This window comes from Segatella hominis (assembly GCF_004535825.1).
Classification (GTDB): Bacteria; Bacteroidota; Bacteroidia; order Bacteroidales; family Bacteroidaceae; genus Prevotella; species Prevotella hominis.
In genome coordinates this window covers 57,672-115,342 of sequence record NZ_SGVY01000001.1, presented here as the reverse complement: position 1 = coordinate 115,342, position 57,671 = coordinate 57,672, and the positions used below count along the sequence as shown (strand labels likewise).

Annotated in this window: 52 protein-coding genes (2 of these 52 cut by a window edge); 30 read left to right on the top strand and 22 right to left on the bottom strand. The window is 43.8% G+C overall.

The window, feature by feature from the left end:
- Positions 1-1,738: the 5' end (the start) of a response regulator gene (locus EXN75_RS00500; RefSeq protein WP_246031243.1), read on the bottom strand. 2,147 nt of this gene lie to the left of the window's left edge; the window shows 1,738 of its 3,885 coding nt (coding positions 1-1,738); it begins with the start codon at positions 1,736-1,738; the stop codon falls past the left edge of the window.
- Positions 1,739-1,999: 261 nt separating this feature from the next.
- On the opposite strand from EXN75_RS00500, the gene EXN75_RS00495 reads away from it, so the two are divergent.
- Positions 2,000-2,596 (top strand): hepatitis A virus cellular receptor 1, encoded by a 597-nt coding sequence (locus tag EXN75_RS00495; RefSeq protein ID WP_134842366.1) that lies wholly within the window; start codon positions 2,000-2,002, stop codon positions 2,594-2,596.
- A gap of 50 nt (positions 2,597-2,646) precedes the next feature.
- Positions 2,647-3,399 carry a hypothetical protein gene (locus EXN75_RS00490; RefSeq protein WP_134842365.1) on the top strand — a complete coding sequence of 251 codons (753 nt, stop codon included), beginning with the start codon at positions 2,647-2,649 and terminating at the stop codon, positions 3,397-3,399.
- A 98-nt stretch (positions 3,400-3,497) separates the two neighbouring features.
- Here EXN75_RS00490 and EXN75_RS00485 read toward each other — a convergent pair whose 3' ends face one another.
- The 5 genes from EXN75_RS00485 to EXN75_RS00465 form a co-directional block, all read right to left on the bottom strand.
- A complete protein-coding gene (locus tag EXN75_RS00485; protein ID WP_134842364.1) occupies positions 3,498-4,511 on the bottom strand; it encodes a DNA/RNA non-specific endonuclease in 1,014 nt (337 codons plus the stop codon).
- A gap of 153 nt (positions 4,512-4,664) precedes the next feature.
- Positions 4,665-4,916: a type B 50S ribosomal protein L31 gene (locus EXN75_RS00480; RefSeq protein ID WP_006847266.1), complete on the bottom strand. Its 252-nt coding sequence runs from the start codon at positions 4,914-4,916 to the stop codon at positions 4,665-4,667.
- Between the two features lie 435 nt (positions 4,917-5,351).
- The gene (locus tag EXN75_RS00475) at positions 5,352-6,725 is read right to left on the bottom strand and encodes a DUF6359 domain-containing protein (protein ID WP_134842363.1); all 1,374 of its coding nucleotides are present in this window, start codon (positions 6,723-6,725) and stop codon (positions 5,352-5,354) included.
- A 35-nt stretch (positions 6,726-6,760) separates the two neighbouring features.
- On the bottom strand, positions 6,761-8,002 hold the full coding sequence (locus EXN75_RS00470) for a DUF5689 domain-containing protein (RefSeq protein WP_134842362.1): 1,242 nt from the start codon (positions 8,000-8,002) through the stop codon (positions 6,761-6,763).
- Between the two features lie 14 nt (positions 8,003-8,016).
- Positions 8,017-10,551: a TonB-dependent receptor gene (locus EXN75_RS00465; RefSeq protein WP_134842361.1), complete on the bottom strand. Its 2,535-nt coding sequence runs from the start codon at positions 10,549-10,551 to the stop codon at positions 8,017-8,019.
- Between the two features lie 192 nt (positions 10,552-10,743).
- Here EXN75_RS00465 and EXN75_RS00460 point away from each other — a divergent pair, with 192 nt between their 5' ends.
- From EXN75_RS00460 to udk, 3 genes are all read left to right on the top strand, one after another.
- Positions 10,744-11,793 carry an endonuclease/exonuclease/phosphatase family protein gene (locus EXN75_RS00460; RefSeq protein ID WP_134842360.1) on the top strand — a complete coding sequence of 350 codons (1,050 nt, stop codon included), beginning with the start codon at positions 10,744-10,746 and terminating at the stop codon, positions 11,791-11,793.
- A complete protein-coding gene (locus tag EXN75_RS00455) occupies positions 11,793-12,362 on the top strand; it encodes a uracil-DNA glycosylase family protein (RefSeq protein WP_134842414.1) in 570 nt (189 codons plus the stop codon). The genes EXN75_RS00460 and EXN75_RS00455 overlap by 1 nt, the downstream gene beginning before the upstream one ends.
- 75 nt (positions 12,363-12,437) lie before the next feature.
- On the top strand, positions 12,438-13,073 hold the full coding sequence (gene udk, locus EXN75_RS00450) for a uridine kinase (RefSeq protein ID WP_118116450.1): 636 nt from the start codon (positions 12,438-12,440) through the stop codon (positions 13,071-13,073).
- Positions 13,074-13,182: 109 nt separating this feature from the next.
- Here the strand turns inward: udk and EXN75_RS00445 are convergent, their stop codons facing one another.
- Both EXN75_RS00445 and EXN75_RS00440 read right to left on the bottom strand, forming a co-directional pair.
- Positions 13,183-13,944, bottom strand: coding sequence for an SDR family NAD(P)-dependent oxidoreductase (locus EXN75_RS00445; RefSeq protein ID WP_022110925.1), 762 nt, complete (start codon positions 13,942-13,944; stop codon positions 13,183-13,185).
- 137 nt (positions 13,945-14,081) lie between these two features.
- Positions 14,082-14,615, bottom strand: a complete 534-nt coding sequence (locus EXN75_RS00440; RefSeq protein WP_134842359.1) for a histidine phosphatase family protein — start codon at positions 14,613-14,615, stop codon at positions 14,082-14,084.
- 114 nt (positions 14,616-14,729) lie between these two features.
- Between EXN75_RS00440 and EXN75_RS00435 the strand changes: the two genes are divergently transcribed.
- Positions 14,730-15,389: an HdeD family acid-resistance protein gene (locus EXN75_RS00435; RefSeq protein WP_134842358.1), complete on the top strand. Its 660-nt coding sequence runs from the start codon at positions 14,730-14,732 to the stop codon at positions 15,387-15,389.
- Between the two features lie 198 nt (positions 15,390-15,587).
- Here the strand turns inward: EXN75_RS00435 and EXN75_RS00430 are convergent, their stop codons facing one another.
- The 4 genes from EXN75_RS00430 to EXN75_RS00415 all read right to left on the bottom strand — a co-directional run bounded on the left by EXN75_RS00430 (position 15,588) and on the right by EXN75_RS00415 (position 18,272).
- The gene (locus EXN75_RS00430) at positions 15,588-16,172 is read right to left on the bottom strand and encodes a porin family protein (RefSeq protein WP_134842357.1); all 585 of its coding nucleotides are present in this window, start codon (positions 16,170-16,172) and stop codon (positions 15,588-15,590) included.
- Between the two features lie 455 nt (positions 16,173-16,627).
- Complete coding sequence (locus EXN75_RS00425; protein WP_118116442.1) at positions 16,628-17,047, bottom strand: RNA-binding S4 domain-containing protein; 420 nt, start codon at positions 17,045-17,047, stop codon at positions 16,628-16,630.
- Between the two features lie 3 nt (positions 17,048-17,050).
- Entirely contained in the window at positions 17,051-17,623 is a 573-nt protein-coding gene (gene pth / locus EXN75_RS00420; RefSeq protein ID WP_118116440.1) for an aminoacyl-tRNA hydrolase, read from the bottom strand.
- 46 nt (positions 17,624-17,669) lie between these two features.
- Positions 17,670-18,272: a 50S ribosomal protein L25/general stress protein Ctc gene (locus EXN75_RS00415; RefSeq protein ID WP_134842356.1), complete on the bottom strand. Its 603-nt coding sequence runs from the start codon at positions 18,270-18,272 to the stop codon at positions 17,670-17,672.
- Between the two features lie 287 nt (positions 18,273-18,559).
- On the opposite strand from EXN75_RS00415, the gene nusB reads away from it, so the two are divergent.
- From nusB to EXN75_RS00375, 8 genes are all read left to right on the top strand, one after another.
- Entirely contained in the window at positions 18,560-19,513 is a 954-nt protein-coding gene (gene nusB / locus EXN75_RS00410) for a transcription antitermination factor NusB (protein ID WP_134842355.1), read from the top strand.
- An 81-nt stretch (positions 19,514-19,594) separates the two neighbouring features.
- Positions 19,595-19,906 carry a preprotein translocase subunit YajC gene (gene yajC, locus EXN75_RS00405; protein ID WP_134842354.1) on the top strand — a complete coding sequence of 104 codons (312 nt, stop codon included), beginning with the start codon at positions 19,595-19,597 and terminating at the stop codon, positions 19,904-19,906.
- 19 nt (positions 19,907-19,925) lie between these two features.
- Complete coding sequence (locus EXN75_RS00400) at positions 19,926-20,879, top strand: CdaR family protein (RefSeq protein ID WP_342776586.1); 954 nt, start codon at positions 19,926-19,928, stop codon at positions 20,877-20,879.
- Positions 20,880-20,910: 31 nt separating this feature from the next.
- Complete coding sequence (gene coaE / locus EXN75_RS00395) at positions 20,911-21,471, top strand: dephospho-CoA kinase (protein WP_022110935.1); 561 nt, start codon at positions 20,911-20,913, stop codon at positions 21,469-21,471.
- A gap of 149 nt (positions 21,472-21,620) precedes the next feature.
- A complete protein-coding gene (locus EXN75_RS00390) occupies positions 21,621-22,073 on the top strand; it encodes a DUF5606 family protein (RefSeq protein ID WP_118116428.1) in 453 nt (150 codons plus the stop codon).
- Positions 22,074-22,380: 307 nt separating this feature from the next.
- On the top strand, positions 22,381-23,073 hold the full coding sequence (locus tag EXN75_RS00385; protein WP_118116426.1) for a queuosine precursor transporter: 693 nt from the start codon (positions 22,381-22,383) through the stop codon (positions 23,071-23,073).
- Between the two features lie 89 nt (positions 23,074-23,162).
- Positions 23,163-23,564 (top strand): preQ(1) synthase, encoded by a 402-nt coding sequence (queF, locus tag EXN75_RS00380; protein ID WP_262912620.1) that lies wholly within the window; start codon positions 23,163-23,165, stop codon positions 23,562-23,564.
- A 422-nt stretch (positions 23,565-23,986) separates the two neighbouring features.
- A complete protein-coding gene (locus tag EXN75_RS00375) occupies positions 23,987-25,405 on the top strand; it encodes an aspartate ammonia-lyase (protein ID WP_022110941.1) in 1,419 nt (472 codons plus the stop codon).
- Positions 25,406-25,560: 155 nt separating this feature from the next.
- Here the strand turns inward: EXN75_RS00375 and EXN75_RS00370 are convergent, their stop codons facing one another.
- Positions 25,561-26,415, bottom strand: a complete 855-nt coding sequence (locus EXN75_RS00370; protein ID WP_134842352.1) for a helix-turn-helix domain-containing protein — start codon at positions 26,413-26,415, stop codon at positions 25,561-25,563.
- 147 nt (positions 26,416-26,562) lie between these two features.
- Positions 26,563-27,939, bottom strand: coding sequence for an MATE family efflux transporter (locus EXN75_RS00365; RefSeq protein WP_134842351.1), 1,377 nt, complete (start codon positions 27,937-27,939; stop codon positions 26,563-26,565).
- Positions 27,940-28,143: 204 nt separating this feature from the next.
- Here EXN75_RS00365 and EXN75_RS00360 point away from each other — a divergent pair, with 204 nt between their 5' ends.
- The 4 genes from EXN75_RS00360 to EXN75_RS00340 all read left to right on the top strand — a co-directional run bounded on the left by EXN75_RS00360 (position 28,144) and on the right by EXN75_RS00340 (position 35,615).
- A complete protein-coding gene (locus tag EXN75_RS00360) occupies positions 28,144-29,745 on the top strand; it encodes an ATP-binding protein (RefSeq protein WP_134842350.1) in 1,602 nt (533 codons plus the stop codon).
- A 22-nt stretch (positions 29,746-29,767) separates the two neighbouring features.
- Positions 29,768-31,330 carry an ATP-binding protein gene (locus EXN75_RS00355; RefSeq protein ID WP_134842349.1) on the top strand — a complete coding sequence of 521 codons (1,563 nt, stop codon included), beginning with the start codon at positions 29,768-29,770 and terminating at the stop codon, positions 31,328-31,330.
- Positions 31,331-32,394: 1,064 nt separating this feature from the next.
- Positions 32,395-35,169 carry a DUF3427 domain-containing protein gene (locus tag EXN75_RS00345; RefSeq protein WP_134842347.1) on the top strand — a complete coding sequence of 925 codons (2,775 nt, stop codon included), beginning with the start codon at positions 32,395-32,397 and terminating at the stop codon, positions 35,167-35,169.
- 53 nt (positions 35,170-35,222) lie between these two features.
- A complete protein-coding gene (locus tag EXN75_RS00340) occupies positions 35,223-35,615 on the top strand; it encodes a (deoxy)nucleoside triphosphate pyrophosphohydrolase (protein ID WP_134842346.1) in 393 nt (130 codons plus the stop codon).
- On the opposite strand, the gene EXN75_RS00335 is transcribed toward EXN75_RS00340, so the two are convergent.
- Both EXN75_RS00335 and EXN75_RS00330 read right to left on the bottom strand, forming a co-directional pair.
- Entirely contained in the window at positions 35,599-35,976 is a 378-nt protein-coding gene (locus EXN75_RS00335; RefSeq protein ID WP_134842345.1) for a HepT-like ribonuclease domain-containing protein, read from the bottom strand. The two genes, EXN75_RS00340 and EXN75_RS00335, sit on opposite strands and share 17 nt — an antisense overlap.
- Positions 35,951-36,256: a nucleotidyltransferase family protein gene (locus tag EXN75_RS00330; protein ID WP_233522241.1), complete on the bottom strand. Its 306-nt coding sequence runs from the start codon at positions 36,254-36,256 to the stop codon at positions 35,951-35,953. The genes EXN75_RS00335 and EXN75_RS00330 overlap by 26 nt, the downstream gene beginning before the upstream one ends.
- Positions 36,257-36,443: 187 nt before the next feature.
- Here EXN75_RS00330 and EXN75_RS18585 point away from each other — a divergent pair, with 187 nt between their 5' ends.
- From EXN75_RS18585 to EXN75_RS00280, 10 genes are all read left to right on the top strand, one after another.
- A complete protein-coding gene (locus EXN75_RS18585) occupies positions 36,444-36,725 on the top strand; it encodes a helix-turn-helix domain-containing protein (RefSeq protein ID WP_134842413.1) in 282 nt (93 codons plus the stop codon).
- A complete protein-coding gene (gene dcm, locus EXN75_RS00320; protein ID WP_134842344.1) occupies positions 36,712-37,845 on the top strand; it encodes a DNA (cytosine-5-)-methyltransferase in 1,134 nt (377 codons plus the stop codon). The genes EXN75_RS18585 and dcm overlap by 14 nt, the downstream gene beginning before the upstream one ends.
- 1 nt (position 37,846) lies before the next feature.
- The gene (locus EXN75_RS00315; RefSeq protein WP_246031242.1) at positions 37,847-39,925 is read left to right on the top strand and encodes an AAA family ATPase; all 2,079 of its coding nucleotides are present in this window, start codon (positions 37,847-37,849) and stop codon (positions 39,923-39,925) included.
- 38 nt (positions 39,926-39,963) lie between these two features.
- On the top strand, positions 39,964-42,057 hold the full coding sequence (locus EXN75_RS00310; protein ID WP_187349057.1) for a restriction endonuclease: 2,094 nt from the start codon (positions 39,964-39,966) through the stop codon (positions 42,055-42,057).
- A gap of 197 nt (positions 42,058-42,254) precedes the next feature.
- Positions 42,255-42,761 carry a very short patch repair endonuclease gene (locus EXN75_RS00305; protein ID WP_134842343.1) on the top strand — a complete coding sequence of 169 codons (507 nt, stop codon included), beginning with the start codon at positions 42,255-42,257 and terminating at the stop codon, positions 42,759-42,761.
- 191 nt (positions 42,762-42,952) lie between these two features.
- A complete protein-coding gene (locus EXN75_RS00300; RefSeq protein ID WP_134842342.1) occupies positions 42,953-44,248 on the top strand; it encodes an ATP-binding protein in 1,296 nt (431 codons plus the stop codon).
- Positions 44,249-44,411: 163 nt separating this feature from the next.
- The gene (locus EXN75_RS00295) at positions 44,412-45,386 is read left to right on the top strand and encodes a hypothetical protein (protein WP_134842341.1); all 975 of its coding nucleotides are present in this window, start codon (positions 44,412-44,414) and stop codon (positions 45,384-45,386) included.
- A 214-nt stretch (positions 45,387-45,600) separates the two neighbouring features.
- The gene (locus tag EXN75_RS00290; RefSeq protein WP_134842411.1) at positions 45,601-46,602 is read left to right on the top strand and encodes a calycin-like domain-containing protein; all 1,002 of its coding nucleotides are present in this window, start codon (positions 45,601-45,603) and stop codon (positions 46,600-46,602) included.
- A 40-nt stretch (positions 46,603-46,642) separates the two neighbouring features.
- Entirely contained in the window at positions 46,643-47,452 is an 810-nt protein-coding gene (locus EXN75_RS00285; RefSeq protein WP_246031241.1) for an HmuY family protein, read from the top strand.
- Positions 47,453-47,498: 46 nt separating this feature from the next.
- Positions 47,499-49,478: a TonB-dependent receptor plug domain-containing protein gene (locus tag EXN75_RS00280; protein ID WP_134842339.1), complete on the top strand. Its 1,980-nt coding sequence runs from the start codon at positions 47,499-47,501 to the stop codon at positions 49,476-49,478.
- Positions 49,479-49,601: 123 nt separating this feature from the next.
- Here the strand turns inward: EXN75_RS00280 and EXN75_RS18445 are convergent, their stop codons facing one another.
- The 5 genes from EXN75_RS18445 to EXN75_RS00260 all read right to left on the bottom strand — a co-directional run bounded on the left by EXN75_RS18445 (position 49,602) and on the right by EXN75_RS00260 (position 54,887).
- Complete coding sequence (locus tag EXN75_RS18445; protein ID WP_281279437.1) at positions 49,602-49,730, bottom strand: hypothetical protein; 129 nt, start codon at positions 49,728-49,730, stop codon at positions 49,602-49,604.
- A gap of 110 nt (positions 49,731-49,840) precedes the next feature.
- Positions 49,841-51,610, bottom strand: a complete 1,770-nt coding sequence (locus EXN75_RS00275; protein ID WP_134842338.1) for a TonB-dependent receptor domain-containing protein — start codon at positions 51,608-51,610, stop codon at positions 49,841-49,843.
- Positions 51,611-51,770: 160 nt separating this feature from the next.
- Positions 51,771-52,682, bottom strand: coding sequence for an AEC family transporter (locus tag EXN75_RS00270; RefSeq protein ID WP_134842337.1), 912 nt, complete (start codon positions 52,680-52,682; stop codon positions 51,771-51,773).
- Positions 52,683-52,762: 80 nt separating this feature from the next.
- A complete protein-coding gene (locus tag EXN75_RS00265) occupies positions 52,763-53,638 on the bottom strand; it encodes a carbon-nitrogen hydrolase (RefSeq protein ID WP_134842336.1) in 876 nt (291 codons plus the stop codon).
- A gap of 151 nt (positions 53,639-53,789) precedes the next feature.
- On the bottom strand, positions 53,790-54,887 hold the full coding sequence (locus EXN75_RS00260) for an agmatine deiminase family protein (RefSeq protein ID WP_134842335.1): 1,098 nt from the start codon (positions 54,885-54,887) through the stop codon (positions 53,790-53,792).
- A 247-nt stretch (positions 54,888-55,134) separates the two neighbouring features.
- Here EXN75_RS00260 and EXN75_RS00255 point away from each other — a divergent pair, with 247 nt between their 5' ends.
- Together EXN75_RS00255 and EXN75_RS00250 are read left to right on the top strand one after the other, a co-directional pair.
- Entirely contained in the window at positions 55,135-55,950 is an 816-nt protein-coding gene (locus EXN75_RS00255; RefSeq protein ID WP_134842410.1) for a Nif3-like dinuclear metal center hexameric protein, read from the top strand.
- Between the two features lie 458 nt (positions 55,951-56,408).
- Positions 56,409-57,236, top strand: coding sequence for a zinc ribbon domain-containing protein (locus EXN75_RS00250; protein ID WP_118116383.1), 828 nt, complete (start codon positions 56,409-56,411; stop codon positions 57,234-57,236).
- Between the two features lie 233 nt (positions 57,237-57,469).
- Here the strand turns inward: EXN75_RS00250 and EXN75_RS00245 are convergent, their stop codons facing one another.
- A protein-coding gene (locus tag EXN75_RS00245; protein ID WP_134842334.1) for a TerB family tellurite resistance protein crosses the window boundary here: on the bottom strand, positions 57,470-57,671 show its end. It continues 590 nt past the right edge of the window; the window shows 202 of its 792 coding nt (coding positions 591-792); its start codon lies beyond the right edge, outside the window; it ends in the stop codon at positions 57,470-57,472.

Below are 57,671 nucleotides of genomic sequence, written 5' to 3'. Positions count from 1 at the left end.
TTTGGCAGAGCCCATTCTTGAACCAGTTGAGCTTATTTCTGTTTGAAATGAAGCGATAGGTGCCGTTTACTCTTTCTGCAATAGCCAATCCTCCACAAGTCGCAATCCAGATTCTGTTTTGTCTATCGCTTACAATATCATAGATTCTATCATTAGGCAGAGAGTATGGGTCTGCCGGATTATGGGTGAAATGCTGCAATTCTCCGTCTTTCAAAAGATAGAGCCCGTCTCCCTTTGTTCCTATCCACATGTATTCCTGACTGTCTTCGTAGAGTGCATAGATGCCACAGGTGGAGAACTGGACTGGTGTTTGTGATAATTGACCACTTGGGGTGATGTAGCCAAGCTTCTGATGCTGGTCATTGCTAATCTTTAAATATCCAGAGATAAATCCATCCCAATAGTTACGATTATGGTCAAGTGTGACGGCGCGTACTTCGCTTTCTGTATTTTCAACTTGGCTCAGCGTATATTCATGATATTTGAAGTTGATTTGTGTAAGGTCATGAATACCCGTTGCCCAAAGAATTTTTTGGTCTGAAATTACGTATTTAGTGATTCTTGGAATACTTGCATTGCCTTGAGAGTTGCTTTGCAAAACATAAGGGACTAATTCTTTTTTTGCTCTGTCATAGTAGCTGAATGTACCTCCATTAGGTATCATCCATAGCGTATTGTGTTCATCTTCCATGATGAAATATTTTTCACTGACAGTACGCAAAGCAGGATTTTCCTGGTCTGCAAACAACCATTTCTTTTCCAATGTATTCGGATTGATGATGGTTACACCCATACCGTCAGTAAATGCCCATAGCTGGTCTTTGCTATCTACGTATATCTTCTTGACTTCTGCTACAGGCTGGTTAGGGTTCTGAACACTTACAACTTCAGATTTGAATGTACGTGGATTATAGACTACTACACCGATATTGGTGGCTATCAGGAGTTGATAGCCTGTATTTTTTAATTCATTGATTTTTGTGACTCCTTCCGGCATCGGAATCATGGAGATATGGTTTCTGGTTTCATCAAAGACGGCAACTCTGCCATCTGTTGTAGCCAGGTAAATGGTGTTGCCTACCTGTCGGAACCATTTAAATGGAATTGGAGTGGTGAATTTGGTACCATAGATGTGAGTACCCTTGTCTGTAAAAATCCATTCACGCCCCTTTTTGTCGGCGGTAATATACCAGATATTTCCACTTGGCAGGCTTTTAGTTCCTCCCATGATGAGTTTTGGATTGTCGTCTGTAAATTCTTTTTCTGAAATTCTGATTGCGTATTTGTGGTCAGCTGTAGTTATCCAACTTGCTTTTGGACTTAGGGGGTAAACTTTATCGGCATAAAGATGGATGTTGAACTTCTCGTTGATTTGATCCTCTATGTTTACAAAGTCGCACAAACGGGTATCATATACGTAGAGGCGACGGTCGTATGTAACACACCAAAGGTCATAGTTGGTGCAAGGGAAGATATTGCGAATACGGTTCGTACTGAGGATATCTTGGTTATCAGGTAAGTCGCGGAAGGTGTGGAAAGTATAGCCGTCATAATATGACAGACCATTATAGGTAGCAAACCACATCATGTTGTCTGCTCCCTGACATAAGTCTGATATGTTGTTGGCAGCAAGTCCATCCAGAATAGAGAACTTTCTGATGTCACAATAGGGTGTTCCGCAATATCCGGATATTGATAATAGCCCCAATATAATAATGTGTATGAGTCTTCTGGTCATATTCTTAAGTTAATATTTTTGGCAAAGATAATGCAAACCGAATGCAGAATATCAAGCTTGCTTGAATATTTTGCTGAGATGCAGCTTATCTTCTGCAAAGATAAACAAAAAACTTGTAATTTCCAAATTGTTTAGGGATATTCCATTACATCATAGGGATTTCTCCCTGTTTTTTTCCTAAAAACCCTTTGTTGGTATGATTATTTGGCGTATCTTTGCAGCAAATAAACAAAGAAATGTAATTTAAAGACTTATATAGATATGAAAAATTTAAAGACTCTCTTGACGATGGCTATCGTGGCTTTGATGAGCCTCAGTTTCACATCTTGCGATGAGGACGCTGACATTGGCGATACTTTATATGGCACTTGGAAAGGCTATATGGATATTGGATTGAAGTATGGTGATCATTATTATGCTTCTACCACTTCTGAGATAACGTTTATACCAAGCAACTCTTATTCCGACCACGGAAAGGGGTATTGGATAGACCGATACAGCAATGCTCCTTGGAATTACGTTGCTAATCATATAGAGTGGGCGGTGAGTAATGGTGTCATCAAAATTCACTTCATAGAGGAAAACTCGTATGCTACGATTTATAACTATTCTTTGGATGATGATTATTTCTATGGTACGGTTGAATGTGGAAATAGCAGCGCGGATTTCAGATTGGTGAAGACGGCTTCTCCTAACGGATGGAATTATGACTGGTATGATAGTGATGATTGGTATGATTCCTGGGGATATGGTTGGGCTAAGCCTCATCAGGGAACTTTCGATGATACCCGTGCTTCTTCCTCAGATTCTGATTCTCTGAAATATCTGAGAAGAGTGGTCAATTATAAGAATAAGTAAAGAGACTTGCTGTTTCCTCAGGGAACAGATTAAAAAGAAAGGGACGAGATATGAAATATATAAAATCTTTGTTGATGTTGGCTGCGATAACAGTAGCATCCATGACATTTGTCAGTTGTGACGATGATCCTTGGTATGATGGTTATTGGCACGATCCATACGGCTGGAGCAATAACTATGGTGACTGGCACTGGAATAATGATTATTGGAATCAGGGTGGTAATGGGAACAACCAGGGCGGTGATGAACGTACGGCGATGGCCCAGACTCTCTGTGGAGAATGGGGTGGCGAGATGGATTATTCTTATATCAATGAGGATGGTGAATCGCGTAGCACAGATGTTTATTATACGACCATGAAGTTCTTCCAATATAATCAGAATTCAAAATCTTATAGTGGAGAGGGTGTGGAGACTGATTATCTCTTGGATTCTCAAGGAAATGTCATTGAAGATAAGAGCCAGACCTTGGATTTCTCCTGGTACATAGAGGATAATGGAGATATCTATATCAAGTACAAAAATAGTGGGGCAACCTTTGTGTTAGACTATGGTTCTTCTCAGGTTGGTTTCCATTTAGGGTATGAAGACAAGAAAGGCTATGATACTTTCTTCGGTTATATGATAGGCACGGGAAGCGTTAAGGGCGATGTTATCTATTTTGATTTTGAGCGCTTGAACGATACCAATCATGCCAAGGCTCAGACTCGTGGAGCAGGCGTAACTGAGCATAAATCATTTGGTAAGGCTGCTTATCAGAGTCCGATTAAGGGAACGTCTTCTCGTTTTAATAGCAGAAGATAGACCTTGTGTTGGAGGAAAAGTTAAGAGGATGCATCAAACGAATCGTTCCGATGCATCCTCTTGTTCGTATAGTGAATTGTTGTAAAGTATCAGAGAACTTAGTTTGTTATTTTCCAAACGGTTTGCAAATAGGATGGTGTGATATTCACGTTCTCGATCTGTCTTTCTTCATCATCAGGAAGATTGCAGAAGAAGTCGATACCAGTAAGTTCTTCAAGCTTGGCAATATTGACAATATGTGCGCTCAGTTTTTCTGTTTTAGGATAATCTTTTTTGTGTTCAAACCAGAATCCGATAGCTTTATGACCGGATTTATTTTTGATCATGACTGCTGCAAAGAAGTATTTAGGAACTATAAATCTATTTTTAGTATAGCCCAAAATTTGCTCTGATTTGTCAATGGTTCCACCTTTGCAGACATACATGGTATCATTGGCATACGCAGCTTGCGTGCTCATGTTGTATGTCAGGAAGTTTCTGATTTTAGCTTCCATATCAGCCCAAATACCACCATTGAACTCTCCTATCTGAGGCTGCATATTGGTCATATAGAAAGTCTGTCCATTTACATCCTTGCTGCAGATTCTGTCTTCAGAAGCAACGATATGTCCTCTCTGGAAGTACGTGATTCCTTCGCTTGGCAAACTGGAAGAGCTGAATTCTTTAGTACTTGGTTGCATATTGGCAGGAATTTGGGGATCTATCTGGAAAGGGTCACTTTTCCATGTCTTACCTTCCCAAGATGTTCCATTCCTCCAGTTCTGTCTATTCCATCCTTTCAGGTTGTTACTCTTATAGACAGCATAGCAACTCCATCGCTGTGATTTCTTACTGGTATCAAATTCTGTGCAGAAGTTGACACCATATTGATCAGTTTCGTGAACGATGACTTTACTTGTTCCACCTTTCACCTTTGGAAATTCCAAACGTGTGATTTCGTCAGGCATTCCTGGGGTTACAACATTGATGTTTTTATTCGTATTGACAATTCCACCGCCACCGCCAGTTTCGCCATTGTCAACTCCACCGCCAGGACCGTCATGATCGCTTCCACAGCTACCTACTGTGAGTGCAGCGAGAAGCATCAAAAGGTAAATTTTGATTCGTTTCATAAAAGTCGTGTTAGAATATAATTTGTAATATAAAAATAGTCATTCTCGTAGAAATGTATAAAACCGAAAAAAGTGCGTACCAGCGTATATGCAACTACGCTCGAACGCACTTTTGTATCTTGCGATAATATATCCTTTAAATGAAAAGGTATATTACTTCTTCAACTTACCGTAACGGTTCATGAAGCGGTCAACGCGACCTGCAGTATCAACAAGCTTGCTCTTACCTGTATAGAATGGGTGAGAAGTGCTGGAGATTTCAATCTTTACTACTGGATAAGTCTCGCCTTCGAACTCAACAGTGTCGTTAGTCTTGCATGTTGACTGAGAGAGGAACATGTCGCCATTAGACATATCTTTGAATACTACAGGACGATAGTTCTCTGGATGAATACCTTTTTTCATTTTTCTTTTTTATTTTTATTGGGTTATTAAAAATAGACGTTATGGGGATGTTCTTCGCATCATCTCATGTCCTTTCGGTGCATGCCCATTATAGCCTTTACACTTAACAGGGTGCAAAGTTACGACTTTTTCTTCTTTCTGCCAAATATTTCCTGATGTTTTTCTTTCTTTTACTCTTTTTTTTATTTTTACAGATATATTGCCCAAATTGCGGTTCTCTGTTTGGGCACTCGTTGCCCGCCTCGTGATCCCTTGTTGCTCGTCTCTTGTTCACCAGTTCCCCATCACGTGTTCATCGAGGGACCGCTTGAAGGGCATAGCAGGAACTTCTGGAGGAACCTTCTATTTCCTAGTTAGTATTTACATACATTGTAAACAAAATCCCCATTGCCTGATGCGAGGCAATGGGGAAATATGGATTATTTTTTATAGAATTTACTTAGCGTAGAAAATTTCTATAGTTTGAACACGAAGTTGGACGCCACCACCAGTTGTTCCTGTGAAAATGTTGGTGTAAGTTGCAGTTTTACCTGAGAAGGTAATTGTTGCTGTTTCATTTCCAACGTATTTTGTGCCGCTATAAGAATCGCATTGCATCACGATTTTTGCAATATCCTTTATACCTTCAAATTTAAGAATGCTATTTGCGTATACGCGAACACCCTTTGTTGCAGTGTAAAATTTTGGTGTGTTCTTATTTCCGTTAGCATCAAAAGTGACAGTTGTACCATCAGGTAAAGTGACGGTTTTTATTTCTTGAGCGTTTTCAAATCCTTGATCAGCAAAATTCAATGTTACACTCTCACCAGCAGTAGCTTTGCTGTTTGTCAATGTTACTGTTGTTCCATCGATTGAAACTCCTTCGCCTGCAGAAGGTGTGTCTGGAGTATCTGGCTTTGGAGTAACCTCACCGCCAGTGCCTTCGCCTTCTATCTTGATGATAGTGCTGTTCTTGTCAACCTCCATGATATCGGTACCATTCTTATTGAATGCCTTGATAATACCCTTGATAGTTACCTTTTGACCAACCTTCAAATCATCCTTAGATGTGAAGTCTGCACCATTCAAACCCTTACCAGAATAAACCTGCATGTCCTTGCTCTTACCATCGTCAGAGATGTAGTAAGAAAGGCTCTTGTATTGATCATTGTAATAATCAATTTCAGAAACAGTACCTGTCAAGTAAACCTCGTAGGTAGGAGCGCCTGCCTTGATGGCTGCGATAGCTTCTGCTACGGTGTATGGATCACTTGCAGAACCCTTACCTGTTGAAGGAGTATCTGGAGTAGTGGTTGAACCGCCAGGTTTTGTGCCAAATTCCTTGGCTCCAATCTTAGCATAGGCAACACTCTTCAAACCAGTTGCACCAAAGTAGTTCTCAATATTACCGCAGAGAATCACTTCTTGCTTCAAGTTGCCAGGATTGTCCTTGAGGTTGAGTGCAGTACGAATTGCACCTGCTGGCAACTGGATTGGCATACAGTTAGTTACGTTGGTCTCATCTGCACTTGCAGCAATCAAGATGTTTGTTGGAGCTTTTTCTGCACTTGCAGCATCGCTGAAGATAGCTTCATTCAGGGCCTTGTCAGGTACATAACCTACGATGAAAGCCTTTACGAAAACATTAGTACCCGTAGCAGCAATCTTTGCATCAGCTACTGTATATGGGTTGGCTTCAGTTCCATCTGTTGAAAGTTCTGGAGTCTCTGGCTTAGTAGGCATGTCGTAAGGAGCAGGAACGTCCTCGCAACTGCTGAAAGTAAAGGCTGCCATAGCCAACACAAACAATGAATATATAATCTTTTTCATATTGTTATTCTATTTAAAAATTTCTAATGGATGAATTACTTGATAGAGATGAGGTAGTTTCCGCTGTCAATTTCTGGAGTGCCATTGTACATAGTCAATGCTCCACAGATGACAACCTTCTTTCCTACGGCAAGGGTGCCCTTTGTCTCTTCTGTCCATTTCTGGTTGTCGAGATTGAAGCCGCGGAATACCTTGATCATCTTGCCGGCAACAGCCTTTCCATCTTCAGAGATAGAATATGTTGCATTACCATACGAGCCTGTATCTACGCTACCAACCTCACAGATGATTCCGGTAGTATAAACCTTATCTGTTGTATATTTACCGGCATTGATGAGTTTGAGAGCGTTGGTTACGGTGTAAGGTTCTTCCTTAGTTCCACCAGTAACATTCAGCGCAGTCTCTACATCATTGCTTGTACGGATCAGAATCTGCCAAACATTGTTGAAACGGGTGAAAATACCTGTAATGTTGACAGGATCCTTTGGCAAAGCGACATTGGCAAACTTGGCATAAGCTGAAGTGCGAACCAAGAGGTTGGAAGCACTGATAGGTGTTTTGGTTTCTGCATCAGTCAAGTTGCGGTTCACGCAGTTGGTTTTGTCCTTTTCTGTCTCTGGGGCATAAACGGTCTTACCGTCAGCCTGAGAGAACTGTACATTTTCAATGCGCATCAACTTGCCAGAGCAAGACTTCAGATAGTCAGCATCCTTGATCTTGGTCTTGTCGAACACCTCAACCATACTTTCAGCCTTGGTTGCATCTGGAGAACCCAAAATCTTGAAATGCTTGTTCCACTCGTAGCGGTCAACTTTACCGATAGACTGAGCACCTGTAGTGGTGTTGGTATAGACACCGCCCAATTCTGCCTGAGAACCGTAGCCACCGATATAGAGACCCTTCAGATTGATGAGAATCTGCTGACCAACAGGAAGTTCGCCATAGAGAGCACCCTTGTTGATGCAAACTAAGATACCACCCGTCTCGTCCTGCAGACAAACCTCGTTGTAAAGGTTTCCACCGAGATCATTACCGGTAATGTAACCCTTGATCTGGATGTCCTTGTCTATCTGTTCATATCTCTTATTAGCAATGAGGCTGTTGTAGTCTTCCTTCAGCTGTGCAATTGTGATGACATTCTTCTCCTTGATATTATTGTCACCGACAGGAGCCGCAGGCACCTTAATCGTATTATCAGGATCAGCATAACCATCGCCCATGCAAGATGCAAAAAACATACTGGCAAAAGCCATTGCTATGAATAATATTTTTTTCATATCTTTCCTTTTTATTAGAATCTATAAGAAACCTGGAACATACCGTTTGTCCCGAATACGTAATACTTCTTAGGGTTCTTGGAGAACTTGTAAACGCGCTCCTTGCTGCTATCACCATTACCTGAGAAATCGCTTCGGCTCTGCTCATAACCGCCAGATACGATCTTCTGGTTGTTCAGGATGTTGGTAATCATCAAGTTGAAGTTTAAGCTGCCGTGCTTCAAGCGTACGCTCTTGCCGATGCTGCCGTCAACCATCCAGCCACCATGACCCTTAGCCTGGTCTGTATAACCTGGCATCAGGTTGCCGAAGTTGTCGAATGCGTTGAGACGAGACAACTCAGACTGGGTGCGGTAGATAGGTGCGTATGACAGGTAGATGCGGTCATAGTAGTTGGCATTGAGGTCGATGAACCAGCCACCTGCATGATAGCTCAAACCAAGGCTTCCTACGTTGAGAGGAGTTCCGCTCTCGCGCATACCTTTAATATATGTCATTTCAGTATTCAAGTCGCCTGTGACAGACTCAGAACGTGTAGTCTCAATATCCTTGAGGATTCTGTTGTCGCTCAAAGTACCGATAGCCTTGAAGTTGAGGAAAGATGTGAGTTTGAAGTCGAGACCCAATTCTACACCATAGTATTCCTTCTGCAAGCCAGGAAGGCTGAAATATACGAACGAGTTGTCCATATCGCTATAGAAATTCTGCCACTCCGTAACGTGGTCAAGACGGCTATAGTATGCATTCACGTTGGCGTGCATCCATGAGTTCTGGTATTGGTAAGCGAACTCGCTGCTGAAGATATGCTCATCATGCAAATCTCTCACGAAGTCATTCTGGATCTCAGGAGATACGAATGCAGTGTTAGCCTTAGGTGGCTGCCACTCGTAGCCAACACCTAATTTGAACGCATGACCGCGACCGGCGTCGAAGCTGATGCTACCCTTGGCACCACCTTCGCCCATTCTGGCGATTCCGCTGTTGCCATAAGAGTTTTCTGCAGCCATACCATTGCGCATATAGCCATGACGGCGCATATTGGTCTGACCCAATTTAGCGCTGAACATAGTCTGGAATCTGCCTAATTCTGCAGTGTAAGATGTCCAGAGCAAGCCCTTCATCACCTCAATCTTGTAATCATAACCGAATTTGTCTCCTTCGTTGACTGGGGCGTTAGGACGGTTTAAGTCATACTGAACTCTTGGATCAGTAGCTGGATACTTTCCGAGAGCGTAATTATTGATGTTGTGGAAGAGAGAGCCGCCAAGCATATCCTCCAAAGTCTGGTAGTGGCGGTTGCTGTTGCTGGCAAAGATGAAGCCGCTCACCAGTTTGGAGTTCTTGGTTACCTTTGCAGTAAGCGTAGATGACAAGGTGAGGTTCAAGTTGTCATTATGCTTAGCCTGAATGTAGTACATTGTTTCATTGCCAGCCTTTGCTGCATTTTCGTTAGCATAGTAGAGGCGGTCCCAGTCAATCTGGCGGTTAGCCTTGCTTGCTGTCCAGAAATCGTATGAGTTCTTCCAGCTCTGCCATGTATTAGGGTTGTTGTTGACAGAAGAAGGATTCCAGATGTCATAGTAGCTGCTTGGCATGTTCTTCCAGTAATCTGGCTGTGGGTTTTCTGCATTGTTGTAGTTGAGCTTGGTGCTCTTGTACATAGAGTACTTGGCAAATGCAGAAGTTGTGAGTTTCATTTTATCATTGATGTCCCAGTCCCATGTTGCGATAGCAGAAGGGGAGAAGTCGTTGACAACGCGCGAATTGCGCTTGTGGCCGTTCTGATAACCCCAGTAAGGGTTGTAGTAACGGTCGTTGGCGAGCCAGTAAGCCTCGTCGGTAGAAGCACCCTGGGTAGAGCGCTCGGTAGGGTTGCCCCAGGTAGAGATACTCAGGGAGTGACCATTGTTCCACTTCTTCTGAACACCGATGTAGTAAGATAAAGCATTGTAGAAAGTACCCTCCACATAACCACGGTTGGCCCATCGGTAGGTGAGACCGGCACTGAATGCCCAGCCACGGTCGTTGAAACCGCTGCTGTAAGTGTAGAGACCACGAAGTGTGTAATTTCTGTTGGCAACAGCAACTGAGGCATACTGACCCACTTGCATGCTTCCGGCACGGAAGTCGTAGTTGTTGCTACCAGCCATGCCTGTCATAGAATAGTTATTTCCTTCGAAAGGCAAAGCAAAATCTACATTTCTGGAGAAACGGTTCAAGCCACCGATATTGGAGAAACGGAACTGACCGCTTTCCATGTCGTTGACAGGTGCTCCATTGATGTAAACCTCGTTATACTTTTGATTGAAGCTACGATAACGGTAACGCATAGGAGAGAAGAGGAATCCTGCCTCCGATGCATAAACGTTAGAGGTAGAGTTGAGGATGGTTACATTCTGAGACATGTCATCATCCTCACCCAACTGTGCTTCGGTGAATGTGAATGCGTTCTCGTCCAGGTTGGATGCAGCCTTTTGCTCAACATTCTGTGCAAAAGCCAGCGGACCATAACAGAGCGCAAGCATTGCTAATTTTACCTTTTGTTGCATAGTTTATAGTTTAATTACTAATAATGTCTGCAAAGTAACAAAATATTTTTTAAAATTAAAAGTTTTTTCGTTTAAATTTTGATTAAGTATGCGGTTTTTTCAAATAAAATGCCGATATTTGCATTCTAATAGCGAGTTTTCGCACATTTACTAACTTAAGATTTTTGATAATCTAAATAAAAAAATAAATTTATGAAGAAAAATGTATTGATGTTTGCGGCCTTCCTGATAGTCAGTCTGGCTGCTTTTGCTCAAGGGCAGAAACGATTCAATCTCTATGCAGTAGGTTTTTATAATCAGGAGAATCTCTTCGATACTTGCCATGATGAGGGCAAGAATGATTATGAATATCTTCCTGCCAAGGGATGGAACGGAATGAAATATACCAATAAGTTGCGCAACATGGCCAAGGCTCTTTCCGATATGGGTACGGATAAGTTGCCTAAGGTAGGTTGTGCGTTCATCGGATTGGCTGAGGTGGAAAATCATAAGGTGCTGGACGACCTGATAGAGCAGGCTCCTCTGAAGGCTCGCAATATGAAATACTGTCATATTGAAGGTCCAGACCGTCGTGGCATCGATTGTGCTTTCCTCTACAATCCTTCTCTCTTCTCTGTGAAGAATGTAAAGTTAGTGCCTTATGTTCAGGAGAAGGCGAAGGACAGTGCTTATTATACTCGTGGTTTCCTCACTGTTCGTGGTGAAATGGCTGGTGAGGATGTGGCTGTCATTGTTTGTCACTGGCCAAGCCGTTTCTCTGGTTCTTTCTATCGTGAGTCGGGTGCCCGCCAAACCAAGGCTGTCAAGGATAGTCTGCTTCGCATCAACAAGGATATGAAGGTGTTTGTAATGGGCGATATGAATGATGATCCTACCAATAAGAGTATGCATGAGGTGTTGAGTGCCAAACCGGAGATCAGTCAGGTTGGACCAAACGATATGTACAATCCATGGTATAATATTCTGGCCAAGCAGGGTAAGGGCACCTTATTCTATAATGGCAACTGGAATCTCTTCGATCAGATAGTGATTACGCCAAATCTGCTCAACAAGGATGCTAAGAATAAGGATTTCTCTACATTGAAGTATTTTGCTCACCAGGTTTTCCGCCGCGATTATCTTATCCAGCAGGAAGGTCAGTACAAGGGTGCTCCGCTGCGCACTCAGGCTGGTGGCAGATGGCTCAATGGTTTCAGCGACCACCTGCCTGTAGTCATGTACCTGGTCAAGGAAGTGAAGTGATGATAGAGAGTCATCCTTTCGAACCTTGGTTGCCCAAGAATGCGCATCTCCTGATGCTCGGTACTTTCCCGCCTTCACCCAAGCGCTGGTGCATTCCCTGGTATTATCCTAATTTCCAGAATGATATGTGGCGCATCTTTGGAATTATCTTTTTCGGAGATAAACTTCATTTCGTGGATGTAGAGCATAAGCAATACAGGCTGGAGGCTATCAAGGAATTTCTTGGAGAAAAGGGAGTTGCTCTCTTTGATACGGCGCAGAAAGTGATTCGTACCAAGAATACGGCTTCTGACAAGGATTTGAAAATTGTGGAACAGTCTGATCTGGATGGAATGCTGCGAGCTTTGCCGGAATGTAAAGCGGTGCTGACGGCAGGACAGTTGGCTACCAAGGTGTTTTCTGAACATTATGGTATTACTGAGACTCCTGCCATGGGAGGATACGTGGAGTTTTCTTTCGAGAATCGCACGTTGAGGCTCTATAGAATGCCAAGCAGCAGCCGGGCTTATCCTTTGGCAGTTGAGAAAAAAGCAGATTTCTACAAGAGAATGTTTGATGATATTCTTTGATTTCTGATGAGATCTCTGGGTTTATTCTATATATATAATAAGGTACGCGTACAATAAATTAATATTAACGAATCTATGGAAAAAGATAAAATAACGATTATCGGTATTGCAGGAGGAACCGGTTCGGGCAAGACAACTGTGGTCAAGAAAATCGTGGATGCTTTGCCTCCTCATTATGTGGCTGTGGTTCCTCTGGATTCCTATTATAATGATACGACGGGAATGACGGATGAGGAGCGACATGCTATCAACTTCGATCATCCTGATGCTTTCGACTGGAAATTACTCCATAAGCAGTTGGCTGATTTGCGCAATGGAATTGCTATCGAACAGCCTACTTACAGTTATCTGAAATGTAATCGTGAGAAGGAGACGATCCATGTGGAACCGAAGCCGGTTATCATCATCGAGGGAATCATGACCTTGCTCAACAAGAAGCTGCGTGACCTGATGGACCTGAAGGTTTTCGTGGATGCTGACCCTGACGAGCGACTCATCCGCAATATCCAGCGCGATACAATAGACAGAGGCCGTACGGTTTCGATGGTTGTGGACAGATATCTGAAGGTGCTGAAACCTATGCACGAGCAGTTTATCGAACCCACCAAGCGTTATGCAGACATCATCATTCCGCAGGGTGGTGAAAACGAGAAGGGTATCGGAATCCTTTGCAGTTATGTGACAGGATTGGTGGAGAAACTCGACAAATAAACGCTCTCAGGCAAATTGTCTTAGCAATAAAAATCCTCGTTACGAATCGTTGGGTTCGTAGCGAGGATTTTCTATTTTATCGCAATCGTTTTCTGTTTGCGAGGATTTCTTAGTTGCGATGAATGACAGTGCCGTTTGCCTGATGGGTGGCCAGCACAAGTACTTCAGCTATCTGGACGTGTTCTGGAGCACTGGCTGCATAGAAAGCCACATCTGCCACATCATCACCATTGAGCGGTACGATTCCGTCGTAAACTCTGTCGGCACGGGCGTTGTCGCCATGGAAGCGGATGTTGGAGAAATTGGTTTCCACCAATCCTGGTTTTACATTGGTGACGCGCACTTTGGTGTGAGCCACGTCGATACGGAGTCCGTCTGTAATTGCTTTGACGGCAGCCTTGGTGGCACAATAAACATTGCCTCCTGCGTAAGCAGCATCACCGGCAACACTTCCGATATTGATAATGTGTCCATGATTTCTGCTGACCATTCCTGGCACGATGAGGCGGGTCATGGTGAGAAGTCCCTTGATGTTGGTGTCTATCATTTGGTCCCAATCCTCGAAGTCTCCTTCGTATTCAGGTTCCAGTCCACGAGCCAGACCGGCATTGTTGATGAGCACGTCGATATTCTTCATGTGTGAAGGAATATAATCAACGGCTTTCTGGGCAGCTTCACGGTTGCGGACGTCAAAAGCCAATGCAAGGACCATAATGCCGTAAGCATTTTCGAGTTCTTTCTTGATGATTTCCAACTTGCCTGTGTTTCTTCCTGTAAGAATCAGGTCGTATCCGCCTTGGGCAAATCGGCGTGCACATGCTTCACCGATACCGCTGGTAGCTCCTGTAATTAAAGCGATTTTGTTTGCCATAAGAGAGGGTTTTTAAAATGTTAAATGTTAAATGTTAAGTGTTAAGTGTGAATATAGAATCTTCTTCATATAGGATATTGGGTATTCTATAGTTTGGATTCTTCTATATATATAATAAGGTGGGGAATAAAAGCAGATTATAAGATCAGAACTCTTACCTCTGCGTTTCCCATCTTTTCTATCTCGTTCATAGGGCGTTTGAAATATACGCTCTGAATAGCCTTGTTGATAATGCCGTGTCCTACGGCAAGAATAGTTTTGTCGGGATAGGTCACCTTGAGCCAGGTGAGGAAATTCTGTGCGCGTGATTTCATCTTTTCGATAGATTCGATGTTGTCTGGCCAGTCTTTCGGATTTTTGGGAAGACTTGGGATGAACTTACCTGTGAAATCGCCCCAGTCGCGCTCCCGTATCAGTGGGGTTGTAATCATGGCTTGTTGCATGGATTTCTCGTCCTGAAAATGAGGTAGGGCGATTATCTCACAAGTCTGGATGCTGCGGTAGAGATCGCTGGATATGAATACATCGATGTGGTCATTGACCATCTTGCGAGCTACTTCCTCAGCTTGGGCAATGCCGGTGGCGTTTAACTTGCCTGGTGTTTGTCCTTGCATAATCTGGGCTGCATTATCTACAGTCTCACCATGTCTAACTAAATACAATTTTGTCATAATATCCTTAATTTGCCAACAAAATTACAAAAAAAGTTGGATTTATCAAAGATAGTTTGTATTTTTGTAGAAGTTTTTTTTAATAGTTTGTCGAATATTAATCTAAAAAGAAATATGAAAGTAATACATAGTTCATTTTTCCGTGCAATCTGTGCGATTATCGTAGGTGCACTTCTCATTCAGTATCGTGAACAGACGGTTACTTGGATTACCATAGCCATCGGTGTGTTGTTTTTCCTCTCGGGAGTCATTTCCATCGTTACCTATTTCAGTGCCAAGAGGAATTCTGGTAAAGTAGGTGTTGTTTATGATGCTAATGGAAAGCAGCTCACGGGGTTGACTCCTCATTTTCCTATTGTGGGAATAGGCAGTCTCTGTCTGGGTTTGATTTTGGCTCTGATGCCTAATACGTTCATCAACAGTCTGATGTTCATTCTTTCTGTCATTCTGATTATGGGCGCATTGACGCAGTTTATGAATCTTGCTACGGCTCGCAAGTTGGGACGTGTGGGAATAGTTTATTGGATATTTCCTTCCATCATTCTCCTGATTGGTTTGCTTGCCGTCATCAAACCTTCAGCCATAGCCTCTGCACCGCTCTTCATTATCGGCTGGACCATGCTTATCTATGGTGTTGTGGAATGTATCAATGCATTCAAGATAGCTAATAATAAGCGGAAGTGGACGAAGGCAGAAGAAATCAGTTCATCAACTCCTTCTTCTTCGAATGATGTTTCCTATATTGAGGAAATCAAGGAGGATGCGCAAAAATAGAAATAACTTGTGAATCATTTAATGCACATTTAATAGTCATTTGCTGCATGCGTAACTTTATTTACAGCACGCTTAACTGGGCATGGAAAGGAAATCCCCCAATAGTATTTTTCGGAATACTATTGGGGGACAATTGTATTTTTATTTTGCAACTTCCTATGTATGTGAAATAGTTGCAAAATATTCAATATCTATGACTTAGAGGCTGAACTTGTAGCCAAGGGTAAGTTGGAAAACAGAGTTGCAGCCAGCATCATCAATATCTGCAACTTTTGTTACACCAATGTTGTAACGTGCATCCAATACGAAATTCTGGTATTCGTATGAAGCACCAACAGGGATGGCAAAGTCAAAAGTCTTGATCTTGGCTCCTTTTGGGGCATACTTGTCGTAGTCTACGCTGACACCTTGATACTTAACCTTGTTGCTTACATTGAATGCTGGCTGGATACCTGCCTTTAAAGCAAAACCTTTTGCAACGTAGAAGTTCGCCAAGATTGGGATATTAATGTAATCTAAGTTGATTTTGAAATCATCAACATCCTTTGCCTTGCATCCTTGCATCGAGTAGAGGAGACCTCCGCTGATACCAATTAATGGAGATACGTGGTATTCCAATTCCAAACCGCCTACAAAACCAGCTTTGTAATCAGCGTCGTCTTCTGTTAAAGAAGAGCAGTTCAAACCAACTTTTGGCTGGAGAGTGAAATCACCTGCTGAATACTGTGCGAAAGCACCTACTGAAGACAGCACGAGAGCTGCCATTGCAATAATCTTTTTCATAATCTCTAATCTAAATTTAGTTAATACTATTTGTTAAATTTACTTTTTACTTTATATATTAGAATTCTACTATATTTGCTAATAGAGGCAGACGGGGGAGCATTTTGCTAATCCATCTTTTCTGTTGATATAGAAAGCATATTTGCAGGCCGTTTGTTCCTGTTAGCGAGGGCAAAGATATAGTAAAAAACAATAGGATGCAAACTTTTTGATGAGTTTTTTACGTTTTAGGGTAAAATATTTCCTTTTTCTTCCCTTTTGGAATACTATGATGTATATATTTGGAATATAGATACGAAAAATCTCCCACAACTTACAGAAAGTCAAAGTTGTGGGAGATTTAAATTTTAGGAAGAATATCCTACAGTTTGAATTTATAACCGAAAGTCAGAGAGAAAACCTCGTACTTGGACTTGTCGCTATAGTCTCTGTTGTCGTCGCTGAAAACGCAACTTTTATTCCTCTTCCTCCCAGTCTTCGTCTTCAAATCCGAACATGGCTGGGTCCACGAAAGCATCCAGCGCACGTCGTTCCTTCTTAGTAGGACGACCTGTACCTCTGGCTCTGTCCACGAAACCGCTGATGCGGCTCATTTCCAGCAGTTCATACTGCTTAGGGTCGGTTACATTCTTATAGACAGCAAAGAGCATTTTAGCACCAACTCGTTGCTCAATGCAGTCGAGCACTTCAAAAGAGTAGGTGATAGGCGCCTTTTTCACGCTGACCACATCTCCTCTCTTGATCATGTAGGATGGTTTTCTGTTTACGCCGCCCACGGTGACGCGCCCATTCTTGCAGGCATCAGCCGCAATGCTGCGTGTCTTGTAGATTCTGGCAGCCCAGAGCCATTTGTCTATTCTTGCCGTTTCTTTCATTTCTTATTTTTTTCCTAACTTGTTGTATTGATTCATTGTAATGTCAATACCTTGTAGGACGAAACTTTTGATGATGTCCACACCGAGGTCGATGGCAGGTTGCAGTTCCTTCATGTCTTCCTCTGTGTATTTTCCGAGCACCCAGTCCACTTGTCCTCCGCGTGGATATTCGTTTCCGATACCCATGCGCAGTCGGGCGTAGTTCTGTCCGATAAGCTGCTGGATGTGTCCCAGTCCGTTGTGTCCGCCGTTGCTTCCGTTGGCTTTCAGTCTGAAAGCGCCGAGCGGCAGAGCCAGTTCATCGCTGATGACGAGCAGCCTCTTCTGATCTATCTTCTCCTGGTTGAGCCAGTATCTTACGGCGTTGCCGCTGAGGTTCATGAAGGTGGTAGGTTTCAGAAGAAACACCTTACGTCCCTTGATGGAAGTTTCGGCCACGAATCCGTAACGCTTATCCTCAAAATGAATATTGGACGCTTTAGCAAAAGCGTCCAATACCATAAATCCCGTGTTGTGTCTTGTTCCTGCGTATTCATCGCCCGGATTTCCAAGACCACAAATCAAATATTTATCCAATTTGAAAAATCTAAAAAGTTTAAATCTACGGGTTGTCTAAGCAAGATTACTCAGCCTCAGCAGCCTGCTGAGCAGCGAGCTGTGCATTACGAGTCATCTTGATAGAGCAAACTACAACAGCCTTGCTTGTAGCCAACTCAAGACCCTCGAAAGAAAGGTCACCAACCTTGATGCTCTTACCGATCTTCAACTCAGTAACGTCAACATCGAGGTGCTCAGGAATTACCTGGTAAGGAGCAGTTACGTTGATCTTACGGATAGAAAGGTTCATACGACCACCATCACGTACACCCTGTGCGAGACCTACCAACTTCACTGGAATACCGATAGTGATAGGCTTCTGGTCGTTCACCTCGTAGAAGTCAACGTGCAAAGGAGCGTCTGTAGTTGGGTGGAACTGGATCTCCTTCATGATAGCTGTGTGGCTCTCACCGTCGATGATGAGGTTGATAACATATACGTGAGGAGTGTAGATAACCTTACGCAACTCAGCGAAAGGAACAGCGAATGACAATGCCTCTGGAGCACCGTTCTCACCCTTCTTCTCACCATACAAGTTACAAGGAATAAAACCTTCCTTACGCAATGACTTAGAAGCTTTCTTGCCAAGGTCTGTACGCTTCTGACCTGTTACATTAATCTCTTTCATTTGTGTTACTCTAAATTAAGTATTAATAATTAGTGCCTTAACTCGCCATCACACGGATAAGCTTTGCAAAAGCGGGTGCAAAATTACAACAAATATTTGAAATAAGCAAATTTATGAAGAAAAAAATGCTAAAAAGTAATTCTTTGAGGACTCAGAAGGGGGTAAACGGGCTTTCTATCCTTAAAAAAGTAGAAAATATCCACTGGTTTCTTGCATGTTCCATATAAAATATGTATTTTTGCCGTGTCAAATAACGACAGTAATATAAACCTTTAAATTATTAGAGAATGATTAATAGGGATTTAATTAGAAGAAAGATTGTACAGTTAACCTATGCGTACTATCAAAACGGCAATCACAACATGGATAATGCTGAGAAGGAATTGTTGTTTAGTCTTTCTAAAGCGTACGACTTGTATAACTACATGTTGCAACTCATTGTGGCTGTCACTAAAGAGGCTCGCAAGCGTTACGACGTGGAGTTGGCTCGTGCTCAGCGTGAAGGGGCAGAGGCTCTATCGCAGAAATTTGCGTTCAATCGTTTGGCAGTTCAGTTGGAAGAAAACAAAATGTTGGGAGATTGGATTGATGCGAAACATTCTTCATGGGATGATGACATTGAATTCGTGCGTAAGCTCTACACTAACATTACAGCCAGCGAGGCTTTTCAGGAGTACATGGCTTCAGAGGAAGACAACTATGAGGCAGACCGTGAGGCTTGGCGTAAGTTCTACAAGAATTTTGTGATGAACAATGAAGAGCTGGATGCTCTTCTGGAGGAAAAGAGCCTCTATTGGAATGATGACAAAGAAGTGGTTGACACATTTGTGCTCAAAACCATCAAGCGTTTCGAGCAGGAGAATAAGGCCGACCAGGAACTTCTTCCTGAATATAAAGATTTGGAGGACCGTGACTTTGCCCGCAAGCTGTTCCGCTCTACTATTCTCAATTGCGACCAGTATCAGCGCTATATGAGTGATGCTTCCCGCAACTGGGATTTCTCCCGTCTGGCTTACATGGATGTGGTTATTATGCAGATTGCCATTGCAGAGATGGTCAATTTCCCAAATATTCCTGCTTCCGTCACCATCAATGAGTATGTTGACTTGGCCAAGGTATATAGTACTCCTCGAAGCGGCGGATATGTGAACGGAATGCTCGACAATATCGGCAGATTCCTCATCGACCGCGGTATCATTGCCAAGGAATTGCCTCCTCGCAAGGAACATCACAGAAGATAAAGTTCCGTAATGAAAACAGACTGAGGTCGATAGACTGAAGTTGAAAACAGAATATTAATAACATTTTAAATAATAGCAACTATGAATTTATTATTGGTAGCACAAGGTGGTGGTGGTAATATAAGCATCCTCGTTATGATGGTAGCAATTTTTGTTATCATGTGGTTTTTCATGATTCGTCCTCAGCAGAAGAAGCAGAAGGAAATCCGCAAATTCCAGAATTCTCTGCAGGAAGGTTCTAAGGTTGTTACTGGCGGTGGTGTTTATGGCACCGTTAAGCGTATCAACTTGGAGCAGAATACTGTAGATGTTGAGATTGCTCGTGGCGTAGTAATCACTGTAGCTAAGGGCTACGTGTTCGCTGATGCTACTGCTCAGACTCCAAATGCATAATATAGGAAAAATATGGCAAGTGATTAGAAACTTTTTGTTCAGTGCGCTGAACAAGGAGTTTCTGATTTTTTTGTTCTTTCTCTTTCTCAGCGGTGCTTTCTGGTTGATGATGGCGCTCAATGAGACTTATGAGGAAGAATTAAAGGTGCCTGTGCGCCTTGTCAATGTACCCCGTAATGCCGTTGTGACCGACGAACCTGCTGATACAGTGCGGGTTATGGTGAGGGATAAGGGTTTTACATTGGTTACCTACAAATATGGTAAATGGTTTAAGCCGCTCTCGTTCAAGTTTGCTACTTATGCAGATGAGGACCAGGGGCACGGCGTGATTCCCAATGCCGACATGGTGAAGCAGGTGCAGAACCAGCTCTATGGCTCCAGCAAACTTCTGTCTGTAAAGCCTGAAAAGCTGGATTTCTATTTCACATATGGTGCTTCCAAGCAGGTGCCTGTCAAGTTCAGGGGAAAGATTACGACGAGCAAGACTTATTATCTGGCTCATACGGAATTTCTGCCGGGTACGGTGACGGTTTATGCCAACAAGAAACGGCTTGACCAGTTGCGCTATGTGGAGATAGAGCCGTTCAACTATCGCAACTTACAGGATACGATCCACAAGACGGTGCGCTTGCAGAGGATTGTGGGCGTCAAGATAGTTCCGAATACGGTGCGCCTTTCCGTTTATCCTGATGTCCTGACCGAAGAGACAATCGATGTTCCGATTACGGCCATCAATATGCCTCCGGGCATGGTGCTCCGCACATTCCCTTCCCGTGTCACCGTCAGATTTACGATAGGTGCCAGCCTGTTCAGAACCGTCAGTGCCGACCAGTTCAAGGTGGTTGTCGATTACGACGAACTGTCTTCCAATCCGGCTGATAAGTGTACGGTCCAGCTGCGCAGTGTGCCACGAACCGTGAGCAAAGCAATGCTTGAAGTGGAGAAGGTGGATTATCTGCTTGAACAGCAATAGGGAATAGGAGGATCTATAAAAGTAGAATCTGATGAAAATAGCTATTACAGGAGGAATCGGAAGCGGCAAGAGTTTTGTTTGCAGAGAACTTGCCAAGCGTGGAATCGAGGTTTACGACTGCGATGCTGCGGCCAAAAGGCTGATGCGTAGCGATGAGCAGTTGCAGGCTGCACTAAAGCTGCTTGTGGGCAATGAGGTCTATGCGGACGGTGTGCTTCAGAAACCAGTTCTGGCTCAGTTTCTTTTGGCGAGTGAGACCAACAAACTGGCAGTCAATGATGTGGTTCATCCTGCTGTGGCTCGCGATTTCGAACAGAGCGGAAAGAACTGGCTGGAAAGCGCCATTCTCTTTGACAGTGGTTTTGTTCATCGCACCCGTTTCGACTATGTGGTCTGCGTGACGGCTCCACAGGAAGTCCGTCTGCAGCGGATTATGCAGCGCGATCAGATTTCCCGCCAGAAAGCAGAGGAATGGATAAATGCCCAGTTGCCTCAGGCTGATGTCGTTTTGCAGAGTGATTTTGAAATCAGAAATGATGGAAAGGAAGATTTGAATCTGCAGATTGACAGACTCCTGAATCAGGTGAAATAGGACTTCTGCTGAGAAGCGATAGGAGTTTTCCTTCTTCGAATGGGAAGGGGAGATTTCTTTCTTCGAATGAAAGAGGAGAGAATTTTCTTCTTTGAAAAATAAAAGGAAAAAGTAAACAAAGAAATAATAAATAAGAAATAAAAAGAACAATGGAAACAATTCTTTCAATTGCAGGTAAGCCAGGCCTTTATAAACTGGTATCTCGTGGAAACAGAAACCTCATCGTGGAGACTATTGATGAGACTCACAGACGTATTCCAGCTTTCGCTACAGACCGTGTAACAAGTCTTGGCGACATCGCTATGTACACAGATGCTGATGAAATCGCCCTCTGGGAGGTTTTGGAGAGTGTAGGCAAGAAGGAGAACAGTCAGGTAAGCAGCCTCAACTATAAGAAGTGCTCTGCTCAGGAACTTCATGACTATTTCGCAGAGGTTTTGCCTAACTACGACCGTGACCGTGTACACGATAGCGACATCAAGAAGTTGCTCCAGTGGTACAATATCCTCGTGAAGAACGGCATTACTGATTTCAAGGCAACTTTGGCTCCAACAGATGGCGACAATGTAGATGATCGTCAGGAGGAAGCAGCTGCTGAGTAATCCCTATACATTATTATATATATAAGAGGGGTGTGTTATAAGTCACATTCAGTGCGCCCGAAAAATGTCCCACAGATATTACAGATGTTCACAGATTTATTTTTTGTTTCAAAAAATCTGTGTAAATCTGTGAAATCTGTGGGACTATGTATTTTAGGAATTTCAAAAATCCTACATTTCTATGCTAAAATTTGGAGAATTCAGGAAAAAATCGTAATTTTGCAGCCGCTTTTGCATGGTGAACAGATTTCCACCTTGTCAGGAGCAAAATCTGAGTGCTTGGTAAACCTCGTAAAAAACAAGAAAAATGGAAAAGAAAACAACTCAAGTGAGTGTGCTGTTTATGCTTTTCAGCATCCTCTTTTGCGTTTGTCTGATTGCGGCAAACGTGCTCGAAACAAAGCAAATTGCCTTCGGCCCAGTATCTCTGACCGGTGGACTCATTGTATTCCCAGTGAGCTACATTATCAATGATGTCGTTTGTGAAGTGTGGGGTTATCAGAAAGCCCGCCTGCTGATATGGACAGGTTTTGCCATGAATTTCTTCTTCGTGGCTCTCGGCGCCATCTGTGATGTGATTCCTGCAGCACCTTATTGGACCAATGATGCTGGTTTCCACGCCATTTTCGGTCTGGCTCCACGCATCGCTGCCGCTTCCTTCGTAGCCTTCATCGTAGGTTCATTTGCCAATGCCTATGTGATGAGTGTGATGAAGATTCGTGATGGTGGCAAGCATTTCTCAGCCCGTGCTATTCTCAGTACCGTGGCAGGAGAGAGTTGCGACAGTATCATCTTCTTCCCATTGGCATTGGGAGGCGTAGTTCCTGCTTCCGAGTTGCCTTGGCTCATGCTCTGGCAGGTTATTCTCAAGACAGTATATGAAATCATCGTGTTGCCTGTAACCATCCGTGTGGTCAAGGCCATCAAGAAGCATGAGGGTGAGGATGTTTATGACAACAACATCTCTTATAATGTCTTCAAGATATTCAGTCTCAACTAATTACGTAATTCACAAATAAAAATTTTACCAAGACAGTGGATAGAAAACAAGATGGTTTGCAGGCTCTCGGAGCCAAAACCGAATATAGAATGGATTATGCACCTGAGGTGCTGGAGACCTTTGTCAACAAGCATCCGGGCAATGATTACTGGGTACGTTTCAACTGCCCTGAGTTTACATCGCTTTGTCCGATTACCGGTCAGCCCGACTTTGCGGAGATTCGCATCAGTTATATTCCTGATGTGAAGATGGTGGAGAGCAAGAGTTTGAAACTCTATCTTTTCAGTTTCCGCAATCATGGTGATTTTCATGAGGACTGCGTGAACATCATCATGAAGGATCTCATCCGTCTGATGGATCCTAAGTACATTGAGGTGACTGGTATTTTCACTCCTCGTGGCGGTATCAGCATCTGGCCTTATGCCAATTACGGCAAGCCTGGTACTAAGTACGAGAAGCTGGCAGAGCAGCGTTTCGCTACGCATGAATAAGTAAAATGATGATTTTTAAAAGAAGAGCTACATCTTCGGCAGAAATGCTGGAGAATGTAGCTTTTTGGGTTTATATAGCATGGAAAATCCGCTCAGCATCGGTTATCTGATCATCCAGCTATTATAAATGAGAAATGACAAATCAGTTCCCCCTTATTTCCTGCGAGGATAAAAATAAAGAGAAAAAGTCCTTGTTTGAAGTAGGGGAAATTGAAAAAATCACAAAAAATCAAACCAAGTTTGCTTTTTACAAATAATGGTTCGTTTTTTATAAATAACTTCAGCAAAAATCATCGTATCTTTGCAGAAGAAAAGCTGCACTCGGCAATTTGAAAGCAAGCTTTCATTGCGCTCGTTTGCATTTTCTTTGTGTTAGAAACAATAACTAATAGAATAAATACTAACTTAAACGATATAACATGATGGCTGACGAAAAGAAATTCAGAGTAGAGTCTGACCTTTTAGGTGAACTCAAAGTTCCTGCTGACGCACTTTACGGTGTACAAACTCAGCGTGGTATTAACAATTATCATATTTCTCGCAAGACGATGTGTGATTATCCTGATTTCATCATCGCTATTGCATACGTGAAGCTGGCAGCTGCCCAGACCAATCATTCTCTCGGAGTTATCAATGATGAGATTTCCGGAGCAATGGCTGAGGCTTGCCGCGAAATCATAGACGGCAAGTGGCACGAGAATTTCCCTATCGACATGGTACAGGGTGGTGCTGGAACTTCTGTCAATATGAATGCTAATGAGGTGATTGCCAACCGTGCCCTCGAAATCTTAGGACGCGAGAAAGGTGACTATCTGTATGTTTCTCCTAACGACCATTGCAACTGCGGACAGAGTACAAATGATGTTTATCCTACATCCATCCGCCTCGCCCTCATTCGCATGAATGCTCATCTCGTGGGCGCTCTTACCGGACTTATCAGCGCTTTCCGCTACAAGGCTGAGGAGTATTTCGACACCATCAAGATGGGACGTACTCAGTTGCAGGATGCAGTTCCGATGACTATCGGACAGGAGTTCAACGCATACGCCAACAACCTGGAGGAGGAAATCCTCAATCTGGAGCGCAATGTGAAGCTTCTCCACGAAATCAATATGGGTGGTACTGCTATCGGTACAGGTCTGAATGCCGTTCCGGGCTTTGCTAAGCTCTGTGCAGCCAACCTCAGTAAGTTGACCGGTGAGAACTTCGTATCTGCCAGCGACTTGGTGGAGGCTACACCAGATACAGGTGCTTACGTAAGCTATTCTTCAGCTTTGAAGCGCCTGGCTGTGAAACTTTCCAAGATCTGTAACGATCTTCGACTGATGGCTTCAGGTCCACGCTGCGGTCTGAACGAGATCAACCTTCCTCCTAAGGCTCCTGGTTCATCCATCATGCCGGGCAAGGTAAATCCAGTTATCCCAGAGGTGACCAATCAGGTTTGCTTCAAGGTGATTGGTAACGATACAACGATCAGTTTTGCAGCCGAGGCAGGTCAGTTGGAGTTGAATGTGATGGAACCTATCATTACAGAGAGTCTCTTCGAGAGCCTTACCTGGATGAAGAATGCCATCGAAACCCTTACAGAAGAATGTGTATTGGGCATTACTGTCAACAAGGAACGCTGCTATGAGATGGTAAAGAACAGTATCGGTATCGTGACTGCCCTCAATCCGATTATCGGTTATAAGGCCAGCACCAAGGTAGCCAAGGAAGCTCATGCCACAGGCCGCTCAGTCTATGACATCGTGATAGAGCAGGGACTGATGAGCAAGGAGGAGCTCGACAAGGCACTCGACCCTAAGGAAATGCTTCATTCTCATAAGTTCACATTGAAATAAATGTGGGATATGAAGAGTTGAAAAACAAAACTTTCCATAACTAATTGAATCCAAGTATATACATTCTTTTAAAGAAGCCTGCAGGCGAATCCATCTCTCTCTATCGGATTCCGCTTGCAGGCTTTGATTTTTTATTTTGTTTTCCAGAATTTTTCTTATTTCTTTCCCCTATACGCCAATGGCGTCATTCCCGACCGCTGCTTGAAGAAATTGGTCAGGGCGCTCTGGTCGCTGAAGTTCAGATAGTCGGCAATTTCCCCCATTGTCATGTCCGACTGGGTGAGCAGGTTGCATATTTCCTTGTAAACCAGTGATGTAACGTGCTCATTCACCGTAGAACCGCTGATTTCCCTTACCAGTCTTGAGAGATAGGCAGCAGAAACATTCTGCTTGTCGGCATAGAATCTGATCTGTCGCTCCTTGCGGAAGAAGCGGTAGAGGTGGTGTAGGAAAATTTCATACACTTCCTTCTTGTGCCCCAAGTCGTTGGAAACGGAACATTGCTCGTAGGGCAGTTCCTCAATGATGAGTTTGAGCACGTTGAACATACTCTTGATCATCTCAATCTTGTTGATGTGCTGGTGCCTTACAATGTCTCTCACGAAGTGGAAAATATCTGCGATGCTTTTCATCTTTTCAGGTGAAGGCTGGTATCGGTTAGGCTGGTCGGTGAAATGCTCGTCCACCAGAATACATTCCGCCTCAAAGTCGGGTGAAACCTCCTTCAACGCTACGATTTCCTTAGGCGAAGCAATGAGAAATTCGCCCGTTTTCACTTCCAGGGTTTCGTCCTTATTGCTGTTGAAATGCAGCAGGCATTTGCCCTGTTTCAGTAACAGCAGTTTGGTGAAGAGCGTACGTTCCTTCACCATTTCCGCCAGTTCTTCCGAGCTTACGCAGTTGTTTTCCCCGCCGTTGATGGCGAAGTGGGCAGCGTAGGCGCCATAAATGTCTGTCAGATGATATTTGGCAGCAAATTCTTCCAGGTTATAGACTATCTGTTGTTTCATGTTTACTTATACTTCTCATAGAAAAAGTTTACTTCTGGGGCGGTTTTTACCAGATGAGAATCTCCGGTTCTTCCCAGATGAGAATCCCCAGACTCCCTTTTGAGGGATGATTCTACGAGGGCAAAAGTACAAAATATCCTTCAGACATCAAAAATTTTTTTCTAAAAAAATGTTTTCCATTTTCTTCAGTTCCTTCTCAAACCGGTGTTTGTAGAGAAAACCGGCGATGGTGAGACCGAATGGGAAGGCTATCCAAATGCCCAAGATACCGATGCCGCAAGGGAAACCGAGCGTATAGCCCAACGGCAGACAGATGATGAAGTAGGCAATGAAGGCATAGGTCACCATTGGTTTCACGCAGGCAATACCTCTCAGCGCATTGGCAAAAGTATATTGCAGACCGTCGCCAAACTGGTAGAGCATCATCATGATGATGAGCAGGGCCACGTACTGCTGCACCTCCACATTATCATTGAACCATCCGCCTATCTGATGTCTGAGCAGCAACACCGGAATGCCCATGCAGAGAGAGAACAGCAGGTTGAGTCTCCAACCATCGTAGGCGTTTCTCCTGACGGCAGCAAAGTCGTTCTGTCCCACGAAATGGCTCACTCGGATGGCCAGCGCTGCAGCCATACCAGAGAGTACGAGGTAGAACAGTTGGGAGATAGTTATCATCACCTGATGGGCAGCTAATGGAATCGTTCCGAGCCATCCCACCATCACGCAGCTCAGCGTAAAGGCGCCCGATTCCAGCGCCAGTTGCAGCGCCACAGGCCATCCCAGACGGTTCATCTCCCGGAAGTCAGCCCCGTTGATGCGGCTTGCTATGATATTGTTGCGATATTCCCTGTATTCCTTCGTGCCGGCGATGATGCCCACCATAGCCACAGCCATGAGCACACGACTTGCCAAGGTAGAGATTCCGGCACCTAATAATCCCATTTCCGGACAAGGGCCCACACCATAGATGAGCACCCAGTTGCCGAAGATATTGACGATGTTTCCCATGATCATCACCCACATCGCTACCTTGGTATTTCCGATTCCGTCGAGAAACTGCTTCAGGGTATTGAATACGCCCACGAAGAGCACCGAAATGAGGTTGACGATGAAGTAGGGGCGTATGAGCGCGAGTAATTCCTCGGGCTGACCGATGCGATGGAGGTTGAAGTAGAGGATTATCAGAGCGAGCGAGAAAATGACGCCCACCACCATATTGGCGAAGAAGGAATTTTTCACTTTCTGTCCTATTTTGTCCGTTTTCTCCATGCCGTAGAGTTTTCCGATGATAGGGGTGAGACCATAGGAGAATCCCATGTAGGAAACGAGGATGAAGGTGATGATATTGTTGACGAGACCCGCTGCAGCCAGTTCCTCCGTGCTGTGATGTCCGATCATGAGCGTGTCGGCGAATCCCAGAATGATGGTTCCCAACTGTCCGATGATGATAGGAACCCCGATGCATAGGAGTTCTCGATAGTAATGTCTTTTATGTTCCGTGATGGAAGTATTATTGCCCATAGTTAGAAAAATAAACCTAATTGTTTGTAAAAAGCAAAGATGCTGCTTTAGAAAAGTCGTGCAAAGTTACTGCTTTTTTCTGATATAAGCAAGAAATAGGCGTGAAATAAAGGCGTTAAAGAAGAAAAACATAGGTCAAAAGTTTGGTGATTTCATGGAAAATGCTTAATTTTGTCCCATATAACAAGGAAAAGCTTAACAAGAATGAAATATCCGATAGGAATGCAGTCTTTCGACCAAATCATCAATGGTGGTTTCGTCTATGTCGATAAAACGGACTTGGTGTATAAGTTGGCACAAGGTCACGTCTGTTTTCTGGGTCGTCCAAGACGATTTGGAAAGAGCCTTCTTGTCTCTACGTTGGAGAATTATTTCCTTGGTAGGAAAGAACTTTTCAAGGGTTTGGCTATGGAATCCTTGGAGACGAAATGGAAGCAATATCCAGTGTTTCATATAGATTTCAGTGTAGGAAACTATGCTAATGATGGGGCGTTAGAGGAGGCATTGAATGCTATCCTCTCGGATTGGGAAAATCGATATGGAATCCAGTCTGTCAATAAAGACCTCGGCTTGCGTTTCCAGCGAATACTTCGTGCTGCCCATGAGAAGACGGGGCTGGGATGCGTTGTGCTGATAGATGAATACGACAAGCCTATCTTGGATGTTCTCGATCTGGACTATCAGGTGGAACATTTGGGGAAAATGATAACGTTGGAGGAAAAGCATCGCAACATCATGAAGTCTTTCTACACGACCTTCAAGGGAGCAGACGCAGATCTTCGATTTGTTTTCCTGACGGGTGTAACGAAATTCTCTCAGATTAGCATGTTCAGCGGGTTCAATCAGCCTGATGACATCAGCTTAAATCGTAATTATGAGACCATCTGTGGTATTACCAAAGAAGAACTGACGACATATTTCTCTGAGCCAATCAAGGAGTTTGCCGAGAACGAAGACTGTAGTTACGAGGAAATGCTGGATATTCTCAAACGGAAATATGACGGTTATCATTTCGGAAAGCGCCTTGTTGATATTTTCAATCCTTTCAGCATCCTGAATGCTTTCAATCAGATGGACATGGGGAGTTTTTGGTTTAAGAGTGGCACGCCTACTTATCTGGTGCGCTTGCTTTCTCATTTCAATCAGAACCTGAATGAGATGATAGGAAAGTATTATGCAGCCAGCCAGTTTGATGATTATAAGGCTAATGTGGAAATGCCTTTGCCGATGATTTACCAGAGTGGTTACCTTACCATCAAGGATTACGACAAGTTCACGCATTCTTATCTCCTGGATATTCCAAACAATGAAGTGCGTGAGGGGCTGCTTACGATCTTGGCAAACGACTATCTCAAGACAAAGGAAGATTCTGCCTCATGGCTCATTCATTCTGTACATCTTTTGCTTCAAGGCAAATTACAGGAGTTTATGGAGGGGATGACAGCTTTCTTGTCGGGTATTCCATATAGTGTGCGTCGCAGAAATGACGAACGTGAGTACGAACGTTATTTCGGCTATACTTTCTTCCTCTTGTTGAGGATGTTGAGTTGTTACTTGGTGTATCGTGAAAAGGAAACGAGTCAAGGCAGGGCAGACTGTGTGTATGAGACTCCGAATGACGTGTATATTTTTGAATTCAAATTGGATGGTTCTGTGGATGCAGCATTGAAGCAAATAGAAGACAAGGGATATGCGAGGGAATATGCCGGAGATTCTCGCAAAATCCATTTGGTAGGAGTCAATTTTTCATCAGAGAAGGGGACGATAGATGGCTGGAAAGAAGTGATTGGAATAAAAGTTTTGTAAAAGAATCAATAAGTGAAGCAATATGGCAAGAAAATTATATCCTTTGGGGATACAGACATTCTCACGTATCCGCATGGAGGATAACCTCTATGTAGATAAGACGGAATACGTATATCGTATGACCCATACGAGCGGAAAGTATTTCTTCTTGAGCCGACCACGCCGTTTCGGCAAGTCATTGCTGGTTTCCACGCTCCGCAGTTATTTTGAGGGCAAGAAAGAACTTTTCGAGGGACTTGCCATTTCCAAAATGGAAAAGGAGTGGAAAGAATATCCGGTGCTTCACTTCAGCATGGCAGGTGGCAAGCACATGGAGAAAGAGCAGTTGGAGCGTTACCTTCTTTATATATTACAAGATAATGAGGAGCGTTTCGGAATCGAGTGTGATGCGCCTGATCCCAACGTGAGATTGCTTAATCTGATAAAGACCGTCAATCTGCAGACTGGCAAGCAGGTGGTGGTGCTCATTGACGAGTATGATGCGCCATTGCTCGATGTGGCTCATGACGAGGAAAACTTAGATGTTCTTCGCAACACTATGCGCAATTTCTATTCGCCGCTGAAGGACTGTGAGCCTTTGTTGCGCTTTGTCTTCCTTGCCGGCATTACCAAGTTCTCCCAGCTCAGCATCTTCAGCGAGTTGAATAATATCAGGAATGTAAGTATGGATGAGCCATATGGAGCCATCTGCGGTATTACCAAGGAAGAACTGTTGACCCAGATGAGCGATGACATAGACGAACTGGCCCAGCATCTCGAACTGAATAGGGAAGAGACTGTCCTGGAATTGAAAAAACATTATGACGGCTATCATTTCTGTTGGCCATCCCCAGATGTGTTCAATCCTTACAGTTTGCTGAATTGTTTTGCAGATGGAAAAATCGACGACTACTGGTTTGGTTCGGGCACACCTACCTATCTCATCAATATGATGCGTAAGTATGCATTCCTGCCTTCAGACTTAGGAGAAACTATTTTTGCGGGCAAGAAAGACTTCGATGCAGCTACAGAGACGATGACCACCATCATGCCTTTGCTCTACCAGAGTGGCTATATGACCATTAAGGGCTACGACAAGATGAGTAAACTCTATGAGTTGGCCTTGCCTAATCAGGAGATTAAAGTCGGTTTGTTCGGCAGTCTGCTTCCGCATTATCTGGAGCGTCACACCACCAGTGGCAATACCGCCATTGCCCGTATGTCGGTACAGATACGTCTGGGCAACATAGAGGGTGCCTTGCAGTTGCTGAAGGACTTTCTGGAGACCGTGCCTTATTGCGACAATACCCATTACGAGGGTCATTACCAGCAGATGTTCTACATCATTTTCGCCCTGCTCAGCAATTATAGCATCATTGTGGAGCCTCACACCGCCAAGGGTAGGCTTGATGTGATGATGGAGACAAGGGAAACAATCTATGTGATGGAAATGAAGTTTGATAAGAGTGCAGATGAGGCTTTGCAGCAGATCAACGACCGCAAGTATGCCGATAGCTTTGCCCATAGAGGAAAGCCAGTGGTAAAGGTCGGTTTGAACTTCCTGCAGAAGGGCGGAGTGAGCAGTTTGGAGTGGAAGATAGAATAGTGCAGCTTGATTTTTACGAAAGAATTCATCCACGATACACAATTGATGACAGGCGCCGCTCATCAATAACGGCCAAAATATGGGCAAAGCCTACGTTTTCCATCGGTATCTATCTGCGTGTACTCTATGCTCTTAGTTGGATGATAACATATTGCTCTTTGGCGAGGGATGATAAACTCGGAAGGGCATTACAGGATATGGGACTGAAGAATCGGCACATTCCACCTCTTCGGTCGTGTCAAGTTGCGTCTGATATAGTATAAAAAAATAAAACCTCCAGCTTCACAGTTGGGGGCTTTTTAGAGAGTACCGGGGAAATTCCCCGGAATGATTAACTTACATACGCAAAAACTCTAAGTAGAGTTTCTGCCTGTTCTCACTTCTCTCACGAGAAATTAAACAACTTGTTTCCAAATATAATATGCAAAGGTAGTATATTTCTCCCGAACCACCCAATTATCTCTGATTATTTTCACAACATTAACATTAGCGTGTATTCCCAGTGATATTCACACATAAAGAAGTAAAGTTCCGAAAGTTTTTCACTACCGTAACAAGAGCTTTCGAGAATAGACAAAAAAGTTTTTGACGGCAGTCAAAAACTCTTTTTACGATTGTGACAAAGTTTGGGAAGATATACTTTTTCTCCCGAACCATCCAATTATCTCTGTTTATTTTCACAACATTAACATTAGCGTGTGTTCCCCGTCTCTGTACCCACTTTTATTTTTCCCTGCCCACGGAAAAATTCTTGCGTGGGCAGGGAGAAAAAAATACCCGGGCAGAGAAGGGTATTTGAAAGAGAATTTTGGGGAAATGGAAGTGTCATTGAAAAAGAGTTGGTTTAACGTTATTGTAGAAAAATAGAGATACATATGAAATTGGTAAAATCTTCGAGAAAAGGTGTCATTAAGGGTAGGTGTCATTAAGTGTCATTAAGGTTTTCGGAATTCTCCCTATCCCATAATAATTGTTTTTTTAGGATGCGAAGATATGAAAAATAAGCGGAAAAGTGAAGTATATGAATTCTTTTTTGTATTTTTGCAAGCAAATTGTACAGGCTTATGAAATCGAGATTTTTAACTAATTATACCGAGACATCTTTTCTGTCAACCATTCAGATGAATTTACGACGTTGTAAATCATTTGATTTCTCAGTCAGCTTTATCAAGAAAGCTGGCTTAGTACTTTTGGCGAAAGACATCAAGGCTGCTTTGGAACGTGGAGCTAAAGGCAGAATCATAACTTCTACCTATCAGAACTTCACGGATGTGGAATCTTTGAACTTTTTTATGAGCTTAACGCAATTTCCTCATTTCGAATGCCATCTGGATGATGAATGCTTCCATGATGAGAAAAACTATTCTACCAATGGATTTCATTCCAAAGGCTATATTTTCGAGCTGGAAGATAATAGGGTAGAAATGGTTGTGGGATCATCCAATATCACTCGTTATGCTTTGCTGAAAAACATAGAATGGGATTTGGTGGTGGATTGCGAGCGAGATGCAGAGGCCTATCTTGATGCGATGGCTGAGTTTGAAAAGCTATGGAGCAAGACTTATGAATTGTCTCAGGACAGAATCAAGACTTATGCCACCAAACTCAACTTTGCCATTGAACGCTGGGATATGGATTATGATATGGCTAACTCTGACATCAAGCCCAACTATATGCAGCGCAAAGCACTCAGAGAATTGAATCGCTATCGTGCCATCGGACAGGAGCGTGCATTGGTAATTTCTGCTACGGGGTCGGGAAAGACTTATTTGGCAGCTTTCGATGCGCTCAATTTCAATCCAGACAGATTGCTCTATATCGTTCATGAAAGCTCTATCCTGAAGAAATCATTAGAAACCTTCCAAAAGGTATTTGGTGGCGCTAAGACTTGCGGATTGTATAATGCAGAGGCTAAGGAGTCTGGTGAGGATTTCCTGTTTTCTACCAATGTCTCCATGTGCCGTTCGCTCGAACTCTTTGACAAGAAAGAATTTGATTATATCATTATCGATGAGTGTCATCATGCTGTGGCGGATAGTTATCGCAAGATTATCGACTATTTTGAACCAGAGTTCTTGCTGGGCTTGACAGCTACAGAAAATCGTATGGACAATCAGGATGTGGTAGAAATCTTCGGCAATAATATCCCTTATGAGTTGAGGCTCCGAGATGCAATCATCAACGACCTGATTGTGCCTTTCCATTATTATGGTATTCGTGATGAATTGGTAGATTATGGCTTGACCTCTTCAGGTGAACGCCGATTAATATCGCAAATCTCTATGCCTGAAAACTGCGAGTTTATCCATCAGCAGATAGAGAAACATCGTATGGAGGGGCAGAAACTGAAGGCATTGGCTTTTTGTCGCAATATACAGCATGCAAGGATGATGGCTGATAACTTAGGCGATTATTATCATACAGCATTCTTGAGTGGGAAGAACAAAACTGGTGAACGTATTCGTGCTTACAATGATTTGCAAGATGAAAATCAGAAATTAGAAATCCTCTTTGCTGTAGATATTCTGAATGAGGGTGTGGATATTCCGGGTGTCAATATGGTGCTCTTTTTGCGCCCTACGGAGTCGAGTACTATCTTCTTACAACAATTGGGTCGAGGCCTTCGTAAATATACCAATAAGCCCTACGTCACGATACTCGACTTTATCGGAAATAGCTATAAGCGCAGCGTTCATATCGCTTTGGCGCTGGGTAGTCTTTCCCGTAATTCCATATTAGAGAAGAAACTCCTGAAGTTTATGGTGAGGAATGATTTCAAAAGTTTGGGCTTGAGTGATTATGGTGTAGAAATCCACATCGACGATCTTTCAAAAGAGGAAATCATCGATAAAATAGAGAGCGAGAATTTTAATCGCATCAACTATCTGAAGATGGATTATCAGAATTTCAAGGCATATCTGAAGACTCCATCTTATCCATCGCACATGGATTATATGAATAGTGATTATGCTCCTAATCTCTTGAAATTCATGAAGATAAAGATTGGCTCCAAGAAAACCAATTCTTATTATGGCTTCTTGAAAGGTATAGAAGAAGAGGGACTGCCTGTATTCTCTGATGAGCAAATAGCTTGCATCAATTATCTGTCGAGTCTTTTGCCATTGGTAAGAGAGCATGAGTTTTTGGTGGTAAAGAGTTTGCTGGATGGTGAGAATTCATTGACTCGTATAGAAATGAATGTGCGGAATGAAATCTCTGATTTCAAGCATGAGCAGTTGGAGCACGCATTGCGCTTCCTGGAAGATGGTGGTGCAGTAAAGATAAAGGATGGTAATGTGTATCTGTGTGGAGAAAGTGAACAGGAATATGAGCTTTATCTGCAAGATTTACTCAACTATGGTTTGACGCAATATGAGGCAAGATATGCAGACGCGCAAGATGATTTCTTGTTGTGGCAGGATTATCGTCAGGATCAGGTGCTCTTGAAGATACTGGAGAATCCGAAGCACAATCAGTATGGCACATACTATAAAAATGGCAATATGTATGTATTTGCTGGTTTGAAGAAGGATGCCTCGCTGGATGAACATTTGAAGTATAATGACAAGTTCTTGTCTCCAGATGTTTTCCAGTGGGAAAGTATTGCCCGTATTTCTGCCAAGGATGAGGCTTTGCAGCGGGCGGCCAAAAGGGTATTGGTATTTGTGAGAAAGGTGAGTGCCGAGAATGGAATTACTCTACCTTATACATATATAGGTACTGGTCACTTGGAGAATGCAAGAAAGGGTGTGACGAAGAATGGATCTATATTATATGATATTCACATGGACAATCCTTTGCCACCTGAACTGCAAGAGGATTTCCAATGGATGGAGTAAATGATATTTTAAATTGAGTAGATGATATTTTAAGTTGTTAAGTTGATAAGACAATGATACATTATAATGTGGTAGCAGCCGTTGTTTGCCATAATGGCAAGTACCTCTGCATGCAGAAAGGCAAGACGAAGTTTGAATATACCAGCTATAAATGGGAGTTTCCTGGTGGCAAGATTGAACCTGGGGAAACTCCCCAACAGGCATTGGCTCGTGAGTTGATGGAGGAAATGGAGTACCCTGTAGAAGTAGGAGAGGAGTTGGTAACCGTGAATCACGAATATCCCGATTTCTCAATAACAATGACTGCTTTTCTGTGTACTCCAAAAGCTGAGGCTGATGGGTTCAAGAGAAGGGAGCATGCTGATAGCAAGTGGTGCAGCCAAGAAGAGCTGAAGGGGCTCGACTGGGCAGCAGCGGATGTTGATGTAGTTAGAATTTTGCTATAAAATACTCGATGGCTGCTAACAAATCATCGAGATTGTTCTTGATGACATCTAACACTATATCCCCGTCTATATTAAAGTAACCATGTGCAATATGGTTACGTATGCCAATAACATCTTGCCATGGTATTTCTGGACGTTCAATTAATAGGCGAGATTGAGTTAATCTGTCAATTTGCTTGACTCCTTCTCCAATTGCCTCTATAAGCATACAACTAGCTGCAAGATTCTTCATTCCCTCAGGCGTACTATAGTAATCATCAACAACCTGTACATCTCTGTTCCAATCTTGCAATTGTTTGATAGCTTCCTTAATTTGTATTAAGGTGCCAACTATTCTATTTGATGATGTATATTCCGTCATGTTCTATTTCTTTAAGAAGGAATGGATTTATATGCTTGTGCATTCTTACTATATCAACAGAGCATTCTAATAAGTTTTCTAAAAAACGCTTTAATCTAACCACAAGGAACATTTTGGGTTCCATATCTACACATATATCAACATCACTACCTTCTTTCTGTTCATTTCTGGAAACTGAGCCAAAAAGGCGCAATGACTTTACTCCGAAGTTCTTTTTCAGCTCTTCGGCATGAGATAAAATCAGTGATATATAGTATTCCTTTGACTTCATAATCATCATTTTTGTTTCTACCGCAAAGATAAGATAAAAACTTGAAACTACCAAGCATAAGCCTTCTTTTTTATGAATTATTACACGATTATAGATTTGATTCTATGTGATATTCGATTTTGGGATATCCGATAAAAGAATATATATTTGCGCCTAAAAATAAAGTAAAAATGGACAAGAGCATACATTCACATTTATATCACCAAGTCATTGGTCGCTTGCGCAGCAAGCGCGAAATGGGGGGGTAACACAGGCTCAACTCGCTGAACTACTGAAAGTTAATCAGGCGTTTATAAGCAAGATTGAGACTTGTGAACGCCGCCTTGATATCATAGAACTTCATCATATTTGCCAGGTTTTAGGCATCTCGTTTGTCGACTTCATTCAGGAAGTCGATAGGGATATACTGTGCAAAAGAGAAGAAGAAAGTTACATAACTATTAAAGATTTTAAAAAAATAAGGTATGGAAAAAATTAATAAAAAAGAATTTCATACCTTTACTTTTGTGGATTTATTTGCAGGTATCGGTGGTTTTCATACGGCTATGCATAGTGTGGGAGCTCATTGCGTTTTTGCAAGTGAATGGGATAAATATGCGCGTATATCCTATGAGGCAAATTATAAAGATATAGAGCCAAATCTTTTTAAAAAAGATTCATTGGGAAATTATAAATATTTTAATGAAGATATAACAAAGGCAAATCCTGCAGATATTCCTGATTTTGATGTTTGTTGTGGTGGATTTCCTTGTCAGCCGTTTTCCGTAGCCGGACTCAAAAGAGGTTTCGAAGACACCAGAGGAACCTTGTTTTTCAATATAGCAAATATTGTAAAATACAAAATAGAGCATGGTTGTCCTCCAAAGGTCTTGTTTTTAGAAAATGTTAGAGGTTTGAAGAGTCATGATAAAGGTAATACTTTAAAGGTAATTCTTGCAACCTTGGAAGAGTTAGGCTATGGTGTTTCATATACAGTACTTAATGCTAAATATTTCGGTGTTCCTCAGAACAGGGAAAGATTATTCATCATTGCATGGTATAAAAAAGCAATCAATGTAGAAATGTTTAAGTTCCCTTATGGTATTGACGCAAATGGTAATACTATATATGACAAATCAAAATTAAAGGAAGGAACTATGCCTACTAGGGTTTCTGATATATTCGAACCTGATGATGCTGTGGCAGACTTTACTATTTCTGATAGAATGTGGGAAGGTCACCAGAGACGTAAGGAACGCAATATGGCAAATGGCAAAGGTTTCGGTTATCGTAAATTCTTTGGTGATAGTGAATACTGTAGTACGATTTCAGCAAGATATTGGAAAGATGGCAGTGAAATATTAATAGATCAGGCAGATAAAAATCCTCGTACGCTATCACCTGTAGAAGCAGGAAGATTACAGGGGTATAGGATTATAGGAAATGGATGGAAATATTCTGAATGTGCTGATAATCAGAATTATAATTCTTCTAATCCAGAATTCCGAATAGTAGTTTCAAAGAAAGAAGCTTATCATCAATTTGGGAATAGTGTAGCTGTGCCTGTGATAAAAAGGTTAGCACAAGAAATAGTCAATCAATTATTAAATAAGTCATAGTATGGACGAATTGTTAGATTTAGGTATACTGAAAACAAGTTTGAGTGAGCTCATTGCTCATTCAAATATAGATGACTGTGTTTTGCCTAATGAGTTTAAGGCAAAATTTAATGCCTTTGGTGATTATAAGATTGAACACTACAACCTGTATACATTGCAGGTAAGTTCAAAAAAATCTTTATTGGTAATCCCTAATCAATGGGTTTATATTGCTGCATGCTGTTGCCAGTATTATGTAGAATTGATTAAGTATAAGGACAAGTTAGATGCTTTGGGCTTTACGTCCGACATGTATGAGGCTTGTCATCCTAGCAAAGATAATAGTAGTATTCCAGAGGACCAGAAAACTAAAGATGCTTGCAAGGAAAAGGCAGAGCAATTTCTCGAATCCTATGATGGCGCAGATAAAGAGCTTCTGGTAAATTTTTTATGGAATTATGAATCTTGGGGTGGTGGTAAAAACATAAAGCGTTCAAATGATTTTACTGATTCTCCTGTTCTTAATATTGCAAATACAATTAATGCTTCTAGTAGCTTGATTGGTTCTATTGCTAAGGGGCTGGCAAATCAAGATTGCCTTAACTTGCTTCTTGAATCGACGGAATGGAAGTCTTTTTCTGTTCCTCAAAAACGTTTTGACCTTAGTGACAAGAAAACTCTCCAGCAAATCTTCTATGGTGCCCCTGGTACTGGTAAAAGTCATGCAATAAATGAACTGACAACTGGTAAGGATGTAATTCGTACAACGTTCCATCCTGATACGGATTATTCCACTTTTGTAGGTGCATATAAGCCTACCACTAAGTCTGTGCCGGTAACAACTGTTATTGGTACTGAAGCCGTTCCTGTGAAGGGCAAGGATGGCAAGGAAATGAAGGAAGACAAAATCGTCTATGAGTTTGTGAGCCAGGCTTTCATGCAGGCTTATGTTGAGGCGTGGAAGAAATATTGTACCGTGCAAGAGGGTGAAGAGCCAGTGGATGAATATTTGGTTATTGAAGAGATTAACCGAGGCAACTGCGCCCAGATATTTGGCGATCTCTTTCAGCTGCTTGATCGTGGAGATGAAGGATTCTCTGAATATCCAATCAAGGCTGATTCTGACATGAAAAAACAACTTAAAAAAGAATTTGCAGGGTTGGAAATCAAGAATAAAGTAAGTATTAATGATCTCTTTAAAGGAAAGGATATTGTAGCTCAAGTATTGGAGGGCGAAGTTTTATTATTGCCAAATAACCTTTATATTTGGGCTACTATGAACACCAGCGATCAAAGCCTCTTTCCTATAGATTCTGCTTTCAAACGCCGTTGGGATTGGTATTATGTGCCAATAAGCAATGCAGAAAAGAACTGGACTATTGAAGTAAATGGAGCCAAGTACGATTGGTGGAACTTTCTTCAAGCCATCAATGATAGGGTCTATGATGCAACTTATTCGGAAGACAAGAAACTCGGATATTTCTTCTGCAAGGCTGATGATGGTATTATAAGTTCCAGCAAGTTTGTCAGCAAAGTAATCTTCTATCTTTGGAATGATGTTTTCAAAGATTCTGAATTTGAGGGCAGTGCTTTCAGAGATGAAAATGGTGAAAAACTTTCGTTTGACAAATTCTATTCTGTAGATAATGGTAAAGTCAAAGTGAATGAGGAAAAAGTTGAATTGTTTCTCAAAAATTTGGAATTAGAGCCTGTCTCTGAGAATGATGAAGACAACAGTGAAGATGGATTTGAAACCGAAGGGGATAAGACACTCCCAAGATCTCCAAAGGTGTTTGTAGTTACATTCCCTGACGGAACTGTCATAAACGAGGCTAATAAGTTTGAAACCTATCATAAGGTGCTTTCAAAAATCGGAATAGAAAAGGTAGAGAATATTGCGGCAGAAATGAAATATCATCGCCATCATACGCCTCTGGTGACAAAGAGTAAACATGAGGCGATATTGAATGATTCTACCTATAATTATATTCAAGAGGGCAATTATTATGTTGTTAAAGGTATCAACCAGATTACTATGTATCGCATGGTAATGTTGTTGAACGAACGCTTAAACTTGCAGCTGAAAGTACAATATGAATAAACCTTTTATCTGCAAATAAACTTTCAAAAAGAAGGAAAATGAGAATTCTTATAGAAGAATATCAATACAATGTGTCTGAGGTGCATGATGCCTTGTACGGCATAGATGCAATGGAGAACATTGAGGGCAAAGTGTCAATCCATTATGTAGGGTATTATTATAATGCCCTATTAGGCGACTGTGTATTTATTCTTCCTAAAGTGTTGTTGCGTGATGTTGATGGCAAGGAACTTGCTTTTGGCAAGTACCTGCCATGCGAGATTATCAACCCTGAAGGTCAGGAAAAAATGACAAAAGAGGAGCGTGATTTTCTATATGGCTTTGCTGTATGGATATACAGAGCTATTGTGGTGTATAAGAACGACAAGAGCAACGACTCTACCATCGTATATCAGAAGATGATTAATCAGGTGGGTGGTAGTAGCAAACGAAAGAGCAACACATTTCTTGATATTCTTCTTTCGCTGATCCAGTTTAATAAGGATAATAAGAGTTTCTTCTTCTTCGTGTTGAAGAACCTTTATTCTGGTTTGAATAAGATTAACTGGACCCGTACCATCAGTACTACTTCTGCTATTATACAAGATGGGAATGCTATCTATTTAAGTCCAGTTAACAAGAAACGTAAGATTAACTTTGATGAAGAACTGCTTGTTATCTTCTTCTCGATTCTCAATTATATAGGTGATACATACGGATTTCCTAAAGAGATAAACTGCAATTTCGACTTGATAAAGGGCAAGCTGTTTGAGAAATACAGAAACGGATATGGCAAAGTACGTTTGAGTCAAATTAAGTATAAGTATTTTTCAGACAAAGCGTTACAGCTTTGGAAGCTCTGTTATGCATTCTTTGATAAGTCACATCAGATATTCGTAAGTACTAGTCAGAAAGAGTACCTGCTTGTCAAGAGTTTCCATATCGTGTTTGAAGCGATTATTGATGCCTTAGTGGGGGATAATCCACTTCCAGACGGCATGGAAAAGAAACAGGAAGATGGTAAGATTGTTGACCATCTCTTTACGGCAAAGAGCCTGATAGAAGGCGAATCAAGTAATACTTATTATATAGGTGACAGTAAATATTATAAGATGGGCAATGAACTTGGCAAAGAGTCCGTCTATAAACAATACACTTATGCGAGAAATGTTATACAGTGGAATCTGGATATTTTCAATGATGGTAAAGTACCACCATCGGGTATTAAACTTCGTGATGATGAAACTGAAGGATACAATATTATTCCTAATTTCTTCATTTCGGCATCGATGGATGAGAAATATCGTTATTCTATTGATGGTATTAAGGAAACTGACAGAAAGAATAATAGGTATATGTCGAAGCAGTTCCAAAACAGGTTGTTTGACCGAGACACCTTGTTGTTGTTTCATTACGATGTAAATTTCCTGTTTGTCCTCTCGCTCTATGCGAGGAATAATAAGGATGAGCAGTATCAGTGGAAGGAGAATATCAGGTCTAAATTCTGTACGGAGATTCGAAACTGGCTCCAGCAGGATTTTGATTTCTACGCAATGCGCCCGCTCCCTACTGTAAACGTGAAGGAATATGTGGAAACACATTTTAGGCAAGTACTCGGTAAAGTATATACGCCATTTAGCGAAGAAAACATCTTCTCGCTTGCTCTCGACAAAAAAGAAGAAAAAGACAATGAGGCTCTGCTTGCTGAACTTAGGAAAAGTTTTATAGTAAAGGGGTGCAGTTTGGGTACTGACCCACATGATGTCTTGCCTGAAGAAAGTGTTTATGAGTATGTAAAGGATGCTATCCCTCAAAAAGAATTGGTATATAGAGCCGAAAACGTGTTTGTATTAGCTGTCGATAGAGATTCTTACGACGATTATGAGCATAACAGGCTTTCTGTAGAAATCCCTCTGGACATCAATAACGGTATGTTCAAGATAGATTCTATCGACTATTTTATGTTTATAGTAGAAAATGCATCTGAAGGATATTATCGGGTGGCAAATTCCAGACTTAAAATAAAGGATGGTAAACTGATCTTAGCCATGTCGCTAACAGATTATCAGAGCTTCGAGTTTGGTTTCAAGGAGGTTGCTGAGTGCGATACGAAAACTATCGTTTCTTTGCAGGATCTGATGAATGTAAGATAAGGAAGGTAGGTAATGTTTAATCCTCAAACGGAAGTTCTGTTGCATTTCTTGCAATCCATCTGTAGAAATCAAGAAATAATACTCTTTTCTGCAAGTTTTTGTTTTTTTCTTTTGGGTTTTGAGAATAAAATAATAATTTTGCGGATGAAAAGTTATGATGGGATTGAAGAAATCCATTTTAAAAAAGATAGAGTAAAATGTCAGACCGTTTAACCATAGAACAGCGCCACAACAATATGGCGGCAATAAGGGGCAGGGATACCAAGCCGGAGATTCTTGTCAGGAAATTTCTGTGGTCGCAGGGTTTCAGATACAGGCTCAACCATCCACGCTTGCCAGGAAAACCTGACATCGTGCTGCGCAAATACCGCACCTGCATCTTCGTGAACGGATGCTTCTGGCACGGACATGAAGGCTGCAAATACTACGTCGTGCCGAAATCTAATACCAAGTTCTGGCAGGATAAGATTCTGCGCAATCAGCAGCGGGATCTTGAGGTAATGCACAAACTGGCTGAAATGGGCTGGCACACGATCGTGGTATGGGAATGCGAACTGAAACCTGCCGTCAGGGAACAAACCCTGGAATCGCTTGCCTTCACTCTCAACCATATTTTCCTACAAGACTGCAGCGTCAGGCATTATGAACTGTCCGAAGAAGACTCGGCTATGGCGGCGGAGCCGGAACCGAAGCATCGGGAATAGTCTGCAATAATCTCTTCAGGTGTCATTAAGGGTGGGTGTCATTAAGGTTTTCGGATGATGATTTTTTCTTCTTATCCTCGAAAAAGTGTATGATTTAACATTTGTTATCATCGAAAAAGTGTGTTGTTCTCTTGTTTTTATCCTCGAAAAAATGTATCTTTGCAGCGCAAATATTTAAATTACAGATAGTTATGAAAAGAAAGATATATAATCAACTCCTGAAATGGAAAGAAAACAAGGACAGAAAGCCCTTGATGTTATTGGGCGCCAGACAGGTGGGGAAGACTTGGATTATGCAACACTTTGGAGAAAAAGAATATAAAAATGTAGCTTATATCAACTGCGACGATGAGCCAAGAATGAAACAACTCTTTGAACTTGACTACAACATAGACAGAATCCTCATTACCATCCAAGCTATTACTGGTGTCAAGATTACTCCTGCAGATACTCTCATCATCATGGATGAAATACAGGAGGTTCCAAGAGGACTCCATAGTTTGAAGTACTTTTGCGAAAAAGCTCCAGAATACCATGTCATGGTAGCAGGTTCTCTCCTTGGAGTTACGCTGGGAAAAGGAGAATCGTTCCCGGTAGGAAAAGTAGATATGCTTACCATGTACCCAATGGATTTTGAGGAATATCTTGAGGCAACTGGCAATGAGGGCTGGATAGAATTACTCCATTCTAAAGACTGGGGACTTATCGACATTATGAAACCTAAAATGACGGAATTGCTCCGGCAGTATTACTTTGTGGGAGGAATGCCTGGTGTGGTAAGCAAATTCATAGAAAATAAAGACTTGAAGCAGGTTAGAAAACTGCAGCGTGAAATACTGGAAGCCTATCGCAGAGATATTTCCAAACATACTTCTGCTGCAGAATCCACAAGAATCCGGGAGGTGCTGGATTCGCTACCTTCTCAGCTGGCACGTGAAAACAAAAAGTTCATCTATGGAGCTGTGCGCAAGGGTAGTAGAGCCAAAGATTTTGAACTGGCCATACAATGGCTGGTAGATGCTGGTATTGTATATAAAGTGAGCCGCATCAAGGAGCCTAAAATGCCTCTCAAGTTTTATGAAGATATGGAGGCCTTCAAACTTTTCCTATTAGACTGTGGACTCTTAGCTTGTATGACAGATGCTTCGGCAGACCAGATGCTGATAGGCGACAATGTTTTTACTGAGTTCAAAGGTGCATTTACAGAGCAATATGTTCTCCAACAACTATTGGCATTGGGATTAAAGCCCTATTACTGGAGTAATGCCAAGACTCCTTCTGAAATAGATTTCATCATTCAGGGCAACCAGAGGATTATACCTATCGAGGTAAAAGCTGAGGAAAATGTACGTGCCCGTTCCCTGGCTCAATTCATCAAAGACAACCCTGAGTTGAAAGGATTACGCATCTCTATGAAAGGATATGTGGATCAAGACTGGATGGAAAATATCCCTCTCATAGCCATTGATACATATTTTGAGCGGTGATTTCCGGTCGTGGTCATTATTTCTGATGACCCCTCACTTTTCCCAAAATCATTATTTGTAAGTATTGCGAATCTGTCTAAATAGTAGTACCTTTGCAACTCAATTTTATATCAGTGATTCATTAATTTATAACAATTTACTATTTAGACTTTTAAGAATGGAAATGAAGAATTTGTATTGGGGAAAGACCATCGGATCTATCCTCATCATCCTGCTCCTGATGCCGCTCGGACATGCGCTCATGATCATCATGGAACATACGCTCGAACCTACCACGCTGCACTACTCGGCTTTCGCGATGGGTTTTGTGGGACTCATCGTCGCCATCTGCGGCGTGTTCGTGAAAGGGGATACGAAACAGACTTGCTATGGAATGACAGGTGCACTGCTCTTCTGGACCGGATGGGTGGAATTCCTCTTCGCCTACTACGCTCAGAGATACGGCGTGCACTGCGACCTGGTGGGCAACGGTATCGTGCAGACGGCTACGGAATATGTGAATGGTGTAGGGGTTCATCATACTTATACGCTCAATGGTACTCCCATCGAGGAATTCGGACGTGCGGAACTTAAAGAAATACGTGGCTCCAGACCTGAATACCTCATCATGCCTGCCTCTTTCGGTATGTGGATGATGTTTATCGTGATGTACGTGTTCTGCACCAAAACGGGCTGCGATTTCATCCGTTGGATTCAAAACCACTGTGGCGTGAAAGAACGTGTGGAACTGCGTCCGATGGCTCATCATCCTGCCATCGTCACCTTCATGGAATGGAACATCATGATGTGGGGTTTGTATCTGCTGCTCATGTTCTGCTACGACCCTGTCTTCCTCGGTTCTACTCATCCTATTACCTACGCCGTGGGCATTCTCTGCCTGATAGGTTCGGGCATGATATTCAAGAAGGAACTGCACATTAAGAGCTGGGGCAGAAACCTGAGAATGGCGCTTGCCAACGTGATCGTGCTCTGGTCGGCTGTGGAGATTGCTGCACGCAACGGCTTCTTCAAGGAGATATGGGTGGACCCGGGAAATCACGTCGTGGAGATGGTGGGAATCCTGGTGGTTTTCGTCGGTCTGATAGCCGGCTTCTGGTTCTACAGCGGCAAAGACCAAACTGCTGAAATCGTGGATTAGAATTTTAGAGATATTCCGTCTAATACCTACAAATGGGGATTAGGCGGAATACATATTTTTAGGTATTGCACATTCCGGAGAAACCTTGTATCTTTGCACCCCGAAAAGGAACTGGAGGCCTGTGACGGGCTGCCGATTCCTCTGTTCTTCCCCATCAAGGGAACAACTCAATAAAAGGTAATAGATTAGTAATTTAAACGAAAGATTGTATAAAATGAAGAAATTCTTTACGCTTATTTTTGCCACTATGTTGGCTTCCTCTATGTCGGCTCAGATGCATGGTGCTCTGAAGTTTTCCGGTGCTTCTGAAATGGCTGTGATGGGCCAGAATACTCCTTGCGAGAGCGATACGGTGAAATTTGAAATGGTCAGCATGTCGGCTGGCAACATCACGTTCCCTGCTATGGAAGGTATGGCTACCATCCCTTCGTTCACTATCGAGAATGTGACGTTTACTAAGGGCGAAAATCATGTCATTACGATGGCTGAACAGACTTTCAGCGCCAAGGTGACTGTGAATAATGAGGAGAAATCCATCACCGGTTCTTCGCTTACCGGTACTTATAATATGGCTGACAATTCGCTCACGCTGAAAGTGGTGTTCAAATATGGCAAGATGCCTTTACCGCTCACCTACAGCATCAAGTCTTACTACATCAAGGAAGTGAGCAGTCCGATAGCTGTGAGCATTGGCGGTATGATGAATTATGAGAATGCGGGCGTTACTTATCAGGTGCGCAAGTATATGGATGGCGAGACGCAGAAGATGGACGTGACCGTGCCTACCTATACGCTTGACAATACTGTGATGGGCAATATGACTCTCGGCACTTACACCATCAAGGGGCTTATCTACGATGAGGCGAAGGGTGGTTTCTATCGTGACTACAAGAACGACGGTCTGAAATTCCACGTTGTCTGCAAGGGCGGAAGCATGAATATGGACAATGATTATAGCTTCAACGCCGAGAAGGACAATAATATCCTCGTGAAGTATGAAGGCAGCAAGGTGAGCGACATCATCAACAGATTCCAGATGGGGGCTATGCCTTTCTATATCTCAACCAACTTCAAGGCGGTGACCAACGGCATCGGTGCAGTGAAGAGCCAGACGGCTAAGGGCAAAGGAAAGATGTACAACCTGCAGGGTCAGCTGGTAGGTGACAACTACAAGGGTGTGGTCATCATCAACGGTAAGAAATTCCTAAAAAAATAATTTTGATAAACTTGTTTAGCAGATGATATTTCATTCAATCATGAATCATCTCAAAATGACCGTTGCTGGAGTGGGAATCCTGATGCTCACTTCCTGCAACGGTATTTTTGACGATATCTACGACCAGCCGAAGGAGATAGTGCCGGCGAAAGGTCAGCTTCTGATAGATGCTACCAGTTGGACAGACTGGTATTATGTGGACCTGAACCTGCTGCAGCGACTCACTGAGGCGGGGGATGAGGAGGCGCTGATGAAGGCGCAGACGGAATTTGCGGCTTACCCGATTCCGATGACTGCCACCGGCGAGAAGGACGAGTCGGAGGCGGGACATGAGGCGGCTACACAGGGCAGAAAGGCGGGACAATATATGTACTGGTTTGATGTCTTCGGAGAGGGAATCAAGAAGAACACCTTCTCTTATTATACGCCTACTGAGGGGCAGGAGGAGCCTGAGGAATGGACCTTGGCCGTACACCGTAACAATGTGAGAACCAACGGCGGGGCGGTGCTGGAGACTTCCTATACTTCGATGGACGAACTGCCGGAGAGCAGCGAGGCTTTCAGAAACATGAACTTCCAGGAGGATGAATGGAGCGAGAACCTGGTGTGGGACAGTCAGGACCTGATGCTGATGGGCTACGTGCCTTCGCAGGGCATCTGCGTGAACAAGGTGCTCTCATCATGGCTCAGCATGAAAATTCCACCTATGCCGCCTGCCTTCAGCATGAACAATCATGTGTTTATCCTGCGCCTCAAGGATGGTACTTATGCTGCCCTGCAGCTGGAAAACTATCTGTCGCAGGAGGGAAAGAAGTGTTTTCTCACCATCAACTACAAGTATCCTTATTAGTAAATGCAACGGGTTTCCGATGCAATCCTGATTTTTAGAAATAACAATGAAGAAATATATTTTATTCTCCATGCTCATGGCTGGGACGGCGCCGGCTGCGGCTGCGATGGACTCGGATGATGCTTACGTGGACTCCGTTTGTCGCCAGTTCGACCTCAACGAGGTGGTGGTGACAGGCACTCGTACGCCTAAATTCCTGAAGAACACGCCGATTCAGACGCGCGTGATCAATGCACGCGAACTTGCCCGACTGGATGCTACCAATGTGCAGGACTTGCTGCAACAGGAATTGCCGGGCGTGGAATTCTCGTATGCGATGAACCAGCAGACCCATCTCAACTTCTCCGGTTTCGGAGGACAGGGTGTGCTCTTTCTCGTGGACGGCGAGAGACTGGCGGGAGAGACGATGGACGATGTGGATTTCACCCGTCTGAACATGGATAATGTGGAACGTATCGAGATCGTGAAGGGTGCGGCTTCGGCGCTCTACGGCAGCAATGCTACGGGCGGCGTGATCAACATCATCACCAAGCGCAACCGACAGCCCTGGACGCTCAACGTGAATGCCCGATATGCTAAGCACAACGAGCAGCGATATGGGGCTACGTGGGGGCTGAACTCCAAACACTGGAACAATATGCTCTCTGCCCACTTCAACCGCATGGACAATTACGATGTGCACAGTGCGGCGAATCCCGTGACCCGCATCATCTCTACGGTGTATGGGGATAAGACGGTCAATCTGAAGGAGCAGTTGACGTGGAGTCCTGCCAGCAACTTCAGTCTGACGGGGCGTGCGGGATATTTCTTCCGTGAAACAGTGAGGTCGGCCGACCAGCCTGAGCGCTACCGTGACTTCTCGGGCGGTCTGCGCATGAACTGGCAGATTTCGGATGCTGACGACCTGCAGGCAAGTTATGCGTTCGACCAGTATGACAAGTCGGACTATCAGCGCATCACCCGTCTGGACATCCGTGACTACAGTAATGTGCAGAATTCCTTCCGCCTGCTCTACAATCATACTTTTGGGGGTGGCGACGTGCTGACCGTGGGTTCCGACCTGCTGCACGACTATCTCTACAACACCAATCTGGAGGGAGAAACCAGGAAGCAGGACAGTTGGGATCTCTTTGCTCAGTACGACTGGCGCCTCAACGACCAGTGGGAACTGGTGGGTGCGCTGCGCTACGACTATTTCTCCGATGGCAAGGATTCTCATCTCACGCCGAAGCTGAACGTTTGTTACAAGCCATTGCGCAATCTTGCCATCCGTGCCGGCTATGGTATGGGATTCAGGGCGCCTACGCTGAAGGAGAAGTACTACAACTTCGATATGTCGGGCATCTGGATCGTGGAGGGCAACGAGCATCTGAAATCGGAGGTGAGCCACAACTTCAATCTCTCGGCCGAATATACTAAGGGCCACTACAACTATACGGCCTCTATATATTATAATAAGGTGAAGAACAAACTTTCTACGGCGGCTCCTTATTTCAAGACGGCGGAAGACAAGCTGCCTTACCTGCCTTATTCTAATCTGGACGACTACAGCGTGTGTGGTGGTGAAGTAGGGGCACAGGCGAAATGGAACAATGGTCTGGGTGCTCGCATCACTTATGCTTATACGAAGGAGCAGCTGGCGAAGGACAAGGACGGGAATTCCATCAACAACCAGTATATTCCTGCCCGTGAGCATGCGCTGAACGTTCGCATGGACTACGATCGCCAGATAAGCAGCAACTATGGGCTGAACATCGGTTTGCAGGGGCGTGTGCTTTCGGGCGTGGAGAATGTGGAATACAAGGACTATTATGATGTGAGCAAGGGCACGATCTCCGTGGAATATCCTGCCTACACCCTCTGGAAACTCTCGCTGGTGCAGCGCATCGGCAAGGCGGTGAAGGTGAATGCTGCGCTGGATAATCTCTTCGGTTATAAGCCTAAGTTTTATTATCTGAACAGTCCGATTACGGATGGTGTGACCTTCCAGATAGGAGTCTCCATTGATATTGACAAGTTTTTCTAATGTTCATTTAGAAAATTCTCAAGTTGTCTTTAGAAAACTTACTGAAATTAACTATAATTTCTTCTGCATAATAAAAATCCCAATCCACGGAATTGATTCCAAAGGATTGGGATTTGTTTTTTTCTATTTTCTTTTTTTCTTTCGCTTCTCTTTTCTTTCTTGAAACATCTTCCTTGAAAGTCCTCTCTTTCTCTTCTCTTTCTTGAAAAATCTTCCTTGAAAGTCCTCTTTCTCTTTTCTTTCTTCTTTCATTGAAAAAACTTTTTTGAAAGTCCTCTCTCTGAGAGTCTTCTCTCTTTGGAAGTCAGTATCCTCTCTGTTTCTCGTAAATAAAGCCGTTGGCGATAGGTGAGAAAAGAGGGTTAAAAATAATAGGTGCAGCCGATGGTGGCGGCGCGGTTGCCAAAGTGCTGGCTTGCCATGTCGTGGAAGCGGCCTTCAAGCGTCCAGTGCTTACCCAGATTCTTATATACTCCCACTTCGGCATAGAGATTAGCCGGGGTATAGGCATTGCTGCTGCGGCGCGTGCACCAGATGATGTTGGAAGTGAGGCGCCAGCCATCGGCTAACGTGAACTGCGGTGCCAGCTTGAATACGGCAAAATGGTTGTAATCTGCATCGCGCTGCTGAGTTTCCTCAGAAGGGGTCTCGCTACGCTGCCAGAAGTAGTTGATACCGGCAGTGAGGCGCATGATGCCCTTATGCCAGAAGGCGGTGGTTCCGATGCCGAGCGTATTGTCGTGGATGGAGTTGAGCTGGTGCTGGTGAATGTTCTTTACCGAGGTGCTGAGCACGAAGGCTGGGCGGCTGTAGGTATGCTTGAGTTCTATCACGTTGGCCATACTGTTGCCGATATCCGCAGTATAAACCGGCTGCCAGGCACCCTCCATATCGCCTGCGGTTACGAAATCGCCGAACTCAGGATTGAAGATGCGGCGGCAGTAGGTGGCCTGCAGGGTATGTCCCGGTGTGAAGGTGTAATAGGCACTTGCCGAGTAGATATGGTTGTGGGTGGTATGCTTCCAGTGCTCTTCGGGCGCTATCTGCTTAGGTCGGAAGTTGATGATGCGGAAGCGGTCGCCTGCCATGAATCCCCACTTGCCGATGTTGTAATCCAGCTGGGCATAGAAATCCTGGTAGTTGGAATGGTTGATGTAGCCGGCAATGCAGTTCTTCTCGATGGAGAGTCCTCCCTCGAATCCTGCCGTAATCCAGAGATTGGAGGTGATGACCGGAGTGGCGTATTCTACCACCATGAAGGGGTAGGTGGAGTGGTTCTGGTAGGGCGCAGTCTGGGTTTCTTCCTGCGTGCGGCCGTTGTCGCTGATGTGCTCGGCACCCAGGGTGAAGAGGATGCTGGAGCCGTTGTCGGCGAGCGTGCGGGTATAGTCGGCCTGCAGATGATAGGCGCGCACGTAATCTGCCGGGGTGTGGGTGAAATGGTTGCGGGTATAGGTCTGCATCGCATCTATTTCGAGCACATCCTTCGCGGTAGGCGTCCAGAGCAGATTGAGCTTGGCACCCTCGTGGGAGTAGTGGTTCACGGTGATGCCTGAGATGCCCTGGTAGGCGTCCTTATCGCTGCTGGAGGTGCGCTGGAAGTTGCCTTCTACATGACTGAGCACACGGAGTTTATCCTGCTGGCTGATGACGCTGACGATGCCTTTTGCGCCACCGTAGGTATCACCGAAGAGTCCCCATCTGCCGGTGGTTCCGTTCTCTTTCTTGCGTAGCGTGATGTCGATGACTTTCTTCAGACTGCTGCATCCCTTCATCACTTCAGCGTTCTGGCACACCTTGATGGTTTCTATCTCCCGAGCCTTGAAATGGTGGAGGAAGGTGGCGTAATCGAGTCCGTATTCCTGGTTGTCAATACGGATGACGAACTTGCCGTAGAGGTTGGCGAAGGGATCTCCGCCGATGATGTTGTTGCCGTCGAGCGAGATGATTTCCGGGCACATCATAAGTATGTCGAGGAGTGATTCTTCGCCGGTGAGTTCCATTTCCTGTAGATGCATGATGTATCTGTCGCCGATATGTTCAATCGGTGCAGCTTGTGTCTGGTAAGTAGTGCTGACCATCGCCAGTGAGATGAGGAGCAGGTTTTTTTTCGTTATGTTGTTAATCTTCATTTCTGTTTATATGATTGGTAAAGGATTATAGCTGCAAAGATAAAGCAAAAATCGGGGAATAACGAAAAAATGAAGGAGTTTTTTCGTTTAATGTGTAAAATAAGGTGTCATTGCGTAAATAAAAATCCCCTGATGCTTTCTGTTACATCAGGGGATTCTTTTATTTCGAAAAGAGGAGGGTGATGAGCGGGATGGTGATGATACTGCCCACCGTGGTGATGAACGTCATTTCGGTGATGAGCGATGGATTGCGGCCGTATTTCAGACAGAACATCGTGCCGAAACTCGCTACAGGCATCGCAATGACCACCGTATTAATGTTGTTGACCTGATCGCTTACCCCACATACTCTGAACAGAAAATAGATGCTCAGAGGTACTGCCACAAGACGCAGAAGCGAGGAAAGATATACCTTCGGACTGCCGATAATCTCCTTCAACGGCAATTTGGCCATCGAGGAACCGATAATCATCAGAGCCGCCGGAACCGTAACATTGCCCACCATCGTTACTGGACGTGCAATGATATCAGGAGTATGAACCCCGAAGGCTACCAGGAGAGCAGCCCCGAAGGCAGCAAGAAGGGCCGGAGAAAACAGTACCTTAGGATTGAACTGCTTAATGCTGTACTCGCCCTTGATGAGCATGACGCCTGCTGTAAAGATAAAGAATGTGTTCGGCATGTTGAGCAGGGCTGCATAGAAAATGGCCTTCGGACCGAAAATGCTCGACACGATAGGGTAGCCGATGAATCCTACGTTGGCAAACATCAGGGCAAAGCCAATCATGCCCTGATCATCATGATTGCGTGTGATGAGACGGGACACCCCGAAACCGAATACAAGCAAAAGGATGTAAGTAAGGAAACCTACGCCCAAAAGCGGGAGGATGAGCGTGCGGTCGGGCAGCTCATCGCCCATTACAGACGAGAGCACCAGCAGAGGGCAGGTGATATCTACCACCATGCTGGATAACTTCTTGTCAAACTTGTCGCCCATATATCCTAACTTGCAGGCGACGTAACCTAAAATTACGATGATGAAAAGTACCACCATCACTTCCAAATTCTCCATTTATCCTGAAAAACTATACCTTATATATATATGTATGCCGGAATCCCGATATTCTATCGGAATTTCCGGCAAAAAACGGTTTAATCAATGAATCGCCTGGTGATATCTCCGTAGTTCTCGATGCGACGGTCGCGGAGGAATGGCCACCAGCGGCGCACATCCTCACTGTGCTTGATGTCGATTTCTGCCACGATGCTTTCTTCTTCATTGTCGCTGGCACGGTAAAGAAGCTCGCCCTGAGGACCGGCAATGAAACTGCTGCCCCAGAACTGGATTCCGCCTGTCTGCTCGCTTGGATCTGGTTCATAACCAACACGATTGACGGCTACTACAGGCAAGCCGTTGGCAACTGCGTGGCCCCTCATCACAGTGGTCCATGCTTCACGCTGGCGCTGCTGTTCATCCTCCGTATCATACTTGGCGTAGCCGATGGCTGTAGGATAGATGAGGATTTCTGCTCCCTGAAGAGCCATCAGACGGGCTGCTTCTGGATACCATTGGTCCCAGCAGACGAGCACGCCGAGCTTGCCCACGGAAGTCTGAATAGGCAGGAAACCGAGGTCGCCAGGAGTGAAGTAGAACTTCTCATAGTAGGCTGGGTCGTCAGGAATGTGCATCTTGCGATATTTGCCGGCGATGGTTCCATCCTTCTCAATCACTACTGCCGTATTGTGATAAAGTCCTGGTGCACGTCGCTCGAAAAGGGAGGTGACGATGACTACGCCGAGGTCTTTGGCCAATTTGCCGTAGAAATCGGTGGATGGACCAGGAATCGTTTCAGCCAGGTCGAAATTATCCACATCTTCTACTTGACAGAAATAAAGCGTATTGTGCAATTCCTGTAATACGATGAGTTCTGCGCCGCGGTGGGCAAGGTCAATAATGCCTTCTGCCAGGCGGCTCTTGTTGTCGGCAATATCTGCCGTAATATGTAACTGTAAAAATCCGAGTTTCATTTTTTTTTCTTATTCTTTTTCTTTTTTTTCTTCCGAAAATCCTTTCTTCTCCCTTCCAGGATTTTCCTCTTTCTAAAAGCCTATAATCCAGCTAAATTTCTTGGTCTTTAACAAAATACATCTTAATAGATGAAAGTCGTTGTAAACCATTTTAGAATTGGGCTGGTGCCTGCATTCTGATAACTCCTTCTGGCAACTGCATGGTGAGGCAATGGATACTTCCATGCTGGCGGACGATGGTGAGCGAATCTACACCGATGATTTCTCTGTCTGGGAAGGCGAGTTGAATCTGCTTTTTAGCTTCCTCGTCTTTCGCTGGCTGGTTGTAGGTAGGGTAAATCACGGCTCCATTCAGGATGAGGAAGTTGGCGTAGGTAGCCGGCAGACGGTCGCCATCATCATAGATTGCGTCCGGCATTGGCAATTTCAGTAGTCGGTAAGGATAGCCTTCGAAGGTGAAGAGCTTCTTGAGTTGGGCTTCGAGTGCCTGGAAATCCTCATATTGTTCATCCTCAGGATTGTCGCACCCTACATATAATAAGGTGTCGTGGGGAGCTACTCTCACGATGGTGTCTATATGGCCGTCGGTGTCGTCGCCAATCAGATTGCCATGGTCGAGCCAGACGATGTGCTGCGCCTGGAAGAAATTCTTCAGGAGCTTTTCCAACTGCTCACGATTGAACGGCTGGTTGCGATGAGGCGCCAGAAGGCACTGGGAGGTGGTGAAGATGGTGCCCTTGCCATCACTCTCGATGCTGCCGCCTTCGAGCACAAATCCCTGATGGTTGTTGACCGCACAGTTCTGGAAAGCTCCCTGATAATACAGGTTTTGCGTGATGGCATTGTCTTTCTCCCAACGGAACTTTTCTCCCCATCCATTAAACTTGAAGTCGAGGAGGGTGAAAGGCATCATGTAGCCTGAGTTCTGCGACTTGCACACCAGAGTGATCGGACCATGATCTCGTGCCCATGTATCATTGCTGTCGATTTCAAAGAGGTGGACACGGTTCATTTGGTCGGCCGACAGTCTTTTGGCAAGCATCGACCTGGTGCTCTCCAAGATAGGAGTAGCCACGAGGAGGTGTTCATATCGGGTAATGATATCAGCCAGTTCCAGATAAGTATCTGTTATCTGTCGCAGATAGGGTTTCCAGTCTGTTTCAGCGTGAGGCCAAGTGAGCATAATGCCGCTCTGACGTTCCCATTCGGCAGGAAGTACGAATTCGAAAGGTAAAGTTGAGTGATACATAAGCGTTCTGATTTTTTAAAAACAATTTGGTTGCAAAAATAAGGAAAAAATGTGAATTGGGCGAAGAGTATTCGGATAATTTTATCGGAAAGTATTAAATTATATTAAACAAAAGGAGTGTTCGTGATATTTTTGCGAATAAATGCGTAACTTTGCACTCCAAAGCATAGTTTTGCACTCTAATCGGGATGTCTGATAGGACATGAAAAGACGATGAAAGTGCATGAAAATAAAATATTTTAAGAGCGTGAAAATATATCAGGTAGTTGATGCCCTTGAACATTACGCGCCTCTGCCCTTGCAGGAAGGATACGATAATGCCGGCCTGCAAGTTGGATTGACAGAGGCGGTAGAAGTGTCAGGGGCATTGTTGTGTCTTGACGTGACTGAGGCCGTCGTAGATGAGGCCATCCGAAAGGGCTGTAACCTCATCGTGAGTCATCATCCGCTGATCTTCCGCAAACTGGCGAGAATTTCAGACGAAAACTATGTGCAGCGCACCGTGAGGAAGGCTATCAAGAACGATATTACCATCGTATCCATGCATACGAATATGGATGCGGCGAAGGGTGGTGTCAACTTCAAAATAGCTGAGAAACTCGGACTTCGCAACCTGCGTTTCTTCGGAGGCGAGAAGGAGATTGACGGTGTGAAAGGCGGAGAAGGAGTGATAGGCGAAATAACTGACGAGGCTGATACGTTGCATGCAGACGGAATAGCTGCCGACGACCTGGTGCTGATGCTCAGGGAGCGTTTTCAGGCGGAATGTGTGCAGTGCAACCAGTTGCTGCGCAGGCCTATCAGAAAGGTGGCGCTTTGTGGCGGGGCAGGTTCTTTCCTGCTGGATGCTGCCATCGCGGCTGGTGCTGATGCTTTCATTACGGGCGAAATGCACTATCATGAGTTCTTCGGCCATGAGCAGGAAATCCAAATCTGCGTCATCGGTCACTATCAGAGCGAACAGTTTACGAGCGAAATCTTCCGCAGCATTATCACGGAAAAATGCCCTGGAGTGAAGTGTGAAATCTCGGAAATCAATACCAATCCGATCATTTACCTGTAAGAGGGGATAAAATTAGAAATGAGAAATGAGAAATTTTTCGTGGGTTCTAATTGGGGGCCTTCCTCTTTCAGGGGGTTCTAATTGGGGGGATAGTTTTTCTCTTCCTCTTTTCAGAGGTTCTAATTGGGGGATAGTTTTCCCTTCCTCTTTCAGGGGGTTCTAATTGGGGGATAGTTTTCCCTTCCTCTTTTCAGAGGTTCTAATTGGGGGATAGTTTTCCCTTCCTCTTTTCAGAGGTTCTAATTGGGGGTGTTTTCCCCTTCCTTTTTTAGGGGTTCTAATTGGGGGTGTTTTCCCTTCCTCTTTCAGGGGTTCTAATAGGGGGTGTTTTCCCTTCCTCTTTTCAGAGGTTCTAATTGGGGGATAGTTTTCCCTTCCTCTTTGTCCTTTTGAGGGCAGAAGGGAAATTTTGTAAGAAAATAAAGAAGAATAAAAATAATTTTTTAAATATTAATAATATGGCAAAGAAAGATCCTACAGATTTGACAGTGGAAGAGAAGTTGAAGACTCTCTATCAGCTTCAGACCACCTTGTCTTCTATCGATGAGAAACGTGCGTTGCGTGGTGAGCTTCCTCTGGAAGTTCAGGACTTGGAAGATGAAATCGCCGGTCTTGCAACTCGTATCGAGAACATTGATCGCGAAATCCACCAGTTTGACAGAGCTTTGTCTCAGAAGCATGCTGAGATCATGGACGCTCAGGCAAGTGTAGAGCGCTATCAGGCTCAGTTGGAAACTGTTAGCAACAACCGTGAGTATGATACTTTGAGCAAGGAAATCGAGTTTCAGGAGTTGGAAATCCAGCTTTGCAACAAGAAGATCCGTGAGGGTGAACAGAAAATCCGCGAAAAGCAGGCTGACCTGGATCATGCTTTGGCACAGAAGCAGGACCGCGAAAGAGGTTTGGTTGAGAAGCGTGCTGAGCTCGACGGAATCATGGAGGAAACTCGTGAGGAAGAGGAGAACCTGAAGGAAAAAGCTGCTGAACTGGAGAAGAAGATCGAGCCACGTCTGCTTGCCAGCTTCAAGCGTATCCGCAAGGGTGCCCGCAACGGTTTGGGTATTGTATATGTACAGCGCGATGCCTGTGGCGGTTGCTTCAACAAGATTCCACCTCAGCGCCAGTTGGACATCAAGATGCATAAGAAGATTATTCCTTGTGAGTACTGCGGCCGTATCCTCATCGACCCAGAATTGGCTGGTGTTAAAATCGACAATCCTGTAGCAGAGGAGAAACCAAAGCGCAAGCGCACTATTCGCAAGAAGAAGTCTGAGGATGCAGAATAAATCCCGGCTGAAAGCCTCTGCAGAATAGATCCTTCGGAATGACTGATTATATTCTTTGGAATATACAGATTAAATCCTTCGGAAAAAACTGCGGAAAAGATAAATAAAAAGCTCGTCAGAATAATCTGGCGAGCTTTTTGTGTTTATCCGATATTTTATTCTTCATCGAATAACCCAGAAGTAACAGATTTTAGTCAGCCTCCTCTGTGTAATTCAATGAAGAATGTAATTCATTATAATCCCCTTGCTTTGAAGATTTTCTCCTTAGCATCATTGATTTCCTGGAATTTCTTCTCGGCAGCTTTGCGCACGTCTTCGCCCAGGGCAGCAACCTTGTCTGGATGATGTTTGAGCGCCATTTTGCGATAGGCGGCTTTCACTTCATCATTAGTGGCTGAAGGGGCAATTCCTAACACCTTGTAAGCATCGTCGAGA

Coding starts and splice junctions, on each gene's coding strand:
- EXN75_RS00495 (WP_134842366.1), top strand. CDS start 2,000: ATGAAAAATTTAAAGACTCTCTTGACGATGGCTATCGTGGCTTTGATG.
- EXN75_RS00490 (WP_134842365.1), top strand. CDS start 2,647: ATGAAATATATAAAATCTTTGTTGATGTTGGCTGCGATAACAGTAGCA.
- EXN75_RS00485 (WP_134842364.1), bottom strand. CDS start 4,511: ATGAAACGAATCAAAATTTACCTTTTGATGCTTCTCGCTGCACTCACA.
- EXN75_RS00480 (WP_006847266.1), bottom strand. CDS start 4,916: ATGAAAAAAGGTATTCATCCAGAGAACTATCGTCCTGTAGTATTCAAA.
- EXN75_RS00475 (WP_134842363.1), bottom strand. CDS start 6,725: ATGAAAAAGATTATATATTCATTGTTTGTGTTGGCTATGGCAGCCTTT.
- EXN75_RS00470 (WP_134842362.1), bottom strand. CDS start 8,002: ATGAAAAAAATATTATTCATAGCAATGGCTTTTGCCAGTATGTTTTTT.
- EXN75_RS00465 (WP_134842361.1), bottom strand. CDS start 10,551: ATGCAACAAAAGGTAAAATTAGCAATGCTTGCGCTCTGTTATGGTCCG.
- EXN75_RS00460 (WP_134842360.1), top strand. CDS start 10,744: ATGAAGAAAAATGTATTGATGTTTGCGGCCTTCCTGATAGTCAGTCTG.
- EXN75_RS00455 (WP_134842414.1), top strand. CDS start 11,793: ATGATAGAGAGTCATCCTTTCGAACCTTGGTTGCCCAAGAATGCGCAT.
- udk (WP_118116450.1), top strand. CDS start 12,438: ATGGAAAAAGATAAAATAACGATTATCGGTATTGCAGGAGGAACCGGT.
- EXN75_RS00445 (WP_022110925.1), bottom strand. CDS start 13,944: ATGGCAAACAAAATCGCTTTAATTACAGGAGCTACCAGCGGTATCGGT.
- EXN75_RS00440 (WP_134842359.1), bottom strand. CDS start 14,615: ATGACAAAATTGTATTTAGTTAGACATGGTGAGACTGTAGATAATGCA.
- EXN75_RS00435 (WP_134842358.1), top strand. CDS start 14,730: ATGAAAGTAATACATAGTTCATTTTTCCGTGCAATCTGTGCGATTATC.
- EXN75_RS00430 (WP_134842357.1), bottom strand. CDS start 16,172: ATGAAAAAGATTATTGCAATGGCAGCTCTCGTGCTGTCTTCAGTAGGT.
- EXN75_RS00425 (WP_118116442.1), bottom strand. CDS start 17,047: ATGAAAGAAACGGCAAGAATAGACAAATGGCTCTGGGCTGCCAGAATC.
- EXN75_RS00415 (WP_134842356.1), bottom strand. CDS start 18,272: ATGAAAGAGATTAATGTAACAGGTCAGAAGCGTACAGACCTTGGCAAG.
- nusB (WP_134842355.1), top strand. CDS start 18,560: ATGATTAATAGGGATTTAATTAGAAGAAAGATTGTACAGTTAACCTAT.
- yajC (WP_134842354.1), top strand. CDS start 19,595: ATGAATTTATTATTGGTAGCACAAGGTGGTGGTGGTAATATAAGCATC.
- coaE (WP_022110935.1), top strand. CDS start 20,911: ATGAAAATAGCTATTACAGGAGGAATCGGAAGCGGCAAGAGTTTTGTT.
- EXN75_RS00390 (WP_118116428.1), top strand. CDS start 21,621: ATGGAAACAATTCTTTCAATTGCAGGTAAGCCAGGCCTTTATAAACTG.
- EXN75_RS00385 (WP_118116426.1), top strand. CDS start 22,381: ATGGAAAAGAAAACAACTCAAGTGAGTGTGCTGTTTATGCTTTTCAGC.
- queF (WP_262912620.1), top strand. CDS start 23,163: ATGGATTATGCACCTGAGGTGCTGGAGACCTTTGTCAACAAGCATCCG.
- EXN75_RS00375 (WP_022110941.1), top strand. CDS start 23,987: ATGGCTGACGAAAAGAAATTCAGAGTAGAGTCTGACCTTTTAGGTGAA.
- EXN75_RS00370 (WP_134842352.1), bottom strand. CDS start 26,415: ATGAAACAACAGATAGTCTATAACCTGGAAGAATTTGCTGCCAAATAT.
- EXN75_RS00365 (WP_134842351.1), bottom strand. CDS start 27,939: ATGGGCAATAATACTTCCATCACGGAACATAAAAGACATTACTATCGA.
- EXN75_RS00360 (WP_134842350.1), top strand. CDS start 28,144: ATGAAATATCCGATAGGAATGCAGTCTTTCGACCAAATCATCAATGGT.
- EXN75_RS00355 (WP_134842349.1), top strand. CDS start 29,768: ATGGCAAGAAAATTATATCCTTTGGGGATACAGACATTCTCACGTATC.
- EXN75_RS00345 (WP_134842347.1), top strand. CDS start 32,395: ATGAAATCGAGATTTTTAACTAATTATACCGAGACATCTTTTCTGTCA.
- EXN75_RS00340 (WP_134842346.1), top strand. CDS start 35,223: ATGATACATTATAATGTGGTAGCAGCCGTTGTTTGCCATAATGGCAAG.
- EXN75_RS00335 (WP_134842345.1), bottom strand. CDS start 35,976: ATGACGGAATATACATCATCAAATAGAATAGTTGGCACCTTAATACAA.
- EXN75_RS00330 (WP_233522241.1), bottom strand. CDS start 36,256: ATGATGATTATGAAGTCAAAGGAATACTATATATCACTGATTTTATCT.
- dcm (WP_134842344.1), top strand. CDS start 36,712: ATGGAAAAAATTAATAAAAAAGAATTTCATACCTTTACTTTTGTGGAT.
- EXN75_RS00315 (WP_246031242.1), top strand. CDS start 37,847: ATGGACGAATTGTTAGATTTAGGTATACTGAAAACAAGTTTGAGTGAG.
- EXN75_RS00310 (WP_187349057.1), top strand. CDS start 39,964: ATGAGAATTCTTATAGAAGAATATCAATACAATGTGTCTGAGGTGCAT.
- EXN75_RS00305 (WP_134842343.1), top strand. CDS start 42,255: ATGTCAGACCGTTTAACCATAGAACAGCGCCACAACAATATGGCGGCA.
- EXN75_RS00300 (WP_134842342.1), top strand. CDS start 42,953: ATGAAAAGAAAGATATATAATCAACTCCTGAAATGGAAAGAAAACAAG.
- EXN75_RS00295 (WP_134842341.1), top strand. CDS start 44,412: ATGAAGAATTTGTATTGGGGAAAGACCATCGGATCTATCCTCATCATC.
- EXN75_RS00290 (WP_134842411.1), top strand. CDS start 45,601: ATGAAGAAATTCTTTACGCTTATTTTTGCCACTATGTTGGCTTCCTCT.
- EXN75_RS00285 (WP_246031241.1), top strand. CDS start 46,643: ATGAATCATCTCAAAATGACCGTTGCTGGAGTGGGAATCCTGATGCTC.
- EXN75_RS00280 (WP_134842339.1), top strand. CDS start 47,499: ATGAAGAAATATATTTTATTCTCCATGCTCATGGCTGGGACGGCGCCG.
- EXN75_RS18445 (WP_281279437.1), bottom strand. CDS start 49,730: ATGAAAGAAGAAAGAAAAGAGAAAGAGGACTTTCAAGGAAGATTTTTC.
- EXN75_RS00275 (WP_134842338.1), bottom strand. CDS start 51,610: ATGAAGATTAACAACATAACGAAAAAAAACCTGCTCCTCATCTCACTG.
- EXN75_RS00270 (WP_134842337.1), bottom strand. CDS start 52,682: ATGGAGAATTTGGAAGTGATGGTGGTACTTTTCATCATCGTAATTTTA.
- EXN75_RS00265 (WP_134842336.1), bottom strand. CDS start 53,638: ATGAAACTCGGATTTTTACAGTTACATATTACGGCAGATATTGCCGAC.
- EXN75_RS00260 (WP_134842335.1), bottom strand. CDS start 54,887: ATGTATCACTCAACTTTACCTTTCGAATTCGTACTTCCTGCCGAATGG.
- EXN75_RS00250 (WP_118116383.1), top strand. CDS start 56,409: ATGGCAAAGAAAGATCCTACAGATTTGACAGTGGAAGAGAAGTTGAAG.